General features: G+C 48.4%; 47 protein-coding genes, 1 other RNA gene and 2 pseudogenes (1 of these 50 running past the window's edge). 28 read left to right on the plus strand and 22 right to left on the minus strand.

Translation table 11 applies throughout. The features are described from left to right. Nucleotides 1-680: pseudogene (locus BP71_RS15195) on the minus strand (hypothetical protein); the annotation flags it as partial. Between the two features lie 702 nt (nt 681-1,382). After that, a complete protein-coding gene (locus BP71_RS15200; RefSeq protein ID WP_496380613.1) occupies nt 1,383-1,817 on the minus strand; it encodes a hypothetical protein in 435 nt (144 codons plus the stop codon). 226 nt (nt 1,818-2,043) lie between these two features. On the opposite strand from BP71_RS15200, the gene BP71_RS15205 reads away from it, so the two are divergent. Beyond that, complete coding sequence (locus tag BP71_RS15205) at nt 2,044-2,766, plus strand: T9SS type A sorting domain-containing protein (protein WP_496380615.1); 723 nt, start codon at nt 2,044-2,046, stop codon at nt 2,764-2,766. A gap of 309 nt (nt 2,767-3,075) precedes the next feature. Here the strand turns inward: BP71_RS15205 and BP71_RS15210 are convergent, their stop codons facing one another. After that, complete coding sequence (locus tag BP71_RS15210) at nt 3,076-3,561, minus strand: hypothetical protein (RefSeq protein ID WP_496380617.1); 486 nt, start codon at nt 3,559-3,561, stop codon at nt 3,076-3,078. Between the two features lie 667 nt (nt 3,562-4,228). Here BP71_RS15210 and BP71_RS15215 point away from each other — a divergent pair. After that, nucleotides 4,229-4,630, plus strand: coding sequence for a hypothetical protein (locus BP71_RS15215; protein WP_496380619.1), 402 nt, complete (start codon nt 4,229-4,231; stop codon nt 4,628-4,630). 407 nt (nt 4,631-5,037) lie between these two features. Here the strand turns inward: BP71_RS15215 and BP71_RS15220 are convergent, their stop codons facing one another. Further along, on the minus strand, nt 5,038-5,340 hold the full coding sequence (locus BP71_RS15220; protein WP_496380621.1) for a hypothetical protein: 303 nt from the start codon (nt 5,338-5,340) through the stop codon (nt 5,038-5,040). A gap of 455 nt (nt 5,341-5,795) precedes the next feature. Here BP71_RS15220 and BP71_RS15225 point away from each other — a divergent pair. Continuing rightward, nucleotides 5,796-6,509, plus strand: a pseudogene (locus tag BP71_RS15225) (recombinase family protein); the annotation flags it as partial. A 722-nt stretch (nt 6,510-7,231) separates the two neighbouring features. On the opposite strand, the gene ssrA reads toward BP71_RS15225, so the two are convergent. Both ssrA and BP71_RS15235 read right to left on the minus strand, forming a co-directional pair. Then, nucleotides 7,232-7,603: a transfer-messenger RNA gene (gene ssrA / locus BP71_RS15230) on the minus strand. A gap of 198 nt (nt 7,604-7,801) precedes the next feature. Then, on the minus strand, nt 7,802-10,099 hold the full coding sequence (locus tag BP71_RS15235) for a TonB-dependent receptor (RefSeq protein WP_496380623.1): 2,298 nt from the start codon (nt 10,097-10,099) through the stop codon (nt 7,802-7,804). A 136-nt stretch (nt 10,100-10,235) separates the two neighbouring features. On the opposite strand from BP71_RS15235, the gene BP71_RS15240 reads away from it, so the two are divergent. The 4 genes from BP71_RS15240 (at nt 10,236) to hemF (ending at nt 13,580) form a co-directional block, all read left to right on the plus strand. Next, nucleotides 10,236-10,610, plus strand: coding sequence for a BlaI/MecI/CopY family transcriptional regulator (locus BP71_RS15240; protein ID WP_496380624.1), 375 nt, complete (start codon nt 10,236-10,238; stop codon nt 10,608-10,610). Continuing rightward, nucleotides 10,603-12,051 carry a M56 family metallopeptidase gene (locus BP71_RS15245; protein WP_496380626.1) on the plus strand — a complete coding sequence of 483 codons (1,449 nt, stop codon included), beginning with the start codon at nt 10,603-10,605 and terminating at the stop codon, nt 12,049-12,051. Before BP71_RS15240 ends, BP71_RS15245 begins: the two co-directional genes overlap by 8 nt. 72 nt (nt 12,052-12,123) lie before the next feature. Then, the gene (locus BP71_RS15250) at nt 12,124-12,558 is read left to right on the plus strand and encodes a PepSY-like domain-containing protein (RefSeq protein ID WP_496380628.1); all 435 of its coding nucleotides are present in this window, start codon (nt 12,124-12,126) and stop codon (nt 12,556-12,558) included. Nucleotides 12,559-12,668: 110 nt separating this feature from the next. Further along, nucleotides 12,669-13,580 (plus strand): oxygen-dependent coproporphyrinogen oxidase, encoded by a 912-nt coding sequence (hemF, locus tag BP71_RS15255; protein WP_496380630.1) that lies wholly within the window; start codon nt 12,669-12,671, stop codon nt 13,578-13,580. Here hemF and BP71_RS15260 read toward each other — a convergent pair. Further along, entirely contained in the window at nt 13,548-14,648 is a 1,101-nt protein-coding gene (locus BP71_RS15260; RefSeq protein WP_496380632.1) for an o-succinylbenzoate synthase, read from the minus strand. The genes hemF and BP71_RS15260 overlap by 33 nt on opposite strands. Nucleotides 14,649-14,715: 67 nt before the next feature. Between BP71_RS15260 and lpxK the strand changes: the two genes are divergently transcribed. The 5 genes from lpxK to BP71_RS15285 all read left to right on the plus strand — a co-directional run bounded on the left by lpxK (nt 14,716) and on the right by BP71_RS15285 (nt 21,555). After that, nucleotides 14,716-15,756 carry a tetraacyldisaccharide 4'-kinase gene (lpxK, locus tag BP71_RS15265; RefSeq protein WP_496380634.1) on the plus strand — a complete coding sequence of 347 codons (1,041 nt, stop codon included), beginning with the start codon at nt 14,716-14,718 and terminating at the stop codon, nt 15,754-15,756. Nucleotides 15,757-15,780: 24 nt separating this feature from the next. Further along, nucleotides 15,781-17,769, plus strand: a complete 1,989-nt coding sequence (locus tag BP71_RS15270) for a putative porin (RefSeq protein ID WP_496380636.1) — start codon at nt 15,781-15,783, stop codon at nt 17,767-17,769. Nucleotides 17,770-17,789: 20 nt separating this feature from the next. Continuing rightward, nucleotides 17,790-18,386 (plus strand): MiaE family protein, encoded by a 597-nt coding sequence (locus BP71_RS15275; protein WP_496380638.1) that lies wholly within the window; start codon nt 17,790-17,792, stop codon nt 18,384-18,386. A 37-nt stretch (nt 18,387-18,423) separates the two neighbouring features. Next, nucleotides 18,424-21,330: a PD-(D/E)XK nuclease family protein gene (locus BP71_RS15280; protein WP_496380640.1), complete on the plus strand. Its 2,907-nt coding sequence runs from the start codon at nt 18,424-18,426 to the stop codon at nt 21,328-21,330. A gap of 81 nt (nt 21,331-21,411) precedes the next feature. Continuing rightward, nucleotides 21,412-21,555, plus strand: a complete 144-nt coding sequence (locus BP71_RS15285) for a hypothetical protein (RefSeq protein WP_496380642.1) — start codon at nt 21,412-21,414, stop codon at nt 21,553-21,555. Nucleotides 21,556-21,623: 68 nt separating this feature from the next. On the opposite strand, the gene BP71_RS15290 is transcribed toward BP71_RS15285, so the two are convergent. From BP71_RS15290 to BP71_RS15310, 5 genes are all read right to left on the minus strand, one after another. Further along, nucleotides 21,624-22,103 carry a hypothetical protein gene (locus tag BP71_RS15290; RefSeq protein WP_496380644.1) on the minus strand — a complete coding sequence of 160 codons (480 nt, stop codon included), beginning with the start codon at nt 22,101-22,103 and terminating at the stop codon, nt 21,624-21,626. 118 nt (nt 22,104-22,221) lie between these two features. After that, nucleotides 22,222-23,175 (minus strand): threonine ammonia-lyase, encoded by a 954-nt coding sequence (locus BP71_RS15295; RefSeq protein ID WP_496380646.1) that lies wholly within the window; start codon nt 23,173-23,175, stop codon nt 22,222-22,224. A gap of 168 nt (nt 23,176-23,343) precedes the next feature. Further along, complete coding sequence (locus BP71_RS15300) at nt 23,344-24,231, minus strand: OmpA family protein (RefSeq protein ID WP_496380648.1); 888 nt, start codon at nt 24,229-24,231, stop codon at nt 23,344-23,346. 182 nt (nt 24,232-24,413) lie between these two features. After that, nucleotides 24,414-25,163: a GLPGLI family protein gene (locus BP71_RS15305; protein ID WP_496380650.1), complete on the minus strand. Its 750-nt coding sequence runs from the start codon at nt 25,161-25,163 to the stop codon at nt 24,414-24,416. Between the two features lie 18 nt (nt 25,164-25,181). Then, nucleotides 25,182-27,986: a TonB-dependent receptor domain-containing protein gene (locus BP71_RS15310; RefSeq protein WP_496380652.1), complete on the minus strand. Its 2,805-nt coding sequence runs from the start codon at nt 27,984-27,986 to the stop codon at nt 25,182-25,184. A 277-nt stretch (nt 27,987-28,263) separates the two neighbouring features. Here BP71_RS15310 and BP71_RS15315 point away from each other — a divergent pair, with 277 nt between their 5' ends. Further along, nucleotides 28,264-28,773 carry a metallophosphoesterase family protein gene (locus tag BP71_RS15315; RefSeq protein WP_496380654.1) on the plus strand — a complete coding sequence of 170 codons (510 nt, stop codon included), beginning with the start codon at nt 28,264-28,266 and terminating at the stop codon, nt 28,771-28,773. Nucleotides 28,774-28,779: 6 nt separating this feature from the next. Here BP71_RS15315 and BP71_RS15320 read toward each other — a convergent pair whose 3' ends face one another. The 3 genes from BP71_RS15320 to BP71_RS15330 are packed head-to-tail and all read right to left on the minus strand — an operon-like array spanning nt 28,780 to nt 30,822. Continuing rightward, nucleotides 28,780-30,006, minus strand: a complete 1,227-nt coding sequence (locus BP71_RS15320; protein WP_496380656.1) for a M20/M25/M40 family metallo-hydrolase — start codon at nt 30,004-30,006, stop codon at nt 28,780-28,782. Nucleotides 30,007-30,040: 34 nt separating this feature from the next. Further along, nucleotides 30,041-30,352, minus strand: coding sequence for a MerR family transcriptional regulator (locus BP71_RS15325; protein WP_295921602.1), 312 nt, complete (start codon nt 30,350-30,352; stop codon nt 30,041-30,043). 41 nt (nt 30,353-30,393) lie between these two features. Continuing rightward, nucleotides 30,394-30,822 (minus strand): SRPBCC family protein, encoded by a 429-nt coding sequence (locus BP71_RS15330; RefSeq protein WP_496380658.1) that lies wholly within the window; start codon nt 30,820-30,822, stop codon nt 30,394-30,396. 277 nt (nt 30,823-31,099) lie between these two features. On the opposite strand from BP71_RS15330, the gene BP71_RS15335 reads away from it, so the two are divergent. Then, the gene (locus tag BP71_RS15335) at nt 31,100-32,266 is read left to right on the plus strand and encodes an acyltransferase family protein (protein WP_496380660.1); all 1,167 of its coding nucleotides are present in this window, start codon (nt 31,100-31,102) and stop codon (nt 32,264-32,266) included. On the opposite strand, the gene BP71_RS15340 is transcribed toward BP71_RS15335, so the two are convergent. The 3 genes from BP71_RS15340 to BP71_RS15350 all read right to left on the minus strand — a co-directional run bounded on the left by BP71_RS15340 (nt 32,250) and on the right by BP71_RS15350 (nt 34,542). Then, nucleotides 32,250-33,362 carry a carboxylesterase family protein gene (locus BP71_RS15340; protein ID WP_496380662.1) on the minus strand — a complete coding sequence of 371 codons (1,113 nt, stop codon included), beginning with the start codon at nt 33,360-33,362 and terminating at the stop codon, nt 32,250-32,252. The genes BP71_RS15335 and BP71_RS15340 overlap by 17 nt on opposite strands. Nucleotides 33,363-33,539: 177 nt before the next feature. Continuing rightward, a complete protein-coding gene (locus BP71_RS15345; protein ID WP_496380664.1) occupies nt 33,540-33,740 on the minus strand; it encodes a hypothetical protein in 201 nt (66 codons plus the stop codon). Between the two features lie 337 nt (nt 33,741-34,077). Continuing rightward, the gene (locus tag BP71_RS15350) at nt 34,078-34,542 is read right to left on the minus strand and encodes a response regulator (protein WP_019940883.1); all 465 of its coding nucleotides are present in this window, start codon (nt 34,540-34,542) and stop codon (nt 34,078-34,080) included. Nucleotides 34,543-34,926: 384 nt separating this feature from the next. On the opposite strand from BP71_RS15350, the gene BP71_RS15355 reads away from it, so the two are divergent. The 7 genes from BP71_RS15355 to BP71_RS15385 all read left to right on the plus strand — a co-directional run bounded on the left by BP71_RS15355 (nt 34,927) and on the right by BP71_RS15385 (nt 42,423). Continuing rightward, complete coding sequence (locus tag BP71_RS15355) at nt 34,927-37,221, plus strand: Rv1355c family protein (protein ID WP_496380666.1); 2,295 nt, start codon at nt 34,927-34,929, stop codon at nt 37,219-37,221. A gap of 3 nt (nt 37,222-37,224) precedes the next feature. Then, nucleotides 37,225-37,917, plus strand: coding sequence for a hypothetical protein (locus BP71_RS15360; RefSeq protein WP_496380668.1), 693 nt, complete (start codon nt 37,225-37,227; stop codon nt 37,915-37,917). Nucleotides 37,918-37,931: 14 nt separating this feature from the next. Further along, entirely contained in the window at nt 37,932-40,085 is a 2,154-nt protein-coding gene (locus BP71_RS15365; protein WP_496380670.1) for a sensor histidine kinase, read from the plus strand. Beyond that, nucleotides 40,082-41,173, plus strand: coding sequence for a sensor histidine kinase (locus BP71_RS15370; RefSeq protein WP_496380672.1), 1,092 nt, complete (start codon nt 40,082-40,084; stop codon nt 41,171-41,173). Before BP71_RS15365 ends, BP71_RS15370 begins: the two co-directional genes overlap by 4 nt. Nucleotides 41,174-41,179: 6 nt before the next feature. Beyond that, nucleotides 41,180-41,569, plus strand: a complete 390-nt coding sequence (locus tag BP71_RS15375; protein WP_496380674.1) for a response regulator — start codon at nt 41,180-41,182, stop codon at nt 41,567-41,569. A gap of 376 nt (nt 41,570-41,945) precedes the next feature. After that, complete coding sequence (locus tag BP71_RS15380) at nt 41,946-42,134, plus strand: hypothetical protein (protein ID WP_496380676.1); 189 nt, start codon at nt 41,946-41,948, stop codon at nt 42,132-42,134. Nucleotides 42,135-42,276: 142 nt separating this feature from the next. Beyond that, nucleotides 42,277-42,423, plus strand: coding sequence for a hypothetical protein (locus tag BP71_RS15385; RefSeq protein ID WP_496380678.1), 147 nt, complete (start codon nt 42,277-42,279; stop codon nt 42,421-42,423). Here BP71_RS15385 and BP71_RS15390 read toward each other — a convergent pair whose 3' ends face one another. The 4 genes from BP71_RS15390 to BP71_RS15405 form a co-directional block, all read right to left on the minus strand. Further along, nucleotides 42,424-43,128, minus strand: a complete 705-nt coding sequence (locus tag BP71_RS15390; protein ID WP_496380680.1) for an L-ribulose-5-phosphate 4-epimerase — start codon at nt 43,126-43,128, stop codon at nt 42,424-42,426. A 4-nt stretch (nt 43,129-43,132) separates the two neighbouring features. Further along, the gene (araA, locus tag BP71_RS15395) at nt 43,133-44,623 is read right to left on the minus strand and encodes an L-arabinose isomerase (RefSeq protein ID WP_496380682.1); all 1,491 of its coding nucleotides are present in this window, start codon (nt 44,621-44,623) and stop codon (nt 43,133-43,135) included. 23 nt (nt 44,624-44,646) lie between these two features. After that, nucleotides 44,647-46,317, minus strand: coding sequence for a ribulokinase (locus BP71_RS15400; protein ID WP_496380684.1), 1,671 nt, complete (start codon nt 46,315-46,317; stop codon nt 44,647-44,649). 144 nt (nt 46,318-46,461) lie between these two features. Beyond that, on the minus strand, nt 46,462-47,166 hold the full coding sequence (locus BP71_RS15405; protein ID WP_496380686.1) for an NUDIX hydrolase: 705 nt from the start codon (nt 47,164-47,166) through the stop codon (nt 46,462-46,464). A gap of 222 nt (nt 47,167-47,388) precedes the next feature. Between BP71_RS15405 and BP71_RS15410 the strand changes: the two genes are divergently transcribed. The 7 genes from BP71_RS15410 to BP71_RS15440 form a co-directional block, all read left to right on the plus strand. Continuing rightward, nucleotides 47,389-47,976: an RNA polymerase sigma factor gene (locus BP71_RS15410; protein WP_496380688.1), complete on the plus strand. Its 588-nt coding sequence runs from the start codon at nt 47,389-47,391 to the stop codon at nt 47,974-47,976. Between the two features lie 72 nt (nt 47,977-48,048). After that, nucleotides 48,049-49,119 (plus strand): FecR family protein, encoded by a 1,071-nt coding sequence (locus tag BP71_RS15415; protein ID WP_496380690.1) that lies wholly within the window; start codon nt 48,049-48,051, stop codon nt 49,117-49,119. 164 nt (nt 49,120-49,283) lie between these two features. Then, complete coding sequence (locus BP71_RS15420; protein ID WP_496380692.1) at nt 49,284-52,898, plus strand: TonB-dependent receptor; 3,615 nt, start codon at nt 49,284-49,286, stop codon at nt 52,896-52,898. A gap of 15 nt (nt 52,899-52,913) precedes the next feature. Continuing rightward, complete coding sequence (locus BP71_RS15425; protein ID WP_496380694.1) at nt 52,914-54,653, plus strand: RagB/SusD family nutrient uptake outer membrane protein; 1,740 nt, start codon at nt 52,914-52,916, stop codon at nt 54,651-54,653. A 34-nt stretch (nt 54,654-54,687) separates the two neighbouring features. Then, nucleotides 54,688-55,905 carry a purple acid phosphatase family protein gene (locus BP71_RS15430; protein WP_496380696.1) on the plus strand — a complete coding sequence of 406 codons (1,218 nt, stop codon included), beginning with the start codon at nt 54,688-54,690 and terminating at the stop codon, nt 55,903-55,905. 162 nt (nt 55,906-56,067) lie between these two features. Then, nucleotides 56,068-56,649, plus strand: a complete 582-nt coding sequence (locus BP71_RS15435) for an RNA polymerase sigma factor (protein ID WP_496380698.1) — start codon at nt 56,068-56,070, stop codon at nt 56,647-56,649. Between the two features lie 88 nt (nt 56,650-56,737). Further along, nucleotides 56,738-57,671, plus strand: partial view of a FecR family protein gene (locus BP71_RS15440; protein WP_496380700.1) — the 5' portion only. It continues 146 nt past the right edge of the window; the window shows 934 of its 1,080 coding nt (coding positions 1-934); the start codon lies at nt 56,738-56,740; its stop codon lies beyond the right edge, outside the window.

Below are 57,671 nucleotides of genomic sequence, written 5' to 3' on the forward strand. Positions count from 1 at the left end.
ACATCCCCTGCACTGGCTACGGAAAAGCCCATATTGGCATTTGCCTGGTTGCTTTCGGTCATCGCGGCAGCCGTAGTGCTGATCGGGTCAATGGTGATGGGGTATGCTGCACCGGCTGTTTGGACATGAATCGCATAGTCATCCTTATTTTTTTCAAAAGCTGCGGCCAGTGTCCTGCCATTGGCGTCCCAAACCTTTAATTGTTCGTAATTCAAAACCACACCGCTCTGCTCATGCACAAATTGCAGCCGGTCGCTGCTCAACCGTTGTTTCAATGTGGTCTGCACACTGAAATTCAGTTTCAGCTCTTCATCTTCCGACAAGGGCTTTTGAACAATGAAATTTTGCCGCATACCTTCCGTGTTGTTGATATACTGCACGGTGATATTCTCGGTTTGGTATTCGGCCTTGCTTCCATTGATCTGCCAGGTGCCTTTGCCTACCTGTTTTTTATCCAGGTTGAAGGCTATTTTCCAGTCTGGAAGGGTTTTGTGTTTGATTTGATCTGGCGCGGTAGTGATATCGTAATCGCCGATAGGTATCTGGGTCGCGCGTGGCTGGACGGAAAAGCCCTTTTCATCATAATAAAACCGGAGGTTGTTTTTCCGGTTGGGGGTGCTGTAAGTATTACTGTTTGCTACTTTATTAAAATGGTATTCGCCTTCCTGCATGTTTTTCATGGCAGTCGCATACCAATTGCTCTGTTTTAACTCCTCTATGTCCGTTGTTTTTGCGGTTGGCTTCCTAAAAACCCATTGGGTGGTGTTTGGGGCGAGTGCAATGCCATAGGAGATTGGGTGACTGATGCCGAATCTGTAACCTGCGATAAAGATAGCAACAACACCAGGACGGTTAAGTGTAAACGTTTCAGGTTCATACGTTTCAGTTAAGTTAAGGTCATGTGGCAAACCCGGCGACAAGCCCCTCGTTTGCAATTTCTCGAGACCTGGAAAGGTATGAAATACTTACTTATCGTTTCGTCAGATTAATCATGCATTTTTTGTAGTAAATACGCCACATTTAGCTCCTTGTCACGGTGAGGGATTTGGGGCATAATTTTCTACTTAGAGACATCTGAACCTCATGATGCGCACCAATAGATTACGACATATTTCGTACTTCTGACGCATAATATTCGTACAATCATAACAGCCATGAATTGCTTAAAATCGCAATAAATTACAATGTATGAGGAAGATCCCTGAAATTACCTTCCAAATCCTTCGCGCTGGGCAATGAGGTGGAATCGAAAATGATAAAGCCGAGTGTGGCGGCGATAAGAATAAGGAAGATGATTTCTTCTTTTTCAAGATTAACGGAATGGTTCGTGTTGCCGTAAAGTTAAGACAAGCGCGCCCATTCCGGAAGACATATTTGGTCGGCTAGCGCATCGCGGTAAGTGTGAAGTCTGTGCCGGAATCGTCGGTCGCACTCACAATCAACCTCTTACCACTAACCTTGGCTACTGTTTCACCTTCGTAAATCAGCTCCACCGTATTTCCGAATTCATTCAGCTTGATATCGCTTACATCGTAAACCATAAACTCTTCGCCATCTTTGGTACGGATATCAATTTTAGCATCGACGGTCGTTTCTGTTTTTCTGGTGATCCGGATATCTCCTTTCAGATTGCTTTCATCGGCAGGCACGACTTTCCCGTCGACTTCCAGTTCGTAAAAAACGTAGGTACCCTGGACTTTCGTTCCCAGATCTGGTGCTGGTGCTGGCTGTTCGTCTTTGTTTTCTTTGCAGGAAATGATTGAGATACAAAGCAGTAGCAATACCGCAAAGTTTTTGATAACGGATAAATTTTTCATAGCTGGAATGATGTTTTGTTTTGAAGCTTCAAAAGTATTGCCTCATCAACATTCCTGAAAGACTTCCCGGATAAGCTGCACTTTCTGCGTTTTGATCTGATGAGAAAGCGCGTTGAAATGTGAAATCGATCCTGGGAGAATCATTCCATTTGAGCTATGATACAGGTAAAAACATACTGAATGTGGTACCCTTGCCTGGTTGGTTCACCACCGTAATTGCACCGCCATGATTGGCCGCAGGGCTGATGCCTATATTGCAACCTGCGTGCTTGTTCCGGGTATCAAGGGATGGGCTCTAAATACCGCCACGCCCGATAACTTGACGTTAGGTGCCCAAAATGTTACATATGCCTCTGCTGCGGCCAGCGGCCTTGGAATCTTAAGAGATGCCAAAAATTGGGTTATTGAGATCGAAGACGAAGTATTGTGCGAAGCCCTGGAAGTTTCCCTGATCAGTTTTGATGTAAAAACCGCCGACGGAACGGTCAAACTCGAATGGGCCGCGGCTTCCGAAACGGATAGCGACTACTTCGAGGTCGAGCGTTCGGCTAATGCCCGCTCCTGGAAAGCAATTGGCCGCATCGAAGGAGCCAGAACTGTAAAGTCCTTAAGTTATTATACATTGACCGATACGAGTCAGCTAAAAGGGACTTCGTATTACAGGCTAAAAATCGTGGATTTTGCCGGAAAGGCTGACTATTCACATATACGCGCTGTGAATTCAAAAACAGTCCCTGCCCCCATTATTTTCCCCAATCCCACTACCACCTCGGTGACAGTATTGGCAAAATCAGATGGAAAAATCAGGCTCTATAATTTATCCGGCGGCCAGGTCTTACAAATTGGAGGAAAAACCGAAAAAACATTAATACCATTGAGCGGACTGCCTGCGGGAGCATACATCATCAAATCGGAGGATGGGTGGAGTTCGAAGCTTATAAAAAACTAGTCCGGAATATAGTTTCTGAAAAGGCCTGTACTGTTAATCATGCTATTTTAAGTTGAAAAATTTGCCCCTGTCTTTCTCTAAAAAACGACCGAAAAATTGAACATGGGGAAAAGTGATCTTGATTTTTCCCAACGTATTAAGGCTGAGAATGGCTGTACTGCCGTTTCCACATGCATATGAGCGTTTTATATGTGGACCAGGGTGAATGCCAACAGTTCGAGATTTACTCCGACGTCCACAGAATGAAGGATAACCCTTTACACGACAAAAGGCATGCACAAAACTGTACCTGCCTTTTGAAAATACCTTCTAATATCGGCTATCTGACGGTTCCTGCTCGGACTCCTTACGCTTTCTACCTCTGGGCTTGTCTGTGTAGGGCTCTTTGGGCGCTTCGGGCTGGATCGCCAATTCGTAGCCAATTATCCCCTCGGAGTAATTGAATATGGTGACGGTAAAAACATGCTTTACGGCTTCGTAGTTGATACCACCCCGTTTCAAAATTACCGGTAGCGCCATGCCTGAACCCCTCCCTACTCTTGTAAATGAAAATGCGCCTTCCTGCTCCTCGGTAGGAATCAGGTACAATGATTTCATTTTTCGCTTCCCTTCCGCGGTTCCGATTTTGAAAAAGGCTGTCTGCGGTTCTACACCAATCTCTTCGAGTGTAGCCTTGGGAAAAATAAGCATTCCTGAATCCGAAATATGGCCAGATGGTTTCGCCTTCACAACCGCCTTCGATGGCTGCGGCGCGTTCTCTTCCGGTGTAAAAAATTTGATTTGAGGTGTCTTCATTAGAACTAAATTGTGTGGGAATCAAAGTTGCTTGCAAAAATTGACCGGTCGTTATCAGTTAGAAAGATCCCGCACAGGCAATGTCTATTGCTTCGCGCGCATTGGGCGGCACCGGACAGACCCTCATTGGCCCTGTGTGCTTTGAAGATAACCGGCCATCACCAGGAAGAATGCCGCAAATCCGAAAAGTATTGTAAAGAGGGTGATCCTAGCCTTAGTGAACGGCTTCCTGCTGGACCAGACCCGAAAAAAGGCCAGCTGGAGCACCAATCCAGTTACCGCCCCGGCCGCAAAAAGCAAGTCAGGTAATTTCGAAAGCTCCATTCTTGTACTTTTTAAGTTGTGTAAATATTTTGCTTCGCGTCTTGCGTCTAATTTTCATCTTTAACATAAAATCCATTATCCGAAGGCTCCGGAGATTTCCGGCTTCTGTCCTCTTTTCAGCCGCTGCCGGTGAAAAGAATGGAGTTAGATTTTTCAATGTTACTTACACTAATTTCGGCTATCAATCATTAGATTCATTTCGTATTAGTATGCAACGATTGGTCAAGGAAGTTTGCCTACTGGTAAAAATCTGTTCACCAATGATACCATCGGCATGCAGCTAAAAGACTGTATTTACATTTAATTAATAGTTTCATTATCAAGTACTTACAAACGTAATGATATGATTAGTAGGGTTTTGCTTGTTTCGGCAGTATTAATTGCAAGCTCATGCAATTTTGAGGACGGGGATCCAGATATGGTCCGTTTTGTATTTAGCAATGAGGATAAAACCGTATTTGAGGAAGTTAAGGTCATTGCCTTTTCTGAAAAAGACGGAACGCTAGTTGCTATAGACTCTATAAACCACTATCCACTAAAATCACCATCAATTCCATATTACAGTAGCATTGGAATTGGTTTCTTTGCAGAGGACATTGAATCTTATTCGGACGGGGTTTTTGAAGCTATGGCGATCAAAAAAGATAGCACGGTATTCCGAACTCAAATCGGGTTAATCCAAGGGAAATCGACAAAGAGAAATTTTGCCATTTCGATGAGTAGTGCCGGCATTCAGCCAAAATAATGTTTAGGCTCGCTTCAAAAATATATCGCCTATGACAATCCAGGCTCCTTCCTTTATCTTTTCCAGTATCCAGCCCCTGCCTGCGCAGCTGCTGCCGGTACCTGACTAGCTCCATTGCATTTTTAGCCATGTCTATTTTGGCTTGAAAGAATTGAGGCTTGCAATGCTTTATTTCCAAGCAAAGTGTAAACCAGCAGTCATTCTCATCCCGGCAGATCAAACTTGTATTATTATATTGTAGTGGGTCTTTTGTAACCGAAGCGGTGGACTATACTTGTGTTGGTATAATTCCGCAGATGGAGAGGATGATTGCGACTCAACGGTGAACGAATTTAAATGTGGGTCTCCTTATCGCCTCAGTTGATATAGGTTGGAACAGGCGTGCCCGGGCTTGAAACAAGACCAAGCTATTTGCGCTCGCGGATCGAGGTAATAACAATCCATTTACCAGCCACTTTTCCACCGTCGCTCTCGTCCCTTTTAAAACGTAGCCAGACAGGCTTATTGCCGCCGCGGAAGGGTTCGGCAACCTCAGCTCTGTACCTAGTAGAATCAACAAAAACAAACCAACCGCCACAATAGCTGCAAAACGTAAAATCCCTATCACCTATCACTGCTGCTTTTTCGCGGGATTCGGCGCCCTTTGAGCAGGCCAGTAAACCCGCTGTTATAAACGCGGTAGCCAAAATGCACGTGATGTTCCTTTTCATTGTCATAGTTGCAGGCTTTTTCGATAAGACCTACGCATGGGACAAAACGTTGTAGCGCACAGAAAATTCCTAGTATCATCAGCAATGCAAGCAGGTTCGACTGAGACGTTCCGCGCAAAAATACATCCACTAGTCTATTGTGGCCATCCAACCCGAAATACAGTGCGGATAGGATTGAAAACTTTTACATAGTTAAATTGAATCAATATGTAAGAGTGTCAACATCGGTATAAGTCGCCTGACTCGACAAATGGAACCTTTGGCAGGAATAAGCATGGAAAATTTGGAACAAATGGAGCGGAGAAAGAACGAGGAGAGGGAGGAGAAATTTGTAAATTTACTTGCTTCGGTCCTAGTTGAATTTTTCTTTAAAAACATCAAAACTGAAGAGAGGAATTGTGTATCTGAGAATCTCCACCGATCGTCAAAGCAACCACAGCATTGCCGGTCAGCAAATGATGGTTCAGGGATGGTGCGATAGGAATGACGTGCAAGTTGTCGATGTGTTCAAAGATGAGGGTTTCAGCGCACGAAACTTCGACAGGCCCGACTTCAAGCGATTGTACAGTTTTATTGAAAAGGATTACCGGACTGTTGATCATCTTGGCGTTTTCGCATTTGACAGATTCAGCAGAGATGCCGGTGAAGCGATAGTTGCTATCAAAAAGCTGCAGCGGCAATTTGCCATAAAAGTTGTAAGCGTTTCCGAGGGGATAACCTTCGATGCCGACGATCCAGGCAGCTTTTTCTATGCGGGCCTTATGCTTCTGAAGGGCGAGGATGAAATAATCCGAAATAAAGTCAGAATCAACATGGGGATATACACGGCAAAGAAAAAGCACGGCCGTTATCTTGGCGCTGCCCCTTTTGGGTATAGAAATGAGAAGGACGAAAATAGAAAACCCATTATTGCTCCCGATCCTGAGACAGCAGAAATTGTAAAGATTATCTATCAGCAATTTCTAATGAACGTGCCAATCTATTTGATCAGGAAGGAAGTAAGCAAAATGGGATTTAACCTTCGTGGTAACAGCGCTGTCCATAGGATTCTTCAAAACCCAGTTTATTGCGGTCTGCTCCACGTTAAAGCCTATCGGGAATATCCGGAAGAGCTTATAAAGGGCATCCATGAGCCGATCATTGACGATGTTACTTGGCAGGAGGTTCAGGATCGTTTCAAACCTCAACGTCCGCACATTCAAGTCTCGGATGACCTTCCGTTAAGAGGAGTGCTAAAGTGCCATTGCGGTATTCATCTCACCGGAGCTGCATCAAGGGGCAAGGGCGGTAACTACTACTATTATTACAAGTGTAAAATCAAAGGGCACAACAACATTCCTGCTAAGAAAGCCCATGACCAATTTGATAAGGTGTTGGAGAGTATAAAGCTCCCAATCAAGACAACCAAATCCATTGAACTGACTTCGCTTCAATTGTTTGATGAGAAAATGAAATCGGAAAGGCAATTGTTGAAAATGAGAAAATCTGACTTTGAAGAAGTGCAAAAGAAACTTCGAAGCGTTGAAGAAAAGTGGATTAACAACCAGATGTCTCATGAAACCTATTCTCGCTGGCACTCTGATTTGACAAAACAAAGCTTGGCTCTGAAAACACAAATCGACAAATTTAGTGGGAATCAGGATAAGCTTTCCCAGCTCTTTAAGCGGGAGCTCAGCAAATTAGCGGAACTCAAACACCTATACGGGAAGGCAACCACGTCTCAAAAACATGAACTCCTCCGGATGGTGTTCGACAATCGACTGTACTATGAAAAAGGTAGCTATCGAACACCTTACATCCTCCCAATTCTCGAAAGCAACTTATTGAAAAACAATCAGTTAGAGGAGTTGATTTTAGACAAAAAAGGGGAAAACATTGCTGCTTTCCCCTCAAGTGGAGATGCAGGGAGTCGAACCCTGGTCCAGAACAGGGAAAACCTGCGCTTTCTACATGCTTATCCGTGATTAGATTTTCGAGCTCGACAAGGTGCACGGCGGACCCGCGTCAAAGCCTTAGATACTAGGGTCTCGTTGGTTTTACGCATCAATATACCAACCAGCGCTGCGGTTCGACACCTCTAGACCCACCCGGCAGCACGTGGAGTGGAGAGATGATGGCATTTGGTTAATCCTCCGGATTAAGCAGCCATGGCGTAAGTAGATTCGCCAGTTATTGTTTGAGAACATTATTTCCGGGAGATATCCTCAACTCCCGACATGCTTACACACAGACCCTCAGCCCGCTGTCAATTCCAGTCACCCCCATTTAATAACAAGGCTTCAGAATAAGGCCGTCGACACGGCCAAGCCAAAGTTTGTTTGTAAATAGAATTACGTTTTAAAAATATATAAAGTTCAAGGCTGAACCGAAAAAATCACAAAGAATGATGCAAACAACTGAAATACAGCTTCAATTATTTCGTCATTCCACATTCCACGGCGGCTCATTCACACATTCACAATCAGAACTCCCACCGATAACTCAGCACCGGAATCAGCCCCAGCTGCTTTTGTACCACTACCCTGCGCTGGAATGCATCGTAACGATGGTAAGCTTCGTTCCGCGTGCCAGAGACATTTTGTAAATCCAATGCCAGGGTGCGGTTGTAGCCGCGGTGGCTTTTTTTCCAGTAAATGCGGATGTCGGGCCGGAAATAATCACTGAGCTTTACAGAATATACACTGCTGCTTTCAATGGTAAAATTCAACTTTTGGGAGTACTCTTCGTCAATCGGACGCTCGCGGAAGCCACCGATCCAAAGAATTTTCGCATTGAATCCCCAAATGCTGCTCACGCTTTTGATTTCTTTTCCGCCCGTGAGGCTTAGCGTGTGACGGCCGTCGAACCGGGCACTCCGCCAAACTCCTGCTGCGGTGGCATAAGTGGATCTGTACAGCGAGCCGGCAGCCAGAAGATAAAACTGGTTAGTGAGCAGTTTCTGATAGGTAACCTCGACACCGTAATTTAGTGCCTTACCCTTGTTCTCGAAATACAAATTCGGGATTTGCTCTACGAGGTTAACGGCAGAATATACCCGGTCGTAACTCGAAATGGGAACATCGAACTGCGATTGCAGGTATGCCTCGACTTTCAGCAGGCTTGCACCCGAAAAATTCCGCTGATAACCCAATGCAAGATAGTGCCCCCTGGTAGGTGCGAGCTGCATGTTCCGGTAAATGTTTGTCATGCCATAATAAGAAGTATACAAATCCGCGCTCTGCAATTGGCTGTGCAAACCATACGAAAGGCTCCAGCGCGTGTCGGCCGACGATTGCCAGCGGATCGCTACCCGCGGCTCCACCGTAGCGTGTGTATGGGCGCGGGCCGAACGGACTTTGCTGATCATCGAATGCAAGCCTATTTCCGCAGTGAGCGATTCGTTGATCTTCCAGTCCCAGGTCACATAGGGCTGCACAGTCCAGAGGTGGAGTGATTCGTCCATAAACAATGGCGGCCGTCCCGAATTTTGGAAAAGCAAAAGTGTACCGAAAGTCAGTTTATGATTCGGATTAAACCGGTGTGAATAGGACGTATTTGCCGATATTTTACTGTTGGTCAGCTCACTATTGCCTTCAATATCACCGTACTGTAACCACCTCCTATACAAGGGCGTGGCCACGCGCGTGGTGTTCAACCCCGAAATAGCGAAAGCCACATGGTACGTTCCGCGCGTACCTATGGGCTGCGTGAGCGTGGTGCCCAATGCACCCATTCTGTTTTTGTATTTGATATTGTAAGCGTCTTTGTCGGTTTCCCATTGCAGCGAATCGGCATCTGCTTTGAAATCGTTGCTGCTCACGCCCCCAAGGCCGAAAAGCGTGAAGTTCCCATTGCCCTTGGTCGGTACAGACACGTTAAACGACAAATCCTGGAACCGGATGTCCTCGCCCCCGAAATTGACGCCCATCGCCCCGAGTAGCCCCGTGAATGAATAGCGGTAATTAACCAGGTAAGAGCCTCTATGGTTCTTCGACAATGGTCCTTCTGCCGCAATGTCGAGGCCGATGAGCCCGGCCTGGGCCGTAAATTCGTGCTTTTCATTATTTCCTTTCCGCAGGTTCATGTCCAGAATGGCCGACATGGCATTCCCATATTGCGCCGGAAAGGGCCCGCTCATAAAATAAGACGTGCCCATCAGCTGTGTGCTGAGAATGTTCACGCCACCGCCGGTTGAAGTAGGCCGGTCGCTGAATGTGCCCGCATTCGATAAATGGTTCGGGTTCACAATTTCAACCCCTTCCAGCCGCCATTGCATGCTGTTGGGTGAGTTGCCGCGCACAACAAGCCCATTGGCCTGGTCATTGGCCGCCGCGACACCCGCAAAGGAGGTCGCTACCCGGGCAGGATCGAGGTAGGTGGCCGCGTAACGCAGGGTTTGCTCGGGCGTAATGGCCTGCACACTGTTGTATGCCGGCGGACGGCTGCCGGTTACTGTTGCTTCCAGCAACTGCCGGCCGGTCGCGTTAAGCCGCACTTCCTGCACATTTTCCTTCCCCGATTCCAAAAGGATTTCGGAGATCACGAGCGTCTGATATCCCACAAAAGAGACTGTCAAAACATGCCTGCCTACTCCCACCCCTTCAAACCGGAATTGTCCTGCCTCGTTGGTAACACTGCCAAGGCTGTCGAGCTGAACGGTAGCCTGCGCAAGCGGCAAGCCGGAATCGGCGTCCTTCACCCTGCCGCGGACGACTGACGTGAATTCCTGGGCATACAGTAGTTGGGTCGAAAGAAGCAAAAGTAAAAATATGCGGATCATAGGATTGGCCGGATGATACTAAAACTATCAGTTACAAAAATAACCGTAATCGTTGCACCGGATATTTTTATTTTTCAATTTTAATTCTACATTTGTAGAGTATACTATATTATTGTAGAGCAAAACATCCTCATTTATGTCACTTACCAAAGCCGAAGAACAACTCATGGAATACATCTGGCAGAAAGAAAAGGTCTTTATGAAGGACCTGATCGAATGTTTTCCCGATCCGAAACCGGCAACTACTACGGTTGCAACATTGCTTAAGAGAATGCAGGATAAGGGTTTTGTGGCCTACCAGCTCTACGGTAACTCCCGTGAATATTATCCGCTAGTGGAGAAGAAGGATTATTTTTCAAAACACATGAACGGCATGATCAAAAACTTCTTCAACGACTCCATTGCCCAATTCGGCTCGTTTTTCGCGCGGGATACCCGCATGACAACCAGCGAACTGGAAGAATTAAGGAACATCATCGACGAGGAAATCAAACGCAAACAAAATGGTTAGCTATCTCATCAAATCCATCGTTTGCTCGGGAATCCTGCTGGCGATGTACCATCTGTTTCTGGAACGCGAGAAAATGCTGCGTTTCAACCGGTTTTACCTTTTGTTCGCGATTGTATTTTCACTGGCAATTCCCTTGTTCAGCATTGAAATACCTTCCGAACGGGTAGCGAGTGTGCTGCCCGCAGATACGTTTGTCCAACCACCAGCACCCGTGCAAACGCCCGGCCCCGCCCTGCCTCAAGCCACCGTTCCGCAAAATGAATGGCTCGTGTATATACCCTGGCTGATGTATGCAGTAGTATGTACCGTACTGCTGGGCCGCTTTACTTTGAATACAACGCGCATTTTGCAGCAAAAACGCGGACGCGAAATGATCCGGATGGGGGATGCAACGCTGGTGCTTGCTCCCGGTTGCATTCCCTCATTTACATTCCTCAGCTACATTTTTATTTCCGAAAAAACATTCCACCAACCTGATTTTCGAGACGAAATACTCACTCATGAACTCGCCCACGCACGGGAGAAGCATACGCTGGATATCATTTTTATCGAACTGGTTATCACATTCTGCTGGTTCAACCCGCTGCTCTTACTTTTCAGGAAGGCGATCAGGTTCAATCACGAATACCTGGCCGATCAGGCGGTATTAAGCCAATATAAAAATGTAGAAGGTTACCAGCTCCTACTCCTCGACACCCTCCTCGCCGAACGTGGTGCCAGCCTGGCAAGCTCCTTCAATTATTCAGTTACTCAAAAACGATTAGCCATGATGACAAGAATCGCCCATCCTTACCGCCAAATCGCCAGCAAGGGCTTCCTTCTCCTGTTGCTGCCGCTACTCGCATTGGCATTCGCAGACAAAAGCTATTCTCAGCAAACCGGTAAGAAAACGCCGGCTACCCGGGCCAGCTATCCTCTCACGGATCCGAAAGGAGCCGTTTCGGAGGCTGAGATGAAAGATTTCTTTGCTACCATCGAAAAACATAAGCGATATGTAACCAACAAGAAAGGTCGCGTCGATACCATTCTGGCCATCACACCCGAACTCGAGAATCATCTCTATGCGACTTATACCAAAATGAACCAGCAGCAACAGCAGACTGTACAAAAGGCAGGTATTGGCATGTATCAATTCGATATTCCCGTAAAGCAAGCCCCTACACCCGAGGTGTTTGAAAACTGGAAAAGGCCTGAAGTGTTTGGAATATGGCTCAACGGGAAACATGTCCCCAATTCGGCGTTGAACCAATTCAAACATTCAGACATAGCCGAGTTCTCGCCGAGTAAATTATATGGTGCTGCCCGAAAAGGAAGGATTTATAAGTACCAGCTGGATTTGACGACCAACGACCACTTCGATAAGACATATGACGAGCGCGTAAAAAACCGCGTATTCATTGTCCTGAATGACTGGTTTATGCTTCAACGCATGAAAAAGTAATCCGCTCCATAGGGGGAATGACCGATTGGGTTGTCAGTAGTTAAATCAATACTCATCTAACTGACAGCAATTATGAAAAAACTGGCATCATTTCTGGCTTTTCTTCTATTCGTGGCCACGGCTTGTGACAATGAAAAGGTAGTGGACGAAACGGACCTGCCGGTCAATGCGAAAGACTTTATCGAAGCCCATTTCCCGGATGCAAATATCTCACAGGTAGTACGCGACCGGGATGACCTGGAAACCAGCTACGATGTGATTCTCAACAATCAGGTCAAACTGGAATTTGATAAAAAGGGCGATTGTTACAGCATCGAAACCCGAAACAATGAGAAGTTGCCCGACACGGTGATTCCCCTGAAAATCCTGGAATATGTGCAGCAAAATTATGCCGACACATTCATTACCGATTGGGAGAAAGACAAAACTGATCAGGAGATCCGGCTTTCGAACCGCAAAGAACTTGTTTTCAACCTGAGCGGTACTTTCCTGCGCATTGATAACTAGATGGATGCATAAATTGAATCAGAAAGCAAGGTGAAAGCCTTGCTTTTTTTATGCGACTGCCACCCATCCGGGAATTATTGTACTTTTGCCGCGGAAGACCAGTACAGCGTATGACAGTTGATAATATAGAATCATTTTTCCGCGATTTACAGCACCGCATTTGCGAAGCCATCGAAGCGACGGACGGCCTGGGTAAGTTCCATGAAGACCTTTGGCAACACCATTCAGGCGGAGGCGGCCGCACCCGATTGATACAGAATGGCAACATTATTGAGAAGGGAGGCGTCAATTTTTCGAGTGTGACAGGTGAAGTACACCCTCGCCTGCGCCAACAGATGAACCTGGACGATGCCGAAAGTCCGCAGTTCACAGCGACCGGTGTGTCCATCGTCATGCACCCTCATAACCCGTACGTACCCATTATACATATGAATGTGCGTTATTTCGAACTGGATAATGGCACGTGCTGGTTTGGAGGCGGTATCGACCTCACGCCGCATTATGTAGTTCAGGAAGATGCCCGGGATTTTCACGAAACTTTAAAAGCCGCCTGTGACCGGCATCACCAGGAGTTTTATCCAAAATTCAAGAACTGGGCAGACGAATATTTCTTTATCCCCCACCGTAATGAGACACGGGGTGTGGGCGGAATTTTCTTTGATTATCTCAAACCTGACGAAGCCGGCAACGGACAAGGTTTATCAAAGGAAGCACTTTTTGAATTTGTTAAGGAAGTAGGCGAAAACTTCGCACCGGTTTATACCGCGCTGATGCGCAAATATGCGGACAAACCATTTACAGAAAAGGAAAAACAATGGCAATACCTGCGCCGCGGAAGATACGTGGAGTTTAACCTGGTTTGGGACCGCGGTACAAAATTTGGGCTGGAAACGAATGGGCGTACAGAATCGATCCTGATGAGTCTGCCACCGCAAGCCAATTGGGAATACAATTTCCTTCCTGAGCCGGGATCGGCAGAAGCCGATACATTAGGCTGGCTCCGCAAGGGCGTTGCCTGGTAATTCCCAGGTAACCTCTTTCCGGTAATGCAGATAGCCATTCTCAATCGTGAGCGGCGAATCGAAATTATTGGTGTAAAGCTGCCCCGTACCTAATCCCTGCGGAAGCGGGTTGTTGAAAGATGCGGTGTACTGCGCAATGGCATTCAATCCGATATTGGATTCCAGTGCTGACGTGATCCACCACCCGATATGCAGCCGGTTGGCAATCTCGATCCATTCACTGGTATGCCTGAAACCGCCCAACAACGTTGGTTTCAGCACAATGAACGGAGGCATGAGCTTTTTGAGCAATGCGAACTTCTCACGGTAATCGAATATCCCGATCAGCTCTTCGTCCAGCGCTACCGGTACGGGCGATGATTTGCAAAGTTCTGCCATCAGTTCCGGCTGGCCTGTCTTAACAGGCTGTTCGATGGAATGCAGGTCGAATCCGGCAAGGCGTGCCAGACGGTGCTGCACGTTTTCCGCCGTGAAAGCGCCATTGGCGTCGACCCGCAGCGTAATATCGTGCGGAGTGAACCGTTTCCGCACCGCTTCCAATATCCGGCATTCCTGTTCAAAATCGATGGCTCCAACTTTCATCTTAAGGGTTTCGAAACCTTGTTCCAGTTTCTCCTCCACCTGCGACAGCATGTTTTCATAGGATCCCATCCAGATCAGCCCGTTCATCAGAATGCCCTCCCCGTTTTCGAAAAAAGCATTTTTGAATAGTTTCCGCTGACCGCCGTTCATGATATCCAGCAAAGCCATTTCGATGCCCGCACGGGCAGAAGGCAAATGCACAGGTACCAGCTGATCAAGGATAATGCCCAGGTTGAAGGGAAAAACATCGAGATCGAGGTCATTGAAAATATTGCAGACATCCGCCAGCTGTGCCTCAAAATCAGGCCGGTCATCCACGCTCAAACCTGGCAGCGGGCCGCATTCACCATATCCGGTAACGCCGGGCTTCTCGGTATCTGTGATGATGATGATCCAGGATGTTTTTTGTGTAAGAACCCCGCGGGAGGTGCCTGCTTCCTTGCGAAAATGAAGCGTATGTGGCTTATACACAATTTTTAACGGCATGATTTTGCGGTGTCAGATTGTAAAAGGGGCACAATATTAGACAAAATTTACGTAATTATGCACCAGGATGAAAGCGCTTCCAGGTATAAAAAAAGCATTGTTGTCACTCTCGTGGATTTACGGTTTGATCACCGACATCCGTAATCTGTTGTTTGATAAAAATCTCCTTCATTCAGAAAAAGTACCTCAGACGGTCATCTCCGTGGGGAACCTCACCGTAGGCGGAACAGGGAAAACGCCTGTGATCGAATACCTTACCCGAATGTTCTCCGGCGACATTCCGACGGCGATCCTGAGCCGGGGTTACGGGCGGGAAACGCAGGGATTTATCGAAGCCGGCCCTTCGGCTACTGCGCAATCCATCGGCGACGAGCCCTTCCAATTTTATACCAAGTTCAATCCGGCGGTGACGGTGGCCGTGTGCGAAAAACGCGTTACGGGCGCCCGTAAAATCCATGAGCTTCACCCCCGCGTGCGTTTGCTGCTGCTCGACGATGCATTCCAGCACCGCGCCATTCGCAGGGATGTCAATATCCTGTTAAACGACTACAACCGGCCGTTCTACCACGACGCCCCTTTCCCGGCAGGCCGTCTTCGGGAACGTCGGCGCGGAGCGCTCCGCGCCGATGCGGTGATCGTTACCAAATGTCCCGCTTTTTTGAGCCCTGCGGAAAAAGAAAACATCGTTTCCGGCATACGGCATTACACCCGGAACGGCACCCCTGTTTTCTTTGCTTCGACCCGCTATGGGGCGCCGCTGGATTACCTGGGCAACGCTGTTCCGTTAAAGAATGTTAAAATGGTGGCCGGAATCGCAAATCCCGCCCCCTTCGCTGCATATCTGGACGGGCATTTCAACGTTGTAGGCCAAGGGGTGTTCCCGGATCATCACAATTACTCCCCGACTGAGGTCGAAGACCTGATTAAGAACTTAAAAAACGATACTTTTGTGGTCACGACTGAAAAGGATATGGTCAAATTAAAACCATTGGTTGCATCGAAAGGGTATGCGGAACGTTTTGCATACATCTCCGTATCCGTTGATTTCGGAAATGAAACCGAAGCCTTTACACAATGGATCACTTCAAAGATCGGCGACCGGTTTTAAAATGGCAGAACGTTAGTTTCCTCTATGAGAATTGTCTTTTATAGCTTACTGTGTGTTTTATGCAGCTTCATTGTAACCATACCGACAGCCCGGGGCCAGGTGAGGCTCCCTGGTGGTATGCAAATGCCCGGTGGCGGAGGCGGGTCACGCGGAGGAGGAGGAGGCCAGGGAGGCCAGTCCATTCTCGACGATAGTACCAAAACCATTTACGGCCCGCAGACCACACTCCATTTTTACGAACACGACATTTTCAATAACCGCGATTCCGTCAGATACCGCGTGGATACCGGGCTGACCAACTTTCATCGCTGGATGCCCATGGATAAGGCATGGGGTAAGCTCACCGACCTCGGCAACCATGTCACGGCAACCCGCCCGCTCTTCTTCCAGCCCCGCGAGGACATCGGCACACAGCTGGGGCTTCGCGTTTACGATGCCTATGCGATCAAACAGGAGGATGTGGCCTATGTAGATACCAAGTCCCAGCACACCGAACTCGATTTCATGTCGGGCCCCAAGAAAACTTCCCTCGGGACATTCGCCTATACCCAGAACGTGCATTCCAGGTTCAACTTTGGAATACGGGCACAACGACTGACCTCCACCAAAATCTATGGTTTTGCCAATACGATCAATTCCGGCGCATTACTAGGCCAAAACTGGACGTTTCTGGCACATACCAGCTTTTTTTCAAAGAATAAAAAATACCTGATCCTTGCGCATTACCGCCATATGAACCAGAAGGTACGCGAGCAGGGGGGCGTTATTCCGAACGTAGGTACCGATGGTGTGGTCGAACGGTATTCCTACGACGGCGCAGCCAAAATCAGCGACGATGCCAATTCCTGGGAGCGACGGCATGTATTCCATATTTACCAGCAGTACCGGCTGGCCAATGGCTTCCAGGTTTTCCAGCAGGCCGACTACCAGAGTGTCATCGACCGGTTCACGGATCTTGAGCTCCAAAGGGGCATAGAAAAGGGCGTTTATCCCAAAGCCAGGTTCGATACCACCCTGACCCGCCAGGACATTTATTACAAACTGTTTGACAATAAGGTAGGTATCAAGGGTTTTTACGAGGGATTCAACTACCGGGCCTATGTCCGGCAAAGGCTTTATGGGATGCGCAGTGCGGGCCAGGCACCTAATGAAATAGGTGACCCGTATGTCAAATACCGCACTGGCCTGCAATTCGACAACATCATCGGTGCATGGCTGGGCTATTACCTTAAGGATTCCGTGCAATACCTGACTGCCGAAGCGGATCTGAACCTGGCTAAAAACGTGGAGTACCGGCTCAAAGGCGAGCTGAACACGCGCTGGGGCAAGGCCGGGTTCCAGAGTATACAAACGGCCCCCGATCTCATGGTCGGCCGATATCTGGGTAACCATTTCGATTGGCGCAATAATTTTGACCCGACGAAAATTCAGACGATCTATGCGTCGCTGGTGTTAAAAGCCAAAAAGATCGAATTTGTTCCGGAAATCCAGGTACACCAGATCAACGACTACATTTACTACGATACTGCCGCTGTACCCCGTCAGCTGAACTCCGGTTTCCGGTTGCTGCGGATCGGCTTCAATTCGGCAATCCATTTAAACAAATGGAATTTCACAACGATGGGCTTCCTTACGCTGAATGACAATAAGGATGTGATCCGTATCCCAACGGTATTTGCGAGCGGCGAGGTCACGTATGATTTTGTGTATGCCAAAGTTCTTTTTATTCAACTCGGCCTCGCGGCGCGGTACCGATCGGCATACATGGCTGATGCTTACATGCCGGTAACGCAGCAGTTTCACCTGCAGAACGACACCCGCCTCGATCAGAATGTGGTGGTAGACGGATTTGCCAATGTACGCATCAAACGCGTCAGGCTTTTCTTTAAGATGTCTTATCTGAACCAGGGCGGACAGTTCGGGCTCTTCCCGAAAGGTTATTTCATCACGCCCGATTACCTGGGCCTGGCCAGATCATTTTCATTTGGGATCAACTGGCCGATGTTCGACTAGTTTGCCGTATATTGAGCACCATGGCTACATCACTCACTACACTCGGGCTGGAACTTCCGACCGATCCGCGCTGGACCGATATTGCCTCCATGCAGATCGGCGACATCCTCATTGACCATGCCTATTGCGAGCAGAAGGCGGCATCGAGCTGCATTTCGCTCATCGTGCATTATTCCGACAAAGCATTGCTCGTAGAAACGCTCACCCCGATCGTCGCCGAAGAATGGGGGCATTTTCAGCGGGTTCTCAAAGAACTTACGAAAAGGAATATCCCGCTGGGCAGGCAACGGAAAGACGAGTACGTGAACCAGCTCATGCAACTGACCACAAAAGGTGATCAGGAAAAGACGTTCCTCGACAGGCTGCTCATTTGCGGACTGATCGAAGCCCGAAGCTGCGAGCGGTTTAAACTGCTTTCCGAGAATCTGGAAGACAAATCCCTGCAAAAATTTTATCGTGAACTGATGATCTCCGAGGCTGGCCATTACCGCACATTCCTGGAACTGGCCGAAACCTATGTGCCGGCAACGAAGGTCAGAGCCCGATGGAAGGAACTGCTGCACGCAGAAGCTGAAATTATGAAGTCACTCACACCCCGCGGCGACCGTATCCACTGATCTCCAGTCATCCATCATTCATTATCCGGCCTTTTCGATGCAGTCGTTTCTGAACCTTGTTGCCAAACGTATCCTTGCCCACCACACATCGCTGGAACACGTCCAGATCGTGGTGCCTACGCGTAGGGCTGCGTTCTTTCTCATGCAGGAACTTGCCGGCGAAACCTGGGAGCCCGTGATGAGTCCGGGGATCATGGCGATCGATGATTTTGTAGAAAGCATAAGCGAGCTGGAAGTTGAAGACCCCGTCCACCTGCTTTTCGACCTCTATGAGACCTTCCGGGAGATCGATCCCGACGTCCAGTTCGACCGTTTTATGGGCTGGGCATCCGTATTGCTGAGTGATCTGGACAAGATCGATCAGTATCTTGTCAAAACGGACTATCTGTTTGATTACCTGTCCGAATCCCAGGCGCTTACCCGCTGGCAGGAGAGCCTGCCTGAGGGCAGATCCCTGCAAACAGAGGGCGGTTCCAGGCAATATTTCTCCCTTTTTGAGAATATCAATAAAGTATATCAGGCTTTCCGGGCACGGCTTCTTGCAAAAGGAAAGGCTTACCGCGGGATGGCTTATCGCAACCTGGCCGAAAACATCGCCGGGCTTACCTCCCAATGGCCTGAGGGTGAAAAGATCTATTTTGCAGGTTTTAACGCGTTTACTGCTTCGGAACGGCTCATCGTATCTTCGCTGATCAAAGCCCAAAAAGCCGAAGTTCTCTGGGATTCCGACCGGTATTATATGTCAGAAAACACGGTTGTGGAAGCTGGTAAGAGCCTGAGGGAATACCAGCGCAGCAGGGAATTCGGAGAATGGAACTGGACGACCGACGACCTGCTGTCCTCGGAGAAGAATATCTCGGTTTATGGTGTCCCGAATGCGACATTGCAAACCAAAGTTGCGGGCAAGTTATATCAGCGTATGCGGGATACTGATCCCTCCGATGCCCCCGTAACGACCGCTATTGTATTGGCCGATGAAAATCTTCTGCTCCCAATGCTTTATTCCCTGGACGAAGCAGTTCGCGACCTGAACGTTACCATGGGACTTTCGATGCGGAATTCGTTGCTTTACACCTTGGTCGACGGGATATTTGAGTTACAGCAGAATGTGGTTGAATTCCGCAGTAATAGCGGAAAACTGATCAGGATTCCGAAGTTTGGACATAAATCCATTGACAAGGTCCTGAACCACCCTTTCGTGCGACACTATGAATATGTGGCGCTTTCAGCTTTGGACGATGGACAGACCATCATTCAACGGGCATTGCGGGAAATTACCGAAGGCAACCAGGTCTTTCTCAGCTCGGAAGAACTGATTGCGCTGGGCGATCAGCACCCGCTTTTTCAGATCCTGTTCACCCATTGGCAAAAGAACAATCCGCAACAGGTCATCCGCACGTTCTATCAGCTGATTGAACTGCTGCGCGACGTATACAAGGATTACAAAAATGCTCTCGAAACGGAGTATTTATACCTTTTTTACACCCTTCTCAAACAATTCGAGCAAACCATCGAGGACCGCACGGAAGTCATTACACTCAGGACTTTGCGGTCTTTTATGTTCGAACTGATCCGTCAGACCCGGATACCTTTCAGCGGCGAACCGGTTAGTAACCTGCAAATCATGGGTTTGCTGGAAACACGCGCATTGGACTTCGAGCGGATCATTATTTTGTCTGTCAACGAAGGCATACTCCCCCAGGCTAAACGACAAAATTCGCTGATCCCGTTCGACGCATCACAGGCTGTGGGATTGCCTACGCATCAGCATCAGGAAGCAGTTATGTCCTACCACTTTTACCGTTTGCTGCAACGGGCCAAAGAGGTACACATTTTATACACCAGCACCAACGATGCGCCGGGCGGAGGTGAAAAAAGCCGGTTTGTACGCCAGATCGAATATGAACTGGCGCAGTATAACCCTGCTATCAAAATTGAAAACAGGACTGTCGTCTTTGAAGCCCGTCAGCAGGAAGAGCTGGAAGAAATGGTTCATAAGGACGATGCGCTGATTGCTGCAATCCGGGATTACCTCAAAAATAAGGGCATCTACCCTACCCATCTGAACGAGTTCATCCGCTGCTCCATGCAGTTTTACCTGAAACACATTGTCGGTGTAAAGGAAAAGGAAGAAGTGGAGGAAGAACTGGGAATGGACAAGATCGGAACCTGGCTGCATGCGTCGCTGGAGCGCCTCGACCTTGAATTTTTTCTAGTGGATAATGATCCTTCCGAAGCGCAGATCACCTCCATTCTCCGCGAGGAGTTCGACCGGTTATTTAAAGGATATGTAACGGATCTCGGTCTCAACCGGATTTATTATCAGATCGGAGAACAACAGATCCTGACATTTCTCCGGCACCATATGGCCCAGCAGCCCAGGAAAAAGATCCTGGCGGCCGAACAGCCACTCAACACGCAGCTTGAACTCATATTGCAGGGCAGCTTTACACCCGTGCGCATCGGCGGAAAGATCGATCGCATCGAGCTGGCTGAGGATGGCACCCTGTTTGTGATGGATTATAAGACAGGCAGCGTAGAACTGACCGGAAAACAAAAACTGGCTGACCCTGTCAGGCGTGAAGAGGTGATCCGCTTCGATCCTGACCGCAAAATGGGATATGTGCGTCAGCTTTGGATCTACGAATATCTGATGTACCGCCGGATGCAGGGCGAACAAGGCTTGAAACTGAGAGACACCACCTACAATTTCGGAGCACACGCTGTCAAATCCGGGTTCTATTCTTTCCGGGACCCCAAAAACCTGATCGCCAATCCATTGGAGCTTACCGAGGAGTTGGCACCCATTGAATTTATGGCAAAATCCGAGGTTATATTGACAGACATCCTGAACGTAATGCTCGATCCCGATGTACCATTCCGTAAAACCGAAGACCTGAACATCTGCAAGTTCTGTGACTTCACCGGCATATGCGGAAGATAGCTGGTCAGATCAAAAAATAACCCGCACAACTTACAACCAAAGCCGCAAAAAAGCGATCTTTTAAAGAAAATCGTTTACGGCATGATAGTCATAGCAAAGCTTACCCTCTTCTTCCTCTGGTGTACGGCCTTTCTGGTCACCTGCCTTGTGATGGGTGTTACGTTTCCCATCATCGTCCTTTTTGACAGGTATCAGACCGTCATGAAAGAAGTACCCATTTCATAGTTGAAATGCCTCAAAACAAAAAGGCGGGTGAGGTTATCTCATCCGCCTTTTTCATATTCCCGGTTTCTTTATTTTTTCTTGAATTCGAGGTACTGCTCGGCATCCGTGGCGCCGCTACTCGACTCCGAAAACTTCAATGTCACATTGATCTGGGGCACGCCACTTCCATTGACGATCTTCGTTGCGATCCCGCTGATACGCTGGTTCAGTGCCTCACCCGTACTTTGCTTCACAGCTACCTTCTCATCGATCTCAAAAGTGTCCTGACCAGTGGTTTTTACCGCAGCAAGCGGGTATTCCTGGGTAAGGGTGATTTTGGTACCCGAAACATTGATTTCTGTTACTTTGGTATATTTGATGCTCAGCTGGTTCTTTGATTCAGCTGTGACCTCCCAGTTATGACTGCCTACGAACCCACCATCGACAGTCATAGTCTGATAAACGCCTACAAACCCCGGCGCATAATCCACCTCCGGTTCAGGATCCTTCTTATCGTCCTTGCAGGCACCCATTAAAACAACCAGACAGCAAAAAATCAGCTTTTTCATACTTGTACTTTAAGAGTAAACAATATTTCAAATATAAACACGCATCCATTATTTCCTACTATAACGGCACTGCCCCGTGATGCGCATATCGAGACACCTAAATCTTGGTTTCAACTCGTCAAAATGGCAACTTACCAAGGTCCACGTTACCTCCGGAAATAATGATACCTACCTTTTTTCCAGCAAAAACCGACTTATTTTTCAGCACCGCCGCCACAGATACCGCACCAGACGGCTCTACTACCAATTTCATTCGTTCCCAAAGATACCGCATAGCCTGGATGATCTCTTTATCCGAAACGGTGAGGATATCCGTCACTTCCGATTTGATGATAGGGAATGTTTTGTCTCCCAGATAGGTTAGCAGACCGTCGGCGATCGTATCGATATAAGCCGCCTTCTCGATCTTATCGCTGCGGAACGAGAGTACGGCATCTGCTGCTCCTTCGGGCTCTCCGGCATAGACTTTTGTACCCGGAGAATAAAACTTCGCGGCCAATGCAGTGCCACTGAGCAAACCGCCCCCGCCCACCGGTGCTACAATCGCGTCCAGTGTAACGTCCGCGTCCTCGATTAACTCTTTGGCGGCCGTAGCCTGCCCGGCCATCACTTCATAATTATTGAATGGGTGTATAAAAGTCGCATGCGTGCGCGCAATGATCTCATCCACGGTTCGCTGCCTTTCCTCCGGCGTATTTTTGCAGAAAGTAATTTCCGCACCGTAGCCTTCCACCGCCGCAACCTTGACTTTCGGAGAATTTTCGGGCATCACAATGTAACACTTCGCGCCCACCTTCCTGGCTGAAAATGCTATTGCCTGCGCATGGTTACCCGATGAATGCGTGATGACGCCGTTCGCCAGGAGGGCAGCCGGCAATGAGAGAATCGCATTCAAGCCGCCCCTCGCCTTAAACGCACCGATCTTTTGCAGGTTTTCGCATTTGAAATACAATTCTGCGCCACAATATTCATCCAAAAACTGCGACGTGGCTATCGGTGTGCGATGAATGTATGGTTTGACAAGTGCATGGGCTGCCTCAATAATCTCCCGGGTAGGTACAGTTCCGATCATATTCATACTGGTTATGAAAATTATTCCTGTTCAGCAGGAAGGTGCAAAATACAAATCCAGGACATACGGCTCAAAATCCCGATAAATTGGATGATCGCCCGCCACTTAAAAGAAAAAGGGTCCGTCAATATGCCGACGGACCCTCTCCCAAAAAATTTTCAGTTAACCTTATTTACCTGCATTAGGTGTGTAAAGATTGAAGAACTGATCCAATTTCGGCGTAATGATGATCTCAGTACGACGGTTCAGGCTGCGGTTAGGCGCTGAATCGTTTGCCACTTTGGGTAAATATTCGCCACGGCCACCAGCAATCATACGAACCGGTTCTACACCGTATTTCTTCTGAAGGGTACGCGCAACGGCAGTAGCACGCAATACGCTGAGATCCCAGTTATCAGAAACCTTGTCGGTCGAAATGGGTACATTGTCTGTGTGTCCTTCAATCAGGATTTCGATCTCCTTATAGTCGTTCAGGATCTTGGCAACTTTGGAAAGTACAGTTTCAGCTTGTGAGTTGATCACAGAACTTCCTGAACGGAAAAGCATTTTGTCGGAAAGAGAAACATATACTACCCCTTTCTTCACTTCAATCTGAACATCTTCGTCACTAACATCTGCCAATGAGCGTTTCAGGTTCAGTACCAGCGCCATGTTCAAGGAGTCCTTGTGCTGGATGCTTCTGTTCAGGTCACGGATCTGGCTGCCTTGCGCATCCATCATCGCAAGCGATTTTTTGATGCTTTCCGATCCTTCTTTCGAAATCACAGAGAGATCAGACATGCGATCCAGCAGGTTGTTATTATTCTTTTTGAGGAACTCAACCTGCTCTTCCAGCTCTTTCATTTTAGCGTTTTTGCTGGTCAACTCGTCATTCTTTGCCTTCAAATCATTATTCAAGCTAGCAGTTCTGCTATCACAATCATTCAGGTCGGCTCTTGCTTTGTCCAGTTGGATTTGGATCTCATTGGCTTGCTTCTGTGCGGAAAGCAACTTCTTTTTGCTGGCACATGAGCCCAGTACAAAGAGCATGGCAACGGCTAAAAGCGTTTTTTTCATAATCGTCTAGGGTTGTTAAAAATAGATAAACACTGTTAAGTAAAACATTGGTACAATTACACTGATAGCTATCAATAATCGAGCCAAACGCCCGGGGTGCTTTCAAAACGCGAAGGTACGAAAAAAAGGGAAGATGTCGTAACGGCATTTTCCCTTTTTCGTAATGTGATGTAGTGCTTTATCTAATAAGGCATTGACCAGAACGGCGCACGACGCGCCTTAATACTGTCCTGAATATGAGCGGAGATCAATTGCTGGTACTGCTTTTCATCAATTTTCCGGCCTTTCAGCTTCTTGGGTATGTTAATATCCTCCCCGGCAACCGGTTTCATTTTGATATCGATTGCCGTCACAATCATATCTCCTTCGTTTACTTCGAGTTCGAGGATCATCCCGGGTAATCCCGAGTAAAGCTCCGGCCCGGCTGATACAGGCAGGTCATTGGCAAACCAGGCCGTGATCTTCTGGTTTTTAATAGTATCTTCCGTCACCGCCATCATGCACATACGTCCTGCGACTTCCTTGATCTTATTCATCACTTTCCATTTGGGTGTCCTGATCGAATCTTCCACGATATAGGTTTTCCCGAGCATACCGATAATGTCCGTTCTGGTCTCTTTCTCGAAATTCCGGTAAATCTTGTAATCCCGCTCCGACCATGACCATCCGTGCTCGTTCTCTACCACTTTCGGGTAGGTATAGTAACTCTGCTTTTCATTGAAATACAGGGTCATTTTCTGCTTGTTTTCATCGTCATTTCCCCAGGTCTGCTTGATCCGGTCTTTTTCTTCATTACTCAGGAACGTGAGGCGCGAGTAGATCGTCGTCCAACGCATTATCCGCTCGTAGGTAATTTCCCCTTCCAGTTGTTGTGCGAATAACGGCGTGGAAGAAATCGCCATCATCAATATCCATATTCTGATCGTTCTCATAATCGGGTTTATATCTTATTAAAAGAATCCATTGCGTTTTACCGAAGCCGTCATCCCCCTCATATTGTAGGTGAAACTCAGCATGAAATACCGCGACAATGTAGCCACACGGCGTTCGGAATAATAGTTCTGATTAGCATTTTGGGTAATGCCCAGATTTCGCTTGAACACGTCGTTGGCTGTCAGACGAATTTCGCCTTTTTTACTTTTCAGGACAATCTTATACACCGACAGGTTCAGGATCGGCACTTGCTGATTAAAACCGAACTGATCGTTTTTATAAGTACGGTAATTCAGTCGCCCGCTGAAATATATTTCCTTCGGCATCTTGATGTTCATCTCCGCATTATAGTTCGCATTGACGATCTTCTGGTTCTGGCTTGTATTGATCGAGTACTTCGTGTCGCTAAAATTCCAGTTGGCATAAGTGTACAATGTAAACGCGTCGCTCGGCGTCAGATCCAGCCGCGCACCGAAGTTGTACCCGTCTGTTTTCGTTTCGTTTTTGATGTTGTTAATATAAGTCAGGTTATTACTGAAATTAATACCTGTATTCACACCAAATGTCGCCTTGGTTTTTTTCAACGGGAAGCCGAAACCGATGTAACTACCGTAGTTATCACCACCACTGATGTTCATAGGCTTGGTAGTCGTCACCAGATCCTGGCTGATGGTGCGGTTATACACGATCTGGTCCTCATTGTAATTATAGAAGGCGTTGATATACAAATTGGTAAAGCTCGCCGGATTGAACATCTGGAATCCACCGTACACATTGTGCGTAGTCTGCGGGATCAAGTCGGGGTTACCCTCCACAATGTAAAGCGGGTTACTGTTGTCCACGATCGGCTGCAAGTCGGTAATCGATGGCTCACGCACATTCAGTCCGTATTCCGCATAGAGATACTTATTGTTTTTGAGGCTGTAATTCAATGACACATTCGGCACCAGCTTTTTGAAGTTACGGTCGATGCGGGTCTGGTTTTGCAGCGATTCATCCAGGGCGAACTTACCCTTCAGGTCAAACTGCACGCCTGCGAGCCCGGCCGACAGGTTCAACCCCTTGTACGAGTAGCGCAAACTCGTCCCGATGCGGTTGTAGGTAAAGTCGTTGGTATAATAGCGCGTCAGGAATGGGTTCACTTTATCTACACTCCCTTCAACATCAAAAACGTCCCGGTCGACCTTGTCCTTCCGGACACTGTAATTAAAGAATGTTTCCCAGAAAAACTTTTTTGCGAAAGGCTCGACGAACGATAAGCTGCCTTTGAAATTCCCGCGGGTACTTTCGGTTTGCTGCAGCTGATTAATCACACTGTTCTTGGTAGAATCCTGTAAGAAAAGGTTCACTGAGTTCTGGCGCCGGTCTTCGTCCGAATTATTAATGTTATAGCCTACGCTGGCCGCAAAGTTCCGCCCTTTTTTCTTGAATTTGTGACGGTAGAGCAGCAAGTTGGCCATTGCAAATGAGTTGTAGTCGCTCAGGTTATTTACATCCGACCGGTTAGTAAGCATATTTTTATTCCTGTACGAGCGTGTCTCGCTCGAGTACTCATTATCTCCGTTGTTGATCCGCGAGTTACTGATCAGGACCAGTGTGTTAAGCGAATCGATGTTATGCTCGAAACGGAATGCCGGACGATGATTGCCTGTAAACCCGAGTGTTTTGTTTTTACCATCGGTCAAATACGACTGATTGTCGGCCAGAAAGTTTTCAGAGCTGGTCTCCACGTCTGTGATCGATCTGGTCGAATTGTAAAAATAGCTGGTGCTCAGCTTTGTTTTCTTGGTATCGAAGTTATAGTTGGCTCCGCCTGCCCAGTTTTTGGTAAAACCTTCGGATCCCTGCCCACCCCAGTTTGGCTGGATTGTAATATCGTCGCCGCCATAGTAGCGTCCGCTGCTGAACCCAAAGTCACCGTCATCGCCCCAGTTGAACGATTGGCTGCCTTTGAAATCCTGGTAATCGTTCCGTGCGATACCCGACTGGTTGGTATTGTTCCCGAACCCGAGCACGGCAAACTGCTGCTTTTCATCAAAACGGTTGTAGCTCACCTTGCCTTCGAGCCGCGAGTCGGTCCCGACACCCCCGACAGCCTTACCGAAGCCTCCCTTTTTGTGGCTGTCTTTCAATTCCAGGTTCATGGTCTTTTCGCGCTTGCCGTCGTCCACGCCTGTCGCTTTGGATTGCTCTGTTTTTCCATTAAAAACCTGCACTTTATTGATTGCCTCGGCCGGCAGGTTTTTGGTGGCCATTTTCGGATCGTCGCCAAAAAAGCGCTTACCGTCCACCGTTACACGTTTGATCTCCTCGCCTTGCGCACGGATGTTTCCGTCGCCATCCACCTGCACGCCCGGAAGCTTCCGCAGCAGATCTTCCACGCTCGATCCCGGCGGTACCTTAAATGCTTTCGCATCGAACTCCACCGTATCACCCCTGATACTCAGCGGTGCCCTGGCCGTTTTGATGACCACCTCATACAATTCCTTCTGTAAAACCTTCATTTTGGCCTTGCCGATATCGACAACATCCTGATTCTTAGGGTCAATGGTTTCCTGATAAGGTACATAACCCACGTAGGATACCTTGAAGATGTATGTGATGCGTTTGAGGTTCCTCATTTCGAAAGACCCGTCTTTGCCAGTCCTTCCGAAATTGACCAGCGAAGAATCTTTCGGCAAGAGTAACATGATTGTCGCTTCGGGCAATACCGCTCCGGAAGTATCGGTGACGGTTCCCTTTAATGTAAAGCGCCCTCCGGTCTGGGCGTACGCGGCCAGCATTGGAAGACATAAACATAACAGAAGTAGGATTTTTTTCAAGGCTGGTCTGGTGGTTATAATGTAGAGGTTGTAACTGATAACTTACTTTTTTGCAATTATAGGCAAAGCCACAAAACTTTACAACTAGAAATTTAGTTAAAAAGAGGTTTTATACGGATATAAGAATTATTTAACTTTTCTTAAGATTTGAAACCCTTAAAGTAGGTATTTTAGTATATATATAAGTTACTTTAACTTTATAAAATTATAAATATTTTATTTTTGGTCAATTTCATTGACCATATTTGCCCTTTAGTTGTTATTGTTAAGTGTTGAAATGAAAAGTATCGGAGTATTATCAGACACACACGGCTATCTCGATGAACGCGTTTTCGATCATTTTGCCAACTGTGATGAAATATGGCATGCAGGGGACATTGGCTCTGTGGAAATTATCGAACAATTACAGGCATTTAAGCCTCTCCGCATTGTTTTTGGAAACATCGATACGCCGCAGGTCCGCGCCATCACGCATGAAAATCTGCATTTTGAACTGGAAGGATTCCGTGTCTGGATTACGCACATCGGCGGTGCACCCACGCGCTACAACCCGCAGGTGATGCCGGTATTGAAGTCAAATACGCCCGATATATTCCTTTGCGGCCATTCCCATATTCTCCGGGTAATCCGTGACAAATCGCTGAACAATATGCTCTATATCAACCCGGGTGCCGCCGGGCGGGAAGGATTCCACAAATTCCGGACGCTCCTGCGCTTTAATCTTCATGAAGGGTTGATCAGCCAGATGGAGGCCATTGAACTGGGTAAGCGGGGTGCAATGGTGTAAGCGGGTTCAAAAAGTGATTTTCACGGTTTTCATCTCGGCACCTCGCTGCACGACCGCCTCGACTGTCTCCCCCTTTTCGTGCTTTCCGAGAATTTCCATATAATCATAAATGGTGCCGATCGGCTCTCCGGCGAGACTGGTAATGATATCTCCTGCCTGAATCCCCGCCTTCTCAGCTGGCCGCGCCTTGGAAACGCCATCGATTTTCAAACCTTTCCCCGAATAGCTGTAATCGGGCATTATACCCAGCGTCACTTTGAAATTGCTGGTGGTAGCGCCGGAATGCGGATTACCCGCAGTTAGAAACTCCGGTTCTGTATTTTCCTTATCCAAATCGGTCAGCAGGTCCGCTATCAGAGACAGAATCCTGGCCTCTCCCTCATAGTTAATCTTATCCGCATCGTCGGATATTTTATGATAGTCGCCGTGACCGCCGGTAAAGAACTGCACAACCGGGATATTTTTCAGGTAGAATGAGGTATGATCGGAAGCGCCTACACCCGAAGAGTCCACCGTGTATTTCAGGCTCTGGCGCTTTGCCAGTTCGGGGATCAGTTTGCCCCACACCTTGCTCGTTCCCCAGCCCGATACGATGACTCCCTTCTGCTCATCCAGCCTGCCGATCATATCCATATTGATCATGGCCGAAACGGCATTCAGAGGCAACGTCGGCTTTTCAACGAAATGTTTGGAACCCAGTAATCCCAATTCCTCACCGGAAAATGTGATAAATAAGTAGTTGTGTTTTTCCTTCACATGGTTAGCCGCAAAGTAGCGGGCCAGTTCGAGCACGCCGGTCGTACCCGAGGCATTGTCGTCGGCGCCGTTATGGATCTGGTTCTTGCTATCGGGTGAAAGCGAGCTTCCCTGAAACCCTTTGCCGAGGTGATCATAATGCGCACCGACTACGACGGTTTTGGCAGCACCATTGTCCAGGAAGCCCACTACATTCCGGCCCGTGAGCTGATGACTTTGGCCCTCGATGGCGAATGAAACTTCAAAAGGCTGAAAGTAACTTCCGTTAGTACCGGCTGGTTTCAGGCCTAATTCTTTAAAAACAGAGGCAATATAATTGGCCGCACGGATCTCCCCCAGACTGGCCGTCCCCCGCCCCTCCAGATCATCCGAAGCCAGGAATGTGATGTGTTTGCGAATTGCAGCCGCCTGAAAATGCTGGCCAAAAGTATTTGAGCCCCAGGACAGGACCAGGATAATGCTAAGTATATATCTCATTGGAATGTATCGGAAGCCCTCACAGCTAACACTATTAGAGTATTTCGTGAATATCTGTTAAAAACTTCCTCACCCGCACAAGTCGTTGGATCAGCAGCTGTGCCTCTTCTTTGCGGCGCAGCTGCTCACGGGTCCCCTTGATGGTGCGCCCCTGCTTGTCACGCTGGTGCATAATCTTCCGGATCACCTCGATATCACGTTCTGTGTAGCGGCGCCGGTTGCGGGAGTCGCGTTTGGGGTTGAGCTGGGGAAACTTTTTCTCCCAAAATCTCAGTGCCGATGGTTCGCAGCCAACCATTTCTGCAACCTCGTTGGTGTCGTAGTATAGTTTTGTATTAGATTCCATGTGCCGGGAAGTGATTATCGCAAAGATAATCAGCCCCTTTATTAAACACGGTTTTCGGCTAATTTTTTGATTTTTTCCAGCGCGGTCCTGGCAAATTCCAGCGATGACCCGTAATAATCCTGACCGTCCGGCAAAACCGAAAAATCCCCGATGTCCAGACGCAATATTGTTCCGCCGTCCATCTCCGTAAGTCGGTAGGTGTAGGAGATATTATAAGATGATGGCGGCAACTCCCATTTGGAAACATACAGCGAAAAAACCAACAGCTCGTTAGGCTCGTATTCAGTCACCGTTAGCCGCGTCATGCCCGACCAGTCAATTACTTTTCCGTGCTCCAGATAATAATCGTCGAAATCCTGGGGCAGGTCGTCCCATTGCCTGATGTATTTCGGAGCAATCAGAACCTCCCATACTTTGGCTAAAGGTGCCTCGATCAATATTTCCTTGCTGACAATGAGTTCCTGTGCCATGGATCTGAGTTTGAAACAAAATGAAAACCTCCCTATAAAACTATGCCTCTATTTTTTTAGAGTAAAATTATTATTACAAAACACTAGATTTTTTTGTAAACTTTAATTTACTTGAATACAGATCGTCACACTCCTGTTCGGCAAAACAAGCTGTAAGTCAGCAAATTGTCCCGCACCCGCTTCATTCCATCCTGTATTTTATAACCCTTGAAACGAATTATGTGCCTTCCGGTGTCATTCATCGCGAAAGGATCATTCACTATCTACTTTGGTCAGTATGATAAAGCAGCCGGATCTGGGACTTGGCATTCATGAATCAAAGATCGCCAGCATACAAGTACTGCGCGGTATTGCAGCGCTGATTGTCACAATTTATCACTTAAAAGAGGTAATGGCGGAGGGCGCCCCCTTCCACCGGGAGATCAGTTTTCTTTTTAATTCCGGGCCCGCAGGCGTAAGCCTTTTCTTTGTTATCAGCGGGTTCATTATGGTACATATCACCCGGGCACTCAAACCATCGGGACAAAATATCCTGAGATTTTTCACCAAGCGGTTGATTCGCATCTGGCCTGCTTATGCCATTATCACACTGGGCTACTGTTTCCTGCAAAGCCGGCTTGCCCCGGATGCCGACTACCTGCACCAGCTCGTGCTTAGCCTTCTTTTCATCCCGACTTCAACTGCCCCGGGGCCTTTTTACGGCTATGCCACTCTAAACGTCGGATGGAGTCTTAACTATGAAATCTACTTCTATTTACTGATCGCCATTTCCCTGTTTTTCAAACGGTTCCGCTGGTATGCATTCTTCGGGTTCATCGCACTCACATTGCTCGGCATACCCGCATACTATGGTTTCATTACTTTTAAGGCTGACAGATCGATTGATCTGGGGATTCCCTACCTCAACATGGTTACCAATCCGATCGTCTGGAACTTTGTGTACGGCGTGGTAGCAGGCCTGGCTTACGCGAACCCCACGATGAACGACCACCTGAGTAAGCTATTCTCCCATCAATGGATCGCATATGGAATGGTCACCGTGGTAATCTGGCAATTTCTGTCAGGCTTTCTCGGTGGATTCGGCCCACTTGAATGGGGAGCAGGTTCAGCCGTACTCTTTACAACATTTGTATTCCACTACCAGAAACAGTCACCAAAATTCCCCGCCTGGCTGGTCCAAATGGGCGATATGTCTTTTTCTATCTACCTGCTTCACCTGCCCGTTGTGGTAGGGATCGCATTCTTGTTCAGAAAAATGGGCTATCCGGTGTATGGACACGGCACTGCCATGTTTCTGTTGTCGATAGCGGTTACGCTGATCGCTTCGAAGGTGTCGTACAAATACCTGGAATTAAAATTCTCCGCATGGATCCGGAAGTGGCTGGGTCTCCACAAATCCTCCCAAATGAAGGCGGCCGATCCGTCGGTTAAGGTGCTAGCCTGACATCTTCCACCGTGGTGTAAGCGTCATTAGTGATTTGTCGAAGATCCTGAGACCATAACCGCTTCATAAACTGCGCATAATGACTTACAATATGCTCTTCCAGGTAGCTCAGATGGTGCCCGGACTGGTTCTCATAATTCAATTCGAAAGGAACTTTAAACTTCTTTAGTTGATCCGAGGCCGGTTTAGCCCCTTCCATCCCCAAATAGGCCGGGCATGACAGAAAGGTTCCCTGATAGTAAGGCAACACATTGTCCCCGGTTCTTTGGAAAAACACAGTGGGCGTTGCATTGGCCTGTGTCACGTAGCTGCTCCTGAACAGCCCATAGCCCATTGTAGTGAGTATTGCCCTCACCCGGAATTGCCCCTCACCGGCACGGGGATCAAGGCGGCCCAGCACTTTGGTGATTCCGGGTTGCAGGCCTTCAAAGTCCGCCTCCTTCATGTAAACCAATGCCGAAACCGTAATGGCTCCGGCGCTGCTCCCTGCCAGGACAATCTGGCGGGTGTCGATTCCGAATTCCTCCGCCTTGCCGACAAAATAGTGGATGGCGGTATAAGTATCCTGCACCGAACGGTAAACGGCCCGCACTACCTCCTGACTATTGCCTCCGCAGGCATTCTGTTCGCTTCCGCCGTTAAAACCCAGCCGATAGTCGATGGACGCCGCGGCGTATCCCCGACGTGCCATTAACCTGGCCTTCCCCATTTCGTTGCCCAAGTCACCAAACAGAAAAGCGCCTTCATGTACCATCAGGACCAACGGGCGGTACTTCATAGTGTCCCTGCCCGGCGCTACGAACTCGAAATTCAGTGGGATATCCTGCCCGCGATAATCTTTCGCATCGGTAAACACACCCTTCCTGATTTCGAGGGCAGATTCTTCGATAATTTTTTCCGGTCCAAACCGGGCTGTTTTAGCCAGTGATGAGTCAGGGTTCTTGGGTGGAATAGTATCGACAATGACCGTATCAGGTCTGGATGAGCCGGATGTGTCCTTCCCGTCATCCCTTACTTCAGCAGCAGGAAAATCACAACTTGTGCAAAGCCGGATCAAGATCGCCAAAGCGCATTTCCAGAGCAAGTTCTTCCACATTCGTCAGGATCAATGATACTTGTCTTTGATTACTTTATCTGGGTGATCGGGTACCGCAAAGCCCGGTTTTCACGAAACCAGGCTTTGCGGTACCCGATCCGGGGGCTCCTTGTTATTTTAGACTGTGAAAATAACCGGTTTTTATTTCTTATATAACCGGAACAAGCGGAAAATTAGCTAGTTATCTTTCTTCAGGGCGCTGGAATCTGTATTGGAAGGTTGCTGGGGCTGATAGTAAAAATAACCTTCTGTCTTGTTTTTTCGCGCTACATCCGGATTCTCCTGATTGCGTCGCGCTTCCATCCGTCTGGCGCAACCAGTTATAAACAGGAACAGGACGATCCCGGTGATAACGCCTGTGGCTATGATCTTTTTCATGATTTCTACCTTTTGTTTGTTGATCTGTTTTAAAGACCAACCTGCCACAAAAAGGATACCAGCGACACCCATCAGGCAGAGTACTGGTCTCGCTGATCACGAAGCTGGTATGATTTTTACAAAACACCGTCCAATCACCCACTATATAAAAGTCATGGATATCATCATTTTTCTCAAAGCCATTGGCAACCTTCTTTTCGCAGCCATACTACTGCTGGCCGTGGCGTTCTCATGTGCCTTTTCTATTCTGACCTATATGCTTCGCGGTGCGCGGCCGTCCTTACCCGGAATAAGAGGATTAGTCCGAAGGCTTTATCCCACCCGCCAGTCACACAGGCTATGAAAGCAGGTTCTGCCGTAGAAGAAATTCGAGCTGCCCGTTAACATCTATCAGCTTTTCGATCAACTCTTTGTTTTCTTCCCGCAGATGGAAAATTTCGTAAGCGTTTTTGATGATGATCCGCAGTTGCTGCTCGTCCCAGGGCTTGTTGAGGTAATAATAAATGTGCCCTTTATTCACCGCATCGATAACCGCCGTGATATCCGTGTAGCCAGTCAGCAGGATACGAACCGGATCCGAATAGTCTTTCAAGACCTCGATCAGAAAGTCGACGCCAGTCATTTCAGGCATCCGCTGGTCGGTGATGATTACGTGCACCACGTTATGTTTCAGGAGTTCAAGCCCCTCCCTCCCCGATGTGGCGATTAAAATATTGAAATCTCTTCTGAAAGCGGCCTTGAACGAGTTGAGGTTGTTTATTTCGTCATCTACATACAGTACGCTTATTTTTCCCTTTTCCATTCTGAATTCTTGGTGCTTTTGGGGCCCTGGTATGCCATACCCCCAACTAATTGATAATATTATGATATTAATTCTAATTCGCATTAACAGCCACAGCACTTTTGACAAAATTTTGTAGCGCGCATCGGCACAAGCCCCTGCTAATAAGGGAAATTTAGGTACAAACGTCCAAATATTTTGTCCTCCATTGAACCAGAGGTTAGTTTTACAAAAATAAATTCAGCAATTTGTGTAATTATTGAAGCAAGTAAAATGCGTGAATATACGAGATTCACGGACGCGCTAGCTGGTCCGTTGAATTTTATATGAAGATCGACAACAATTTTGTGATTTGTTAAATCAGAGCAAGCCCCGTTGAAAGATAGCCTTCACAATTATTCTAAAATGTACCACGACACAGAGATTAACTATATCTACAAACCGGTTTTCATCTCCAGAGAGCGCTACGCAGATAAAGAAAAGTTTCTTTCGTTCATCGAAGACCACCGCGGCAAAACCATCCTGGATTTATTTGCTTCCCAGAAAAAAGAACTCATCCGCATCCGGAACCCCAGAAAGCGGCTCACCACCGTAGAAGTAGAAAAGCAGTTCAACACATGGGCTGTGGGTAAGGATATTGAAACTGAAGGCCATTGGATATATTATCCCTGGTCCGAACGCCTTTTGCACGTCGTGGCAGAAGACGAATTTATCGAACTCAGAACCAGCCGGAACCAATACAAAATTACCCCCGCGGAGCAACAGGACCTCTCGGCGCGGGCAATCGGGATTATCGGTTTGTCGGTTGGCCACTCGGTTGCTCTGAGTATTGCCAGCGAGCGGACATGCGGCAAGCTGAAACTGGCTGATTTTGACACCATAGAATTAAGCAACCTTAATCGTATACGCACGGGGCTTCACAACATCGGTATCAACAAATGCATTGTTACCGCCCGTGAAATTGCCGAGATCGATCCATTCCTGACAATCGAATGCTTCCCGGAGGGCATTAACAAAGAAAACCTGGACGGATTTCTGCTCGACGGCGGCAAACTGGATATCCTCGTCGACGAATGCGACGATATCGCGCTGAAAATCAGCTGCCGGATCCGCGCTGCCCAGCTGGCGATACCGGTCGTCATGGAAACGAGCGACCGGGGAATGCTCGACGTCGAACGGTTTGATAATGAACCGGAACGACCAATTTTCCATGGACTCCTGAAAGGCATCCCATTGGAAAAATTCGAACAAGCCTCAGAAGAAGACCGGCTTCCGCTCGTACTCCGGATCGTGAATGTGATCAATGCATCGACCAGAGGCAAGGCTTCGCTGGTGGAAATTGGACAGAGCATCAGTACATGGCCGCAACTTGCAAGCGCAGTGAATTTAGGGGGTGGTGTCGTCACGGACGTATGCCGTCGCATCCTGCTCAATCAGTTTGGCGAATCGGGCAGGTATTATGTCGATCTTGAAGAGCTTGTTGGCAATAAACTACCGAAGGCGGAAATAACGGTTCCGGGCAATCCTTTTGAACCATTCGATGTAAATGAGGCTATTCATATAGCTGATTCGTTACCTGTCGGGCACCCTTCCAAACTAATCAATGAAGCTATTTTAAAAGAGATTGTAAACGCGGCATGTTATGCCCCTTCAACCGGGAACGACCAGCCGTGGAAATGGCTTTACCGGAACGGCAGGCTGCATTTGTTCCATGATCGCTACCGCTCCTATTCCTTCGGTGATTTTGACCAGATCGCTTCAAACATCTCATTTGGTGCCGCCTACGAAAACCTGGTCCTGAAAAGCAATGAAGCGGGTTTACATATCCATGCAGAATTGTTCCCGCTGGGGCAGGAATCTACGCTGATCGCCGTCATCACTTTTGCCGACAACGGTGCAGCCACGAATACCCGGCCGGTATTTTCACCGCAATCGGCAGCGGTGATATTCGAGCGTAACACCAACAGGAACCCTTCTACTCCCGTACCGGTCTCCGCGGGGGAATTTGAAGCATTGCGGGCAGCCGCTGAAAGTGTGGAAGGTGCCCGGTTTCATTATTTTGACAACAGGGAACAAATGATGGCAATCGCAGAAGTTATCGGAGAATGTGACAGGATAAGACTTTTGAACCCTGTTGGCCATCGGGATTTTGCTCAAAGAGAGATGAAATGGTCCCCGGCCGACGCTGAAAATTCCAGGGATGGGATCGATATCCGGACGCTGGGGATGACTAAGGGGCAAATGACGGCGCTTTCAATTATCCGAGACGAAGAAATTGTCAAAGCATTAAAAAGCATCCAGGGAGGTGAGGCACTGATAGACGTTGCCCGAAATACGGTGAGTACAGCATCGGCTCTGGGTATGATCACAATGCCAAGATATGATTATAAGGATTTTTTTTGGGGCGGGGTATCCATGCAACGGTTTTGGCTGAAAGCAGAAGAATTGCAATTTGCGATCCATCCGTTAATTTCCCCGTTTTATTTATTCCCGAGGGTAACCAGGGCCAATGGGGCCGGTCTGGATGAAACAGAAAGCTCAAAATTGCGGGATTTGCGGAAAAAATTCATGAGACTCGTTCCGTTTGAAGATAATATTGCAGAAGTGTTTCTGTTCAAAATTGCCAGTGCGCCAAAATCGGAGATAAAAAGTTACCGATTGCCACTGGAAGAAACACTTTTTATCGTAAACCTTCAATAATAAATGGTAGCTCGCATTAAAGGATACCGCGCGTCGGACGACATCGAGACCAGTCTTAGATACGCGGATGGTCACCGAAAAGTGTTAGAGGCTTACGGGATAAAGCAGGTTACTTCGGCTGTACATAACTGGCTTGAAGATCCTAACACGTATGTGCTGATCGTTGAATCGGAAGATGGCAGCAAGATTTACGGTGGTACCCGTGTACAGGTCCGCTCCCCAAATCTCAAAATGCCGATGGAAGATGCTATCGCAAAAATCGACAAAAAGATTTACAGCTACGTGGACGCCATTGGCGATTACAATGTAGCCGAATTTTGTGGCCTTTTTAATTCAAGGGAAGTAGCCGGATATGGAATAGGCAGTTTATACCTGTGCAGAATCGCAATGGCTGTTTCCGGCCTCGTGGGGATTAAACAACTTCTTGCATTATGTTCACCGATTACATTATTGATGAGTGAGCGAATTGGTTTCGAAATCCTCAAAGACCTGGGAAACAATGGAACGTTCTACTACCCCAAAGAAGGACTTATCGCGACCTCACTCATCGCCAGAGATCTGGTGAACTTGCCTGTCGCAACGGATGAGGAAAGGGAAAAAATTTTTAGCCTGAGAGAAAATCCAAAACAAACGGTGACTGAAAATGGACGCAGGGGAGAATTGACAATCATTTATGATATCGCCACATGGTTATAAAATTTTACATAAGATTGTTTCTGCTATTTACTTTGCTGGTTTTCAGCAGAGCATCCCACGCCGGCGAAGTTGTCTTTTCGGGTAGCGATATCTCCATTGGTCAGAGCGTTGATATCCTTGAAGACTCACTGGGGACCATGACTTTTCAGCAGGTCAGATCTTCCGCCTACTTTGTTCCCAATGATGAGCAGACACCCAATTTCGGCCTCAGTAATTCCGCTTTCTGGATCAGATTCACACTCAGGAATGAAACGAAAGACCCCAATATCTTTTTCGAGCTTGCCAATCCGCGTATTGATTTTTGCACGATTTACAATGAAGAAAATGGTGAAATCTGGGAGGAAAGAATCTCACTGAACGAACCTTTCACCGCCAGGGAAGTACAGCACCAGAATACGGTATTCAAACTGAATATCCCACCGGGGCAATCGAAAACATACTATCTCAAGATCGTTGGAAGTGAGCAGATGATACTTCCGCTGATAGTGCGAAGTGAAATGGGCTTTTTTCAATTTGCATTGAAGAACGAGGTTATCGCAGGTATACAGATGGGCATCCTCACTGTGATGCTGCTGTACAACTTCTTTCTGTATTTTTCGATCAGGGAAAAGAGCTATTTGTACTATGTTCTGTATATCCTCTTCATCGGGTTGACACAAACGACCATAACGGGCTACACATTCAAATACGTCTGGCCCGACTTCCCGATGTTCAACGTCTATGCCATTCACATTTTCCCGTCCCTGGCAGGGAGTTTTGCCGTGCTATTTATGCAGAATTTCCTGCATAGCAGGGAAAATTCACCAGCTATCCATAAAGTACTGACCCTTGTTTTCATCTCCTACGGATTTGCCATACTCTTTAACTTGTTGGGAATGCAAAGGCTTAGCTACCGGGTTATTGACGTAACAGGAGTAGCTGCCTGCCTGCTTGTTCTGGCTGTTGCGATCCAGCTTTCAATCAGAGGTTACCGTCCGGCTAAATTTTATCTTGTAGCGTGGATAATGTTCCTGATCGGCATCGTGTTGTACACCCTCCGTAATCTCAATATCCTGCCTTACAATACATTCACAAATTACACACAGCAGGTAGGGGCAACCATAGAAGTTATTTTGCTATCTTTTGCGCTTGCAGACAAAATCAACATTCTGAAAAAAGAAAAAGAAGCTTCACAGGCTCAGGCACTACGAATTTCCATGGAGAACGAAAAAATCATTTTGGAACAGAATGCTTTCCTGGAAAAAAGCGTGAACGAACGCACCGCCGAGTTACAATTTGCGAATACAGAGCTCAATCTGACATTGACCAAATTGAAGGATGCACAGACTCAGCTGATCGACTCCGAGAAAATGGCATCACTCGGTCAGCTTACTGCGGGTATTGCGCACGAGATCAATAATCCCATCAACTTCGTAAGCTCCAATATCAGGCCGCTCAGGCGGGATATAGACGATGTCCTGGAAATCCTGGATTCTTACGACGAAATCCAGCATGTAGATTCGCTAGAAGTGCTTCAGAGCAGGATCAAGGGCATCCAGCAGCTAAAAGTAGACCTGGATCTCGATTACATTAAAACCGAGTTGGGGACATTGCTGAAAGGTATGGAAGACGGCGCCCATCGTACAGTAGAGATCGTGAAAGGCCTGAAAATATTTTCCCGCGTGGATGAAACAGATCTTAACCTGGTCAATATCAATGAAGGTATAGAATCTACCCTCATTATTCTCAACTACCAGATGGGAAATTCGATCACACTGGTAAAAGACCTGGGGAATATTCCAAGCATCGAGTGTTACGCGGGTAAGCTCAACCAGGTGTTCATGAATATCCTGACGAACTCCATTTATGCCCTTCAAAAAGACAGGCACGATGACAAGAGCCCGACCATATGGGTGAAATCCTGGCTGAAAGACCCAGAAACAGTTGCTATTTCAATCCGGGACAACGGACCGGGTATGACACCCGAAGTCCGTGCGAAGATTTTTGAGCCATTCTTTACCACCAAGCAAGTGGGCGACGGAACCGGGCTCGGACTTTCAATTGTCTTTAAAATTATTGAAGTTCACAGCGGTAATATTCAAGTAAACACGGAGGTGGGAGAAGGAACAGAATTTTTAATCACGCTTCCCGTTAAAAGAAAAGTACGCCCAATCCCCGATTCTCAATGAGTGAAAAAGCGATAACCATTCTGTACATTGACGATGAGGAACATAATCTGCATTCGTTCAAGGCTTCATTTCGCAAGCAGTACGACATCACGATTACTTCCTCGGTGATAGAAGCAGAGCAAATGCTGGATGATAAGGATTTTTGCATCATCCTTGCCGATCAGCGGATGCCGGTAATGACGGGCGTACAATTCTTCGAAAAAATACGGGTCAAATACCCTAAGCCGATCCGTATACTCATTACAGGACACACCGACATGAGCGCGGCGATCGACGCAATCAACAAGGGGGAGGTTTTCAGGTTTATTGACAAACCCTGGGACTACAAATATGTCGAGAACGCGATTTCCAACGCCTACGACATTTATAAAACGCGTGAAGACCTAAAGCTGCGAAACATCGAGCTGCAAAAGGCAAACGAAGAACTCGACAAGTTTGTGTACAGCGCTTCGCACGACCTGCGTGCACCTCTCATGTCAGTGCTGGGGATCGTCAATCTTGCATTGCTGGAAGAAGATATCAAGTCGCAGAACGAATACCTGGAACTGATCAGACAATCGGTCAAAAAACTGGATACGTTCATTATCAATATTATCGACTACTATAAGAATGCCCGTGGAGTACCTGTAGTGACCGACATCAGTTTTGAGGAATTGGTAACGGAGGTACAGGCTACGATCCAGTACCTTCCCGAGTACGGGAATCTGAAGATGACGACAGACATTCAGCAGGGAGGCATCTTCAAGTCGGATGTAATGAAGCTGCGGATCATTTTTAACAACCTCATCAACAACGCCATCAAGTTTCAGGACAAAGCCAAGCCGCGTCCTTTCGTACATCTCACCGTGCAGTCGACACCGTCCGAGGCCAGGATCATCGTGGAAGATAACGGAACAGGGATCAGAGAATCGGATCAGGACAAGATTTTTAAAATGTTTTACCGGGCTGGCGCAACCAATAGCGGTTCAGGAATAGGGCTCTACATCGTTCACGAAGCGATATCGAAATTAGGAGGAGAAATCAGCGTAACGTCAAAAATCGGTCAGGGTAGTATTTTTGAAATTAACATTCCCTCTATTAACCAATAACCCGTCATGGAGCCACTGCTTAACTTCTTTTTGATAGATGACAGCGCATTCGACCTCTTTATTTACGAAAAGCTTCTCATCAAAAGCGGGATAACCAACTCGGTAAGGACATTCAATTCGGCGCGTGATGCGTTGAAACACCTCATAGGCGAGGCAAGGGTCCTCCCGGATACCATCATTCTGCTGGACCTGCAGATGCCGGATATGAACGGCTTTGAATTCATCGACGAATTCGATCAGCTCCCGGACGAACTCAGGCAAAAGGTCAGGATTTTCATGCTTTCGTCTACAATCGATACCCGCGATATCGAAAAGGCAAAAGCCAGCCCACACATCATTGATCTTCTGCCCAAACCACTCGAGATTCCCTTCCTTAAAAAGAAACTGGCGATCTGAAAGCGGTATAGTGCAATTTCACAACCTGATGCATGTAACCGATGAGTTCTTTGATAAAAAACTGATTCTCTTTAAAAACCTGTTTTGAAAGAGAATCAGGTAGATGTTAACCAACACTACCAGCACTACCTTTTGAGCGTCAGCCTCGTAGTCACTGATCGCTCAAAAGCACACCTCCACAATTTGTCCTATTATGTAACAATCCGGCGAGTTCCGGCAGGGTTGTAATCTACTCCAAATAGTAGCCACACAGGGGTGGTTATAAGATTTCTAAGCACTAATATAATTTTTTAAACATCCAAGACGCTAGGGGGCAGTCGGGTACATGTTTATTGTACAATTTTCAACAACCAGTGTAAACCTTAACGACAATTTAATGAAAACTGACAGCACAACCCTGGCCGAGATTTTGAAATTGCACGCACAGTACGTTAAAGAAGTTGAATTCAGTGGTATCAAGCCGTTATCAATGGAAATCTACAAGACTAACTCCCACAATTTTGTACGCTGGATTCAAGACGAATTTCACCCGGGAAAGAAGTTGCGCAAAGAAGCAGTTTCCTGACCCGCATAAAGCACTCATTATACTCAACGTTAAGATACAGCTGCCGGTGAATGGGAATCACCGGCAGCTTTTTTTATACGCCGTTCTTTATTAAGTTTGGGTATGCAAGGCTTTTGAAACGCCCGCAGAAACCCAACCATTTATGATTTTTACGCTTTTCAACCTTCTCAAAGGTCGTTTTACCAAAGAGGCCATCCAGGAAGCCAAGTCCAATGAAAAGGCCATATCGCGCCAGGAAGCACTTCAGCGAATGCGCAATATTGCCAGCAAGCGCATTAAGAAAAGTTAATCAACATCCCTGGCCGTAGTAGGCATCTTTTCCATGTTTCCGGAAGTAATGCTTGTCAATCAGGCTTTGCTTGATCGTCGTCGCATTCGGATTGATCTGCAGAGTCAGATAGGCCATTTTTGCGATCTCTTCCAATACAATCGCGTTGTAGACCGCTTTGGCAGGATCTTTACCCCAGGTGAAGGGCCCATGACATGCTACCAGTACCATTTCCACCTCTTCATAGCTGAGCCCTTCTTTCAGAAACAGATCCAGGATCTGAATGCCGGTCTCATGTTCATAATCGCGCTGGATCATGTCATCGGACATGACTTCCGTTACCGGGATCGGCGCCGTCAGATGGTCGGCATGCGTGGTGCCCAGGTTCGGGATCGGCATGATCGCCTGCGCCCAAGCCACCGCATAGGTGGAATGGGTATGGCAAACACCCCCGATCAAAGGGAAGCTTTTGTATAACAATGTATGCGTCTTGGTGTCGGACGACGGCCGCATACTCCCCTCCACCAATGCATTGTCGAGGTCGACGATCACGATATCGTCCACCTTTAACCGGTGATAGGGGACGCCGCTCGGCTTGATAGCCACTACACCGGCCGCGCGGTCGACCCCGCTCACGTTGCCGAAAGTCACGATCGCCAACTCCTCTTTCGGAATTTCCATATTGGCTTCGTAGACCTGTTCTTTCAGGTATGTATACTTCGACATATTTCTATCTGTAATAAGCCTCGCTCCATCTCAACTCATTTTTGAGCTGCCGCAGCCTGGTATCTTTATCAATCACCACGAGTTCGACACCCACCATTTCGGCAAATGTTTCGATATGTTCTACCGTCAGATTCTGGCTAAAAACAGTATGATGAGCACCTCCTGCGTAAATCCAGGCCGCACAGCCCGTTTGCATATCCGGCATCGGCTTCCATAAAACGCGGGCTACCGGCAGCTTCGGTAGTTTCTCAGCTACTTCGGTAGCCTCTACCTCATGCACCAGTAACCGGAAGCGATTACCCATATCCACCAGCGACACATTCAATGCCGGCCCGGCAGGGGCATCGAAAACCAATCGTACAGGATCTTCCTTCCCGCCTATTCCCAGCGAATGGATTTCACAGGAAGGCTTTCCCGCCGCAATGCTGGGACAGATTTCCAGCATATGTGAGCCCAGCACCAGGTTGTTCGAAGGGTTAAAATGATAGGTATAATCTTCCATAAACGAATTCCCTCCGCTCAGGCCACTACCCATTACTTTCAATGCACGTACCATGGCGGAAGTTTTCCAGTCGCCCTCTCCCGCGTAGCCATAGCCCGCAGCCATCATGCGCTGCGAGCCGATACCCGGCAGCTGTTTCATACCGTGCAAGTCTTCGAAAGTATTCGTATAACCTTTAAAATTGCCGTCTTTCAAGAAATACTTCATACCCAGTTCGATCCGGGCTGCATCCCGCAATGCGGCATGCCGCGTCCCTCCTTTTTCAAGACCCGATGCCAGTCGATAAGCGGAAGCATACTCGTCGGTCAACGTGGTCACTTCGGCATCGGAAACCTCATTGATTACCGCCACAAGATCCCCCACCGCATATGTGTTGACCGAAAAACCAAAAACCATTTCGGCTGCAACCTTATCCCCGTCGGTAACGGCAACTTCACGCATATTATCTCCAAAACGAACAAATTTTGCCCCTTTCAGATCATGTCGCCCGGCCGCAACCCGCGCCCATTGGCCCAGGCCTTCGGCTACATGTCTCTCTTGCCAATGCCCGACGATCACCTTACGGTTCAGGCGCATGCGGGTCATCATGAAGCCAAATTCCCGGTCACCGTGCGCCGACTGGTTCAGGTTCATGAAGTCCATATCGATTTCAGCCCACGGGATATCCCGGTTATATTGGGTATGTAAATGCAGCAACGGCTTTTGCAGGATTTGCAACCCGCGAATCCACATTTTAGCGGGGGAAAAAGTGTGCATCCAGGCCACGATGCCGATACATGCGGGCGCGCTGTTGGCTTCCTGGATCACATTGTAAATCTCATCGGGTGTCTTCACAACCGGTTTGAAAACCACGCGGACAGGCACTTGCGGTGACTGGTCAAGATAGCGGCTGATGATCCCGGAATGCTCATCGACCTGCCGGAGCGTATCCTCTCCGTACAAATGCTGGCTGCCGGTGATAAACCAGACTTCAAATTGTTTTAAATCAAGCATCAGCTGAGTAAATAGAAATATTGCTAAATGGCGTCTGCTGTTACAGGCGCTTTTTGTAAAAACTGATTTTCAATGAATGCACCGGCAAGCAGGTATTTCTGATAGAGCTGCTGATAAACCTGTGATTGCGCTTCACGCGGATGGTAAACCGTGTCAAAACCGGAGCTCATCGCCTCCTGTGCCTGTTGCAGGCTCGCATGTACGCCCGACGCAACTGCCGCGAACATAGCCGCGCCCAGAGCACAGGCCTGCTCCGAAGCAGCCACCTTAATGGGCATATTCAATACGTCGGCCAATGTCTGCATGACAAAAGCGGATTTTTTAGCAACGCCGCCAATCGCAATCACCTGATGAATAGGGACCCCTTCTTCGCGAAACCGCTCTACAATGGCTTTTGAGCCATAAGCAGTGGCCTCCACCAGCGCCTTGAAAATCCGGGCATTATCGCTGGCCAGGTTCAGACCCAGCAATGCGCCTTTGAGCGTATGCATGGCATCTGGTGTCCGGCGGCCGTTCAGCCAGTCCACTGCGATAATATCATTCGGGGTGATGGGTATCCTGGCTGCCTGCTCGGCCAGGTGGGGGATCAGCTCCCTGGAAAGTTTCGCGGCTTGTTCTTTCCCGATGAGGGCACGCACTGGCTCGATAACCAGTTTGGCAAACCAGGCATAAATATCGCCAAACGCCGATTGCCCGGCCTCCATCCCCAGCATTCCGGGGATAATGGAGCCATCGACCTGGCCGCAAATACCTCTGATCAGCAGGTGCCCCACCTCGTCGTTGGGTGCCACCAGCATATCGCAGGTCGATGTCCCGATTACTTTACACAGGGAATAAGGCTCAATCAACGCACCTACCGCACCCATATGCGCATCAAATGCACCTACTCCAATAATGACACTTTCCGGAATGCCCAGCCGGGCTGCCCACTCCTTCGAAATAACTCCCATCGGTTTGTCGGAAGTACCAGTGTCGGCAAATAGCCGGTCGCGGAGACCGTCGAGCAATGGGTCCAGTTCCTTGAAAAAAGCGTTGGAAGGCAGTCCGTCGAAATCCTGGTGCCAAAGGGCCTTATGCCCTGCTGCACATCTCGATCGCTTCAGCCGGAGCGGGTCGGTCATGCCGGTTAACTCGGCAGAGATCCAGTCGCAATGCTCCACCCAGGAGTAAGCACTGTGCCGCACGCGCTCATCCACCCGCAAAGTGCGGAGTATTTTGGCCCAAAACCATTCGGAAGAATAGATCCCCCCTACATATCTGGTGAAATCGACATCGTTCTGATGGGCAAGTTTGTTGATTTCCTCTGCTTCCGCGTTCGCGGTATGGTCCTTCCAGAGAATAAACATCCCATTGGGATTCTCGGCAAATTCGGGAAGCATGGCCAATGGCGTACCGTTCCGGTCCACGGCCACGGGTGTCGAGCCGGTAGTGTCCACCGAAATCCCTTTTACCCGCTGTCTTACCGCCATGGGAACCTGGGCCAGCGCATTCAAAACGGCCTGTTCCAGACTTTCCAGATAGTCGAGCGGATGCTGGCGGAATTGCGAAATGCTCGCATCGCAATATTTCCCCTGCTTCCAGCGCGGATACTCCTGCACGGCCGTTCCCGCCTGTACGCCTGTGTGGGCATTGACGATCAAGGCCCTGACAGAATCTGTCCCGAAGTCGATACCAATGACGTAATTCTCTTCCATAAATGTCGGTTTAGGATGTTCTCAGATCAATTTGACGCATTTATTTAACTTATCACCTAACAAATATAAATAAATTTGTTTTTAGTGTATTATTGACACAATTTAATTTTAAATGATTCACTCTTTGACCCGTTCCGCGACTAATCACTGACTCTTCATCGAGTCCGGCATAAAGTTCCAGAATGAATGGAATTTGGCTTTGTAGCGTTCCTCGTCGAGCTTATAGAGAGTTGCTTTTTTGGTAGTACTGTTACTGTTTTTATAGCCCGTGTCGATCAGGAGGCCTGTGGAAAGGAGCTTTCGGCTGAAATTCCGGCGGTCGATGGGAATATTGTAGATGGCTTCGTAAAGCTTCTGCAACTGAGGGATCGTAAAGCGTTCGGGCAGAAGCTCGAAACCAATCGGGTGCAAGGCTGCATTGTACTTAAGATGTTCAATCGCCCGGGATACCATTTGCTCATGGTCGAAAATGAGCTTCGGGCGTGCGTCGAGCGTGATCCAGGAAGCATTGTGGCTTTTCACTGCTTCAGAATCGTGGTCATCGATTTTGATCAGTGCAAAAAACACAACCGAAACCGTACGCTCTCCCGGATCACGGTCTGCCTTGCCAAATGTTTCGAGCTGCTCCACATAAATGTCTTTCAGCCCGGTAAGGTTATAGAGGATCCGTACGGCACCGTCGGCCAGGTCCTCATCGGCATTCATAAAACCTCCCATCAGGGACCACTTCCCTTTCTCGGGTTCAAAATTTCTTTTGATCAGCAACAATTTGATATCCTTGCCATCGAAACCAAAAATAATGCAGTCGATGGCCACAAGAATGCGGGAGGCCTGGGGATAATTATTCATTAACGTAGTATCGTAGAGGCGCTATGCAATATAAATACATTATGAAACTCCTAGTTACAAAATATTTTACCGTCGTAGTCCGGGAAATGTTAAATTTATATTAAGAAAGTAAAAAAAAGAGTGAGATTACTTAATCTGGTTAAATACTCACGTCACAAATTTAAGTACGAATTTTGCACTGCTTTCCAGCAATCATAATCTGATTATTAAAAGGCTATCTTCATGATGAACAATATTTACGCAACCTGTTCCGATGAAAATATCCTTACACTGATTGGTGAACAGGACGATGAGCTGGCGTTTGAAGAACTCTACAACAGGTATTTCAAATCGTTGTTCAACTACACCTATTCCAAAGTCAACGACCGCTTTACGGCACAGGAGATTGTGCAGGAACTTTTTGTGAGTCTATGGCAGCAAAGAGGCCGCCAGCAGGTGGTTTCATGCAGTTCATTTCTTTTTACGATTGCCAAACGGCTTATCATTTCCTTTTACCGGAAAGAATATACCCGCCAGCACCATTACGGGCAATGGGAAATCCACCGGCCCGCTAACTCCGATTTCGCCGACCAGCCTACCCTCGCTTCCGATCTCCAGACACGCTATGAGGAAGGCTTGCACCTGCTTTCCCCCAAATGCCAGGAAGTTTTTGTCCTCAGCCGCAAAGGGCTTTCCAATAAACAGATTGGCGAGCAACTCGACATCTCCGAAAAGACGGTCGAGCAACACATTACCAAGGCGCTCCGCATTCTGAAAGAGCATTTGAAGGAGCACATGATCTGCGTTTTGCTTCTTTTCCCTTTCTGTTAATTTTTTTTTCAAAAACTACTAAGGGTTACCCTTCCGCCGCGCGACTTCTGGGTTGTTACTATCCCCGATCTCATGAAGCCAAACGGTATTCCGCCCGCATTGCTCGAAAAGTACCTGTCCGGTCAATGCACCGAGGCAGAAAAAGAACTTGTTGAAGCCTGGTATGCGTCCCTGCAGGGCGAAATGCGGTACCTCGACCATCTTCCGGACGATGAACAGGATGAAATACGAAAGGAGACATTCGGGAATATCCGGCGGGACTTGAATGTCGGGGAAAAGGAAGGACCGGCGCAGGCTGTTCGGTGGCGGGCATTCCCGTGGCGGGCACTCCCGTGGCGGGCACTCCCGTGGCGCTTGCTGACGGGTATTGCGGCTTCCATCGCTTTTGTATGGGGCGTTTACCTGGCCGTCAATTTAAGGACCGTCTCACTGCCCGAGGTTACAGTAAAAGGCAAAAAAGATACAACCCAAGCTTTGCCGCTGACCACATTTGAAAACACCGGCAATCAGCTAGTCCGGCACAAGCTTCCGGACGGCAGCATCGTTACCATGCGCCCGAAGGCCACTATTACCTATCGCGCCGCATTTGCCAACAATAAGCGGATGGTCGTCTTTTCGGGTGAAGGTTTCTTTGACGTCAAAAAGGATAAAACACGGCCGTTCCATATCACAAGCGGCGAAATGGTCATTCGCGTGCTCGGCACCAGTTTCAATGTCAAGGCAATTGAAAGCCAGAAAAGATTTCAGGTAGATGTACTGACGGGCAGCGTACAGGTAACTGCGCCGGACGAGAAATCAGACCGGCAGCAGGTGGTCTTGAAACCGCAGCAACAGGCATTGTTCGAACTGGGATCCAAGCGATTGACTTACAAAGCATTGCCTCCTCAGGCCAAAAAGGAGATTTACGAGCCTGTTACCATTGTATTTGAAGAAACGCCGCTGAACAGGGTAATCGAACAGCTCGAAAAACGCTTCAACGTCTCGATCACGCTAACCAATCCGGCCCTGGCCAAATGCGGCCTGACGGCAAACTTCGAGTCTCAATCATTTACGAGCATTATGGAAGTCCTTTGCGCTTCACTGGAAGTCACCTACACCATCTCGGATAACACCATTTCTATAACCGGAGAACCATGTGAATAACCTTTTAACCCATTAAATTTTATGAACTGCCCATCTGTCCCGCCATAAAAAAGGCCGGAAGTGTACCACCACTACCCGGCCCAAAATACCATCCTTTTTCATCGTACCACCGTTTCAAAAGGATGTTTTATCCAATAGTGCCTAACCATCAGACAATCAAAATTATGCAAAAAACAGTACGTAACAAGCCGGTCGACTGGCGAAAAATTATGCGCATTGGACTGCTTCAATGGATTCTTGCCGTCTCGCTCGCAGCCGGCAGCTATGCGAAGGAAACTGCGGCCCAGTCTGTCCTGACCAGAGACATGACGATCAGTCTCCGCAATGTTTCACTGAAACAGGCCCTGAACGAGATCCAGGCCAAAGTGAATACCCGCTTTGTGTACAGTAGCCGGGTTTCCGTGAAGGAAAATGTCAGCATCGAGGTCAAGAACCAGAAATTGTCCAGTGTGCTCGACCAGCTCCTGACCCCTCGCGGGATCAATTACCGGGTGATCAACAACCAGATTATACTGGCGAAGAACCGGATGAGCAAGGAAGAATCGATCATTCCGGACCTGGAAGAGAAATTACAGCAATACATACTGCCCACTGAAATACAGGTAAAAGGCACCGTAACGTCGTCGGACGGGCAGGGTACGCTACCAGGCGTCAGCATTGTCCTGAAAGGCAGTTCACAAGGTACGACCACGGATAGTGACGGAAAGTTTGAAATCACCGTTCCGAATGTAGAATCAGCATTGGTTTTCAGCTTCGTAGGTTATACATCACAGGAAGTCGTGGTCGGCACCCGTACCAATATCAATGTGACTTTGCAGGCCGATAACAAAGCACTATCAGAACTTGTGGTCGTCGGTTACGGAACCCAGAAACGGGTCAACCTCACCGGCGCGGTTTCGCAGGTCCAGTCCAAAGACCTGGAAAACAGACCCTTGAACAATATGTCTCAGATCCTGCAAGGCATGGTACCTAACCTGAACATCACATTCAGCACGGGCCAGCCGGGAAAAGGAGGGGCATTGAACGTCCGCGGAGAAACTTCGATCAGCGGCAGCGCCCCTCCATTGGTTCTGATAGATGGTATCCCGGGCGACATCAACCGCATTAATCCCGGCGACGTCGAATCGGTATCGGTGCTGAAAGACGCAGCCGCATCGGCCATTTACGGCGCGAGGGGTGCATTCGGGGTGATTCTGGTTACTACCAAAACCGCGAAGAACGGTAAGACTACCGTTTCTTACAGCAACAACTTCGGCTGGTCGAAACCAACGATCCATACCAACTTCATGACCAATGGTTATGAATATGTAAAAATTAACGACGAGGCTTTCACCCGTGCCACCGGCAACAGCTACACCCGTTATTCAGAAGAAGATTATAAGGAAATCGAAGCACGTCGCTACGACAAAACCGAAAATCCGGCCCGCCCCTGGGTGGTGGTGAAAAATGTGAATGGCAAGGACATTTACAACTATTATGGTAATTACGACTGGTGGAACACAATCTTCGACATGAAGCAGCCGTCGCAGCAACACAATGTGAACCTTTCGGGAGGTACCGACAAAGTCAATTACTTTCTATCCGGTTCGCTGTTTTCGAAGGACGGTATTATGCGCATCAATACCGACAACTTCAAGTCGTATACGCTGCGCAGCAAGGTCAATGCACAACTCACCCCATGGCTGAAAGTGAGCAACAATACCCAGTACTTCGATTCGAGATACAAATATCCGGGTCTGGAAAACGGGGCCAATGCCAACTTCGTAGCCATTACCGTGCACGCATTGCCAATTTACGCGCCACGCAACCCCGACGGCACACCGACTTACAATACACTGAAAAATAACTATTCCATTGGCGATGGTTTGTTTGCCAATCTTTTGAAAGGTGTTGCAGGCGGTGAGCAAAAAGTGCATGAGCTGACGACCATCAACACGGTGGAACTGAATCTGGCTAAAAACTGGAATTTGACGGCAAACCACTCCTATTCATTTTACATTACCGACGATTGGTACCGCTCCGCCGTTGCGACCTATTCCATCCAGCCGGGCGTCATGACCACTGTTCCGAACTACAACACCGACCAGCTCAAGAAGACATTCTGGTTCGATCCTCAGAATGTAGTCAACGTCTTTTCATCGTTCAATCACACTTTCGGCAAGCATTATGTCGGCGCGACGGCGGGTATCAACTATGAATCGCGCAAACACCAGGTACTGGCCGGTTCACGCAAGAACCTGCTTTCGGAAAACATCAGCGACCTGAACCTTGGAACCGGCGAACAGCTCGTAAGTGGCGGCGCTTACGAGTACGAGCTTTTTGGTGCATTTTTCCGCGCGAACTACGATTACGTGGGTAAATACCTGCTCGAAGTCAACGGTCGCCTGGACGGAACTTCACGTTTCGGTGGCGGCCGCCGCAACGGTTTCTTCCCGTCGGTGTCTGCGGGGTGGCGGATAAGCGAGGAAGACTTCTTCGAATCGGCGCGCAATGCGGTCAGCAACCTGAAAATCCGCGCATCTTACGGGACATTGGGTAATCAGTTACCTCCGAAGTTCAACGACAATCCAACCTCAGCGAGCTTCTATCCGTATATCTCGATGATGCCGACGGCGCAATCGACCTGGATTACCAACGGTCAGAAGCTGCAATATGTGGGCAGCCCGGCGCCTATTTCGGCCGGACTGACCTGGGAATCTGCTACGACTACCAACCTCGGCCTGGACGCTACCTTGCTAAAAAACCGCCTGAACATTTCCTTCGACGGATATATCCGCAATACCACCGGTATTCTTGTTCCCGGCCAGGTATTGCCGTCGGTTTATGGTGCCAATGTCCCTACCCAGAATGCGGGCGATATTCAGACCAAGGGCTTCGAACTGTCGCTCAGCTGGGCCGACCGGTTTAATGTGGCCGGTCAGCCACTCTCCTACAATGTGTCCTTTGTTGTATCGGACTCCAAATCAGAGGTGACCAAATATGACAATCCCAACAAGACACTGTCGAATCCCTACGTGGGCCAGGAGATCGGTGAGGTCTGGGGCTACCAGATCGATGGGATGTTCCAGAGCAACGAGGAGGCAAAAGCTTACAAAGTGGACCAGACCATTGTGAACAAGCAGCGCCTGAGCGCCCCCGGTGATTGGAGCAAATTGCAGGCGGGTGACCTGAAATTCGCGGATCTGAACAACGATGGCAAGATCGACCAGGGAGCCAACACATTGGCCGACCATGGCGACATGAAAAAGATCGGCAACAACCGCGCTCGCTACCGGTACGGAATCAATGTGGGCGCATCCTGGAATGGCTTTGACATCTCTGCACTGGCGCAGGGGATCCTCCGCAAGAACTGGTATCCGGGGAACAACGCCGACAAGTTCTGGGGTCCTTATTCACGGCCATACTATTCTTTCATTCCGGAAGATTTCGGCAGCGACATCTGGACGCCCGAAAACCCGAACGCCTACTTCCCTGTATTGCGTGGTTACACCGCCCTGAACGCCGGCGGGGACCTGAATTCCCCCAACGACCGATACATTCAGAATGTGGGCTACCTGCGCCTGAAAAATGTCGTGATCGGCTATACGGTTCCTGAAAAGATCAGCAAACTCGTTCGCATTCCGCGAGCCCGTGTGTACATCAGCGGCGAGAACCTGCTGACCTATACGCCACTCCGCTCGAAGTACATCGATCCCGAGGCATTCGATGGCGATGCTACCAACGGTCGCACCTACCCCATGTCTAAAACCATTTCTGCCGGTTTAAACATCACATTCTAAAAGGCATCCATACTGATGAAAAAAATACTTAGCATAATAGCCATTTCCATGGGCCTCGTGGCCTGTGATCTGGATCAGCTCCCACAGGACGCTATCTCGCCGGAGACGTTCTTCAATACGGAAAACGATCTTTTGCTTTATACCAACTCCTTTTACAGCGCGCTGCCCACCGCAGAAGATGTGTATAATGAGGACGTAGACAATATCGTTAAAACCAGTTTGCGCGATGAATTGCAGGGAACCCGGATCGTCCCCGTGACCGACACCGACGTAAACGGCTGGAAATGGACCGATTTGCGGAACATCAATTATTTTCTCGCCAATTCCGGTAAATGCCCGGACAAAAAGGCGGTCGCCAAATACAATGGCCTTGCCCGCTTTTTCCGCGCTTATTTCTATTTCAAAAAAGTAAAGCGCTTTGGCGACGTGCCCTGGTATTCGACCACCATCGAGCTCGAAGATCAGCAACTGCTTACCAAAGCCCGCGACCCGCGCACGCTCGTGATGGATTCCGTAATGGCCGACATCGACTATGCCATCGCCAACCTCGATGCCAGCCGGCAGATCACGACCATTACCAAATGGACCGCGTTGGCATTGAAATCCCGCATCGCCCTGTTTGAAGGAACTTTCCGCAAATACCATCCGGAATACAACCTGCCGAATGCCGACAAATTCCTCGACGAATGTATCTCCGCTTCGGAGGATCTGATGAAGAACAGCGGCTACACGATTTACAAAGCCACACCGGGCACAGCTTACTTGAAGCTCTTCTCTTCCGACAATGCGATCCCCGACGAGGTGATCCTTGCCCGCGATTTCAGCGACGAATTACAGGTTTACCACAACCTGAACTACTACACCATGACGGCGTCATATGGCCGCCCCGGCCTGGAAAAGAAGCTCGTAAACAGTTATCTGATGGCCGACGGCACCCGTTTCACCGACAAGAAAGGGTATGACACGATGCAGTTTTACGATGAAGTCCAGAACCGGGACCCACGCCTGGCACAGACCATCCGTACACCTGGATACACCCGTATCGGTGAAACTGCGCAGCTCGTACCGGAATTCGGGGCCACAGTTACCGGTTACCAGCTCATCAAGTTCGTGTCGGCCCCCAAGTGGGATACGTTCTCGAAAGACATCACCGATATGCCCGTGTTCCGTTACGCCGAAGTGTTGCTGAACTATGCCGAAGCCAAAGCCGAAAAAGGCACATTGACACAAGCCGACCTGGACATTTCCACCAAGCCTATCCGTGACCGCGTGGGCATGCCGAATATCAGCTTGGAGCAGGCTAATACCAAACCAGATCCCTACCAGGCTGCGCAATACACCCAGATTACCGGTAAAAACCTGGGCGTGATCCTCGAAATCCGCCGCGAAAGACGTATCGAGCTGGTGATGGAAAACTTCTTCCGCTGGGACGATGTCGTTCGGTGGAAAGAGGGCCAGATTTTGACCAAACAATACAAAGGCATGTACTTCCCGGGCCCGGGCGAATACGACCTCGACCGCAACGGCAAGGTAGACCTCGTGATTTACGAAGGTACCAAACCCGATATCAAAGGTGCTCAGCTTCTGAAACTCGGCAGTGAAATCTTACTGGAAAACGGTGCGAAGGGCGGCAACATGGTCATCAATGGCCATATCACCAAGAAATTCATCGAAAACAGGGATTATCTTTACCCGATCCCCAAGCAGGAGCGTCTGCTGAATACCAACCTGACGCAAAATCCGAACTGGGAATAATAAGCTGATTTGACTGTTCCTAACCCTTAATTTTATGCTTTCAGACAGAAGGTCGTTTCTTGAAAAGATGTCCCGGATCGGGGCGCTGAGTTTATTACCCCTGGCCGGTGCGCAAGCCGCGGTAGTATCGACTACCGAAGAAAAGAATCATTTCGTGGCAGGGCCCTATTTGCAAAATATGGGTACCGATGAGGTCACGATCATGTGGATCACCCATAAAAACTGTTTCAGCTGGGTGGAGTATGGTGCAGGTACCTACACCAGCAAGCGGGAGTTTGGTTATAACAATGGACTAATCGAGGCGAACAACCGGATCAATAAGGTCACATTGACCAACCTTACACCAGGCACGGAGCACAAATACAAGATCGTGTCCACCGAAGTACTGGGTTACAAAGGTTCCAAAGTCGAGTTCGGGGAAACGATTGCCAGCCCGATGTTCGGTTTCAAAACCTGGGGACAAAATGAAGACGAATTCAAAATGGTGGTGTTCAACGACATTCACGACCGTCCGCAGATCATCCCGCAGCTACTGTACCGCCATGGCTACACCGGCAATACCCGTGACTACGATTTCGTGGTCTTTAACGGCGATTGCTTCGATTGGGTGACCGAGGAACAGCAGATGGTCGACCACCTGATCAAGCCATCGGTGGACATTTTTGCCAGCGAATTCCCCTTCCTGCTCACACAGGGCAATCACGAATGCAGGGGAAGCTTTTCCCGTCATATCCCTGAGTACTATGCCTATCCTGAAAACAAATATTATTTCGCATTCACCCGCGGGCCGGTGCGCTTTGTAGTGCTGGATTCGGGGGAGGACAAGACAGACGACAGCGTCGAATACGGCGGACTGTCGGCATTCGACCGGTACCGGGAGGTACAAAAGAAATGGCTGGAAAAAGAAGTGGAATCTCCGGAATTCAAAAAGGCGGATTTCCGCGTGCTGCTGATCCACATATCCCCCTACCACTCGGGCGACTGGCATGGGACCCTGCATTGCCGCACCCAATTCGGACCGGTCCTGAACAAGGCGAAAATCGATTTGCAGATCTCCGGCCACACGCACCGGTACATGACGCACGAACCCGATGCCGACCACAACTGGCCCATCGTGATCGGAGGAGGCCCGCTGGAAGGCAAAAGGACGCTGATCAAGCTCCACGCCACCCGAAAACAGCTCGATCTGAAAATGATCCGCGATGACGGGGAGCTTGTCGGCAAATTCCTGATTCCTAAAAAGAACAAGTAACGCTTCAGAGGGCAGCAGGCATCCGCTTGCCGCCCCCTGTCTTTTTATCCGTTAGGGGCTCAAAATATTATCTCAACATTAAATAATTTGCCTTGTGCCTGCCAGATTTTTGCCAACAAAGAAAAATGGTACATTTGCTTTTGCACCATAACCCATTTTTCGTTGGAAGAGGATTCGGTACTTTGGCAAAAGTTCAGGGAAGGCGATCCTATTGCCTTTGAGAGCCTGTTGCGGAATTACTACCGGCCCCTTTTCGACTATGGCCGGCGATTTGTCAGCGACCGGGATATGCTGAAAGACATGGTGCACGACCTTTTCCTGCATTTATGGGAAAGAAGGGCGTTCCTCGGTAAAACCGATCATATCAAACCTTACCTGCTGACCAGCCTTCGTAACCGCATCCTCAAAAACAGCAACCGCTCCGAAATTTTTCTGGCCATGGAACATACCCCGGAAGATTTTCACGAAACGGCCAATTCCATCGAAAGCGAACTGATCCTGACCGAGTTTGCTGCGGAAAAGCTTTCACGCATTCAGCATATTATCCAGTCCCTGACGCCCCGCCAGCAGGAGATCATCCATTTAAAATTCTACCAGGATCTGTCTAACGAGCGCATTGCAGAGATCCTGAACATCTCCCGCCCCGCCACCGCCAACCTTCTGTACGAAACACTCAAAATGTTCCGCGAGAAATGGCTTCTTCTGGCCGGCCTGCTCCTTCTGATGCTCGTGAAAGGGCATTGATGTAAATTTTTAAAAAATTTTCTTCATTCTTCCATGATCCTGACCCCCTCGGCGGATTATACTTATAGAACACATTTCATTTGAAGCAATGCACCCATTTCATCATTACAATCTGGAAGATTTTCTGACCGACGATGATTTCCGGTTGTGGGTGAAAAGCGGTCAACCCCGTACGGATTTTTTCTGGGGCAAACTCAAAGCCGAGTTTCCCGAGAAGCGCGCATTAATGGATCAGGCGGCGGAATTGATCCTCACCTGGGAGAAGCAACCCAGCGAGCTGACGCATGAGGAGCTCGATCATGAGGTAAACAGGATCCTGGGCGAATCGGTAAGAGCATTGCCCACCCGTAAGTCCCCATTCGTTCAGCTCCGGTGGTGGTATGCCGCCGCCGCGGTGCTGGTGTTAGTGGGCATCGGATGGCTGCTTTCCGGTAACAATGCATTCGAGCGAAGCCCTTATACGTATACCCGTTACGTTTCCGGCTCCGCAGTTCCATTGAAAGAAGTAAAGAACCACAGCCAGAAACCGCTTACCGTTGCCCTGCCCGACGGCAGTACCATACAGCTGATGCCGGAAGCTGCCGTCAGCTATGCCCCTGCCTTTGTCCGGAATCATCGCAGAGAAGTTTTCCTGACCGGCGAAGCGTTCTTTGAAGTCCGGAAAGATAAGTCCAATCCTTTTTTTGTATATGCCAATGACCTCATTACAAGGGTAGTCGGCACAAGCTTCACCATCAAATCATCATCGAAACGGGTGGAGGTGATCGTGCGGACGGGTAAAGTGGCGGTGATGCAGGCCAAAGACCTTGACGGAAGGGAATCCGCACCGGAAATAATGCTCACGCCCAACCAGCAGGCCGTATTTACAACAGAGCGGCCCGTGATATCCAAAACCATTACCGAAAACCCGGTAGCCATCGCGCACCCCGAAATAAAACCGAATTTTACTTTTGAAAATCAGCCCGTTGCGGAAGTATTCCAGTTATTACAGGAAACCTACGGAATACCAGTGGTTTATGATT

Source organism: Dyadobacter ginsengisoli DSM 21015 (genome assembly GCF_059568735.1).

Excerpts from the sequence above, each read along its gene's own strand:
- BP71_RS15355 (WP_496380666.1), top strand. The coding sequence starts at position 34,927 with ATGTACCACGACACAGAGATTAACTATATCTACAAACCGGTTTTCATC.
- BP71_RS15280 (WP_496380640.1), top strand. The coding sequence starts at position 18,424 with ATGCAGTCGTTTCTGAACCTTGTTGCCAAACGTATCCTTGCCCACCAC.
- BP71_RS15380 (WP_496380676.1), top strand. The coding sequence starts at position 41,946 with ATGAAAACTGACAGCACAACCCTGGCCGAGATTTTGAAATTGCACGCA.
- BP71_RS15385 (WP_496380678.1), top strand. The coding sequence starts at position 42,277 with ATGATTTTTACGCTTTTCAACCTTCTCAAAGGTCGTTTTACCAAAGAG.
- BP71_RS15390 (WP_496380680.1), bottom strand. The coding sequence starts at position 43,128 with ATGTCGAAGTATACATACCTGAAAGAACAGGTCTACGAAGCCAATATG.
- BP71_RS15210 (WP_496380617.1), bottom strand. The coding sequence starts at position 3,561 with ATGAAGACACCTCAAATCAAATTTTTTACACCGGAAGAGAACGCGCCG.
- BP71_RS15330 (WP_496380658.1), bottom strand. The coding sequence starts at position 30,822 with ATGGCACAGGAACTCATTGTCAGCAAGGAAATATTGATCGAGGCACCT.
- BP71_RS15400 (WP_496380684.1), bottom strand. The coding sequence starts at position 46,317 with ATGGAAGAGAATTACGTCATTGGTATCGACTTCGGGACAGATTCTGTC.
- BP71_RS15275 (WP_496380638.1), top strand. The coding sequence starts at position 17,790 with ATGGCTACATCACTCACTACACTCGGGCTGGAACTTCCGACCGATCCG.
- BP71_RS15215 (WP_496380619.1), top strand. The coding sequence starts at position 4,229 with ATGATTAGTAGGGTTTTGCTTGTTTCGGCAGTATTAATTGCAAGCTCA.
- BP71_RS15370 (WP_496380672.1), top strand. The coding sequence starts at position 40,082 with ATGAGTGAAAAAGCGATAACCATTCTGTACATTGACGATGAGGAACAT.
- BP71_RS15405 (WP_496380686.1), bottom strand. The coding sequence starts at position 47,166 with ATGAATAATTATCCCCAGGCCTCCCGCATTCTTGTGGCCATCGACTGC.
- BP71_RS15335 (WP_496380660.1), top strand. The coding sequence starts at position 31,100 with ATGATAAAGCAGCCGGATCTGGGACTTGGCATTCATGAATCAAAGATC.
- BP71_RS15415 (WP_496380690.1), top strand. The coding sequence starts at position 48,049 with ATGAAGCCAAACGGTATTCCGCCCGCATTGCTCGAAAAGTACCTGTCC.
- BP71_RS15250 (WP_496380628.1), top strand. The coding sequence starts at position 12,124 with ATGAAAAAACTGGCATCATTTCTGGCTTTTCTTCTATTCGTGGCCACG.
- BP71_RS15430 (WP_496380696.1), top strand. The coding sequence starts at position 54,688 with ATGCTTTCAGACAGAAGGTCGTTTCTTGAAAAGATGTCCCGGATCGGG.
- BP71_RS15305 (WP_496380650.1), bottom strand. The coding sequence starts at position 25,163 with ATGAGAACGATCAGAATATGGATATTGATGATGGCGATTTCTTCCACG.
- BP71_RS15300 (WP_496380648.1), bottom strand. The coding sequence starts at position 24,231 with ATGAAAAAAACGCTTTTAGCCGTTGCCATGCTCTTTGTACTGGGCTCA.
- BP71_RS15360 (WP_496380668.1), top strand. The coding sequence starts at position 37,225 with ATGGTAGCTCGCATTAAAGGATACCGCGCGTCGGACGACATCGAGACC.
- BP71_RS15270 (WP_496380636.1), top strand. The coding sequence starts at position 15,781 with ATGAGAATTGTCTTTTATAGCTTACTGTGTGTTTTATGCAGCTTCATT.
- BP71_RS15200 (WP_496380613.1), bottom strand. The coding sequence starts at position 1,817 with ATGAAAAATTTATCCGTTATCAAAAACTTTGCGGTATTGCTACTGCTT.
- BP71_RS15260 (WP_496380632.1), bottom strand. The coding sequence starts at position 14,648 with ATGCCGTTAAAAATTGTGTATAAGCCACATACGCTTCATTTTCGCAAG.
- BP71_RS15235 (WP_496380623.1), bottom strand. The coding sequence starts at position 10,099 with ATGATCCGCATATTTTTACTTTTGCTTCTTTCGACCCAACTACTGTAT.
- BP71_RS15420 (WP_496380692.1), top strand. The coding sequence starts at position 49,284 with ATGCAAAAAACAGTACGTAACAAGCCGGTCGACTGGCGAAAAATTATG.
- BP71_RS15325 (WP_295921602.1), bottom strand. The coding sequence starts at position 30,352 with ATGGAATCTAATACAAAACTATACTACGACACCAACGAGGTTGCAGAA.
- BP71_RS15320 (WP_496380656.1), bottom strand. The coding sequence starts at position 30,006 with ATGAGATATATACTTAGCATTATCCTGGTCCTGTCCTGGGGCTCAAAT.
- BP71_RS15425 (WP_496380694.1), top strand. The coding sequence starts at position 52,914 with ATGAAAAAAATACTTAGCATAATAGCCATTTCCATGGGCCTCGTGGCC.
- BP71_RS15410 (WP_496380688.1), top strand. The coding sequence starts at position 47,389 with ATGATGAACAATATTTACGCAACCTGTTCCGATGAAAATATCCTTACA.
- BP71_RS15285 (WP_496380642.1), top strand. The coding sequence starts at position 21,412 with ATGATAGTCATAGCAAAGCTTACCCTCTTCTTCCTCTGGTGTACGGCC.
- BP71_RS15315 (WP_496380654.1), top strand. The coding sequence starts at position 28,264 with ATGAAAAGTATCGGAGTATTATCAGACACACACGGCTATCTCGATGAA.
- BP71_RS15220 (WP_496380621.1), bottom strand. The coding sequence starts at position 5,340 with ATGAAAAGGAACATCACGTGCATTTTGGCTACCGCGTTTATAACAGCG.
- hemF (WP_496380630.1), top strand. The coding sequence starts at position 12,669 with ATGACAGTTGATAATATAGAATCATTTTTCCGCGATTTACAGCACCGC.
- BP71_RS15290 (WP_496380644.1), bottom strand. The coding sequence starts at position 22,103 with ATGAAAAAGCTGATTTTTTGCTGTCTGGTTGTTTTAATGGGTGCCTGC.
- BP71_RS15340 (WP_496380662.1), bottom strand. The coding sequence starts at position 33,362 with ATGTGGAAGAACTTGCTCTGGAAATGCGCTTTGGCGATCTTGATCCGG.
- BP71_RS15295 (WP_496380646.1), bottom strand. The coding sequence starts at position 23,175 with ATGATCGGAACTGTACCTACCCGGGAGATTATTGAGGCAGCCCATGCA.
- BP71_RS15240 (WP_496380624.1), top strand. The coding sequence starts at position 10,236 with ATGTCACTTACCAAAGCCGAAGAACAACTCATGGAATACATCTGGCAG.
- BP71_RS15205 (WP_496380615.1), top strand. The coding sequence starts at position 2,044 with ATGATTGGCCGCAGGGCTGATGCCTATATTGCAACCTGCGTGCTTGTT.
- lpxK (WP_496380634.1), top strand. The coding sequence starts at position 14,716 with ATGAAAGCGCTTCCAGGTATAAAAAAAGCATTGTTGTCACTCTCGTGG.
- araA (WP_496380682.1), bottom strand. The coding sequence starts at position 44,623 with ATGCTTGATTTAAAACAATTTGAAGTCTGGTTTATCACCGGCAGCCAG.
- BP71_RS15350 (WP_019940883.1), bottom strand. The coding sequence starts at position 34,542 with ATGGAAAAGGGAAAAATAAGCGTACTGTATGTAGATGACGAAATAAAC.
- BP71_RS15345 (WP_496380664.1), bottom strand. The coding sequence starts at position 33,740 with ATGAAAAAGATCATAGCCACAGGCGTTATCACCGGGATCGTCCTGTTC.
- BP71_RS15375 (WP_496380674.1), top strand. The coding sequence starts at position 41,180 with ATGGAGCCACTGCTTAACTTCTTTTTGATAGATGACAGCGCATTCGAC.
- BP71_RS15245 (WP_496380626.1), top strand. The coding sequence starts at position 10,603 with ATGGTTAGCTATCTCATCAAATCCATCGTTTGCTCGGGAATCCTGCTG.